General features: G+C 65.9%; 56 protein-coding genes and 2 tRNA genes (2 of these 58 cut by a window edge). 30 read left to right on the top strand and 28 right to left on the bottom strand.

From position 1 onward, the window contains the following. Positions 1-405 carry the final stretch of a geranylgeranyl reductase family protein gene (locus ACOGXD_RS06760; RefSeq protein WP_419917114.1) on the top strand. The gene continues 861 nt to the left of window position 1, outside the view, so the window shows 405 of its 1266 coding nt (coding positions 862-1266); its start codon lies beyond the left edge, outside the window; it ends in the stop codon at positions 403-405. 32 nt (positions 406-437) lie between these two features. On the opposite strand, the gene ACOGXD_RS06755 is transcribed toward ACOGXD_RS06760, so the two are convergent. Further along, a complete protein-coding gene (locus ACOGXD_RS06755) occupies positions 438-1121 on the bottom strand; it encodes a hypothetical protein (RefSeq protein ID WP_419917113.1) in 684 nt (227 codons plus the stop codon). A 114-nt stretch (positions 1122-1235) separates the two neighbouring features. On the opposite strand from ACOGXD_RS06755, the gene ACOGXD_RS06750 reads away from it, so the two are divergent. Continuing rightward, a complete protein-coding gene (locus tag ACOGXD_RS06750; RefSeq protein ID WP_419917112.1) occupies positions 1236-1463 on the top strand; it encodes a type II toxin-antitoxin system HicB family antitoxin in 228 nt (75 codons plus the stop codon). Between the two features lie 43 nt (positions 1464-1506). On the opposite strand, the gene ACOGXD_RS06745 is transcribed toward ACOGXD_RS06750, so the two are convergent. From ACOGXD_RS06745 to ACOGXD_RS06685, 13 genes are all read right to left on the bottom strand, one after another. Further along, the gene (locus ACOGXD_RS06745) at positions 1507-1872 is read right to left on the bottom strand and encodes a hypothetical protein (RefSeq protein ID WP_419917111.1); all 366 of its coding nucleotides are present in this window, start codon (positions 1870-1872) and stop codon (positions 1507-1509) included. Between the two features lie 144 nt (positions 1873-2016). Continuing rightward, positions 2017-4404, bottom strand: coding sequence for a 3'-5' exonuclease (locus ACOGXD_RS06740; RefSeq protein ID WP_419917110.1), 2388 nt, complete (start codon positions 4402-4404; stop codon positions 2017-2019). 2 nt (positions 4405-4406) lie between these two features. After that, positions 4407-7331 (bottom strand): UvrD-helicase domain-containing protein, encoded by a 2925-nt coding sequence (locus ACOGXD_RS06735; protein WP_419917109.1) that lies wholly within the window; start codon positions 7329-7331, stop codon positions 4407-4409. Positions 7332-7456: 125 nt separating this feature from the next. After that, positions 7457-8746, bottom strand: a complete 1290-nt coding sequence (gene hemL / locus ACOGXD_RS06730) for a glutamate-1-semialdehyde 2,1-aminomutase (protein ID WP_419917108.1) — start codon at positions 8744-8746, stop codon at positions 7457-7459. A gap of 42 nt (positions 8747-8788) precedes the next feature. After that, positions 8789-9544, bottom strand: a complete 756-nt coding sequence (locus tag ACOGXD_RS06725; RefSeq protein ID WP_419917107.1) for a uroporphyrinogen-III synthase — start codon at positions 9542-9544, stop codon at positions 8789-8791. 48 nt (positions 9545-9592) lie between these two features. Beyond that, positions 9593-10486, bottom strand: coding sequence for a hydroxymethylbilane synthase (gene hemC, locus ACOGXD_RS06720; protein WP_419917106.1), 894 nt, complete (start codon positions 10484-10486; stop codon positions 9593-9595). 11 nt (positions 10487-10497) lie between these two features. After that, positions 10498-11757 (bottom strand): glutamyl-tRNA reductase, encoded by a 1260-nt coding sequence (locus ACOGXD_RS06715; protein ID WP_419917105.1) that lies wholly within the window; start codon positions 11755-11757, stop codon positions 10498-10500. A gap of 207 nt (positions 11758-11964) precedes the next feature. Then, a complete protein-coding gene (locus ACOGXD_RS06710) occupies positions 11965-12789 on the bottom strand; it encodes an SAM-dependent chlorinase/fluorinase (protein WP_419917104.1) in 825 nt (274 codons plus the stop codon). A gap of 34 nt (positions 12790-12823) precedes the next feature. After that, entirely contained in the window at positions 12824-13615 is a 792-nt protein-coding gene (gene proC / locus ACOGXD_RS06705; RefSeq protein ID WP_419854859.1) for a pyrroline-5-carboxylate reductase, read from the bottom strand. A gap of 163 nt (positions 13616-13778) precedes the next feature. Beyond that, positions 13779-14204: a YbjN domain-containing protein gene (locus ACOGXD_RS06700; RefSeq protein WP_419917103.1), complete on the bottom strand. Its 426-nt coding sequence runs from the start codon at positions 14202-14204 to the stop codon at positions 13779-13781. A gap of 47 nt (positions 14205-14251) precedes the next feature. Then, positions 14252-15514, bottom strand: coding sequence for a glycosyltransferase (locus ACOGXD_RS06695; protein WP_419854861.1), 1263 nt, complete (start codon positions 15512-15514; stop codon positions 14252-14254). Positions 15515-15586: 72 nt separating this feature from the next. Beyond that, positions 15587-16603, bottom strand: coding sequence for a hypothetical protein (locus ACOGXD_RS06690; protein WP_419917102.1), 1017 nt, complete (start codon positions 16601-16603; stop codon positions 15587-15589). 14 nt (positions 16604-16617) lie between these two features. Next, entirely contained in the window at positions 16618-16860 is a 243-nt protein-coding gene (locus ACOGXD_RS06685) for a MoaD/ThiS family protein (protein ID WP_419854863.1), read from the bottom strand. Positions 16861-16922: 62 nt separating this feature from the next. Between ACOGXD_RS06685 and ACOGXD_RS06680 the strand changes: the two genes are divergently transcribed. Continuing rightward, entirely contained in the window at positions 16923-17627 is a 705-nt protein-coding gene (locus ACOGXD_RS06680; RefSeq protein ID WP_419917101.1) for a histidine phosphatase family protein, read from the top strand. 53 nt (positions 17628-17680) lie between these two features. On the opposite strand, the gene ACOGXD_RS06675 is transcribed toward ACOGXD_RS06680, so the two are convergent. Beyond that, the gene (locus tag ACOGXD_RS06675) at positions 17681-17878 is read right to left on the bottom strand and encodes a hypothetical protein (RefSeq protein ID WP_419917100.1); all 198 of its coding nucleotides are present in this window, start codon (positions 17876-17878) and stop codon (positions 17681-17683) included. 79 nt (positions 17879-17957) lie between these two features. Here ACOGXD_RS06675 and ACOGXD_RS06670 point away from each other — a divergent pair. From ACOGXD_RS06670 to ACOGXD_RS06660, 3 genes are all read left to right on the top strand, one after another. Continuing rightward, positions 17958-18030: transfer RNA gene (locus ACOGXD_RS06670), tRNA-Lys, on the top strand. Positions 18031-18102: 72 nt separating this feature from the next. Then, positions 18103-18537, top strand: coding sequence for a dUTP diphosphatase (gene dut / locus ACOGXD_RS06665; protein ID WP_419917099.1), 435 nt, complete (start codon positions 18103-18105; stop codon positions 18535-18537). Positions 18538-18589: 52 nt separating this feature from the next. Beyond that, complete coding sequence (locus tag ACOGXD_RS06660) at positions 18590-18880, top strand: hypothetical protein (protein ID WP_419917098.1); 291 nt, start codon at positions 18590-18592, stop codon at positions 18878-18880. Here the strand turns inward: ACOGXD_RS06660 and ACOGXD_RS06655 are convergent. Beyond that, positions 18877-19692, bottom strand: coding sequence for a potassium channel family protein (locus ACOGXD_RS06655; protein ID WP_419917097.1), 816 nt, complete (start codon positions 19690-19692; stop codon positions 18877-18879). The two genes, ACOGXD_RS06660 and ACOGXD_RS06655, sit on opposite strands and share 4 nt — an antisense overlap. Positions 19693-19747: 55 nt before the next feature. Here ACOGXD_RS06655 and orn point away from each other — a divergent pair, with 55 nt between their 5' ends. From orn to ACOGXD_RS06610, 9 genes are all read left to right on the top strand, one after another. Beyond that, on the top strand, positions 19748-20356 hold the full coding sequence (orn, locus tag ACOGXD_RS06650) for an oligoribonuclease (protein WP_419917369.1): 609 nt from the start codon (positions 19748-19750) through the stop codon (positions 20354-20356). A gap of 31 nt (positions 20357-20387) precedes the next feature. Next, positions 20388-21476, top strand: a complete 1089-nt coding sequence (locus tag ACOGXD_RS06645) for an MBL fold metallo-hydrolase (protein WP_419917096.1) — start codon at positions 20388-20390, stop codon at positions 21474-21476. Between the two features lie 112 nt (positions 21477-21588). Then, a complete protein-coding gene (locus tag ACOGXD_RS06640) occupies positions 21589-21831 on the top strand; it encodes a hypothetical protein (protein WP_419917095.1) in 243 nt (80 codons plus the stop codon). Between the two features lie 136 nt (positions 21832-21967). Then, positions 21968-22321 (top strand): WhiB family transcriptional regulator, encoded by a 354-nt coding sequence (locus ACOGXD_RS06635; RefSeq protein WP_419917094.1) that lies wholly within the window; start codon positions 21968-21970, stop codon positions 22319-22321. A gap of 298 nt (positions 22322-22619) precedes the next feature. Continuing rightward, positions 22620-23357 carry a TlpA family protein disulfide reductase gene (locus ACOGXD_RS06630; protein WP_419917093.1) on the top strand — a complete coding sequence of 246 codons (738 nt, stop codon included), beginning with the start codon at positions 22620-22622 and terminating at the stop codon, positions 23355-23357. Next, complete coding sequence (locus tag ACOGXD_RS06625; protein ID WP_419917092.1) at positions 23354-24268, top strand: cytochrome c biogenesis CcdA family protein; 915 nt, start codon at positions 23354-23356, stop codon at positions 24266-24268. Before ACOGXD_RS06630 ends, ACOGXD_RS06625 begins: the two co-directional genes overlap by 4 nt. 6 nt (positions 24269-24274) lie before the next feature. Further along, a complete protein-coding gene (locus tag ACOGXD_RS06620; RefSeq protein ID WP_419917091.1) occupies positions 24275-24973 on the top strand; it encodes a poly-gamma-glutamate hydrolase family protein in 699 nt (232 codons plus the stop codon). A 10-nt stretch (positions 24974-24983) separates the two neighbouring features. Then, on the top strand, positions 24984-25400 hold the full coding sequence (locus ACOGXD_RS06615) for a FluC/FEX family fluoride channel (RefSeq protein ID WP_419854885.1): 417 nt from the start codon (positions 24984-24986) through the stop codon (positions 25398-25400). Continuing rightward, complete coding sequence (locus ACOGXD_RS06610) at positions 25397-25726, top strand: CrcB family protein (RefSeq protein WP_419854886.1); 330 nt, start codon at positions 25397-25399, stop codon at positions 25724-25726. Before ACOGXD_RS06615 ends, ACOGXD_RS06610 begins: the two co-directional genes overlap by 4 nt. 26 nt (positions 25727-25752) lie before the next feature. Here the strand turns inward: ACOGXD_RS06610 and serS are convergent, their stop codons facing one another. Then, positions 25753-27006, bottom strand: coding sequence for a serine--tRNA ligase (serS, locus tag ACOGXD_RS06605; protein ID WP_419917090.1), 1254 nt, complete (start codon positions 27004-27006; stop codon positions 25753-25755). 95 nt (positions 27007-27101) lie between these two features. On the opposite strand from serS, the gene ACOGXD_RS06600 reads away from it, so the two are divergent. The 8 genes from ACOGXD_RS06600 (at position 27102) to ACOGXD_RS06565 (ending at position 39661) form a co-directional block, all read left to right on the top strand. Further along, positions 27102-28856 carry a uracil-xanthine permease family protein gene (locus ACOGXD_RS06600; protein ID WP_419917089.1) on the top strand — a complete coding sequence of 585 codons (1755 nt, stop codon included), beginning with the start codon at positions 27102-27104 and terminating at the stop codon, positions 28854-28856. A gap of 39 nt (positions 28857-28895) precedes the next feature. Beyond that, a complete protein-coding gene (locus ACOGXD_RS06595) occupies positions 28896-30668 on the top strand; it encodes a UGSC family (seleno)protein (RefSeq protein ID WP_419917088.1) in 1773 nt (590 codons plus the stop codon). 231 nt (positions 30669-30899) lie between these two features. After that, a complete protein-coding gene (locus ACOGXD_RS06590) occupies positions 30900-32684 on the top strand; it encodes an RNA-binding domain-containing protein (RefSeq protein WP_419917087.1) in 1785 nt (594 codons plus the stop codon). A 475-nt stretch (positions 32685-33159) separates the two neighbouring features. Further along, positions 33160-34710, top strand: coding sequence for a hypothetical protein (locus ACOGXD_RS06585; RefSeq protein ID WP_419917086.1), 1551 nt, complete (start codon positions 33160-33162; stop codon positions 34708-34710). Further along, positions 34707-36863, top strand: coding sequence for a DEAD/DEAH box helicase family protein (locus ACOGXD_RS06580; RefSeq protein ID WP_419917085.1), 2157 nt, complete (start codon positions 34707-34709; stop codon positions 36861-36863). The genes ACOGXD_RS06585 and ACOGXD_RS06580 overlap by 4 nt, the downstream gene beginning before the upstream one ends. Next, positions 36860-37039, top strand: a complete 180-nt coding sequence (locus ACOGXD_RS06575) for a hypothetical protein (RefSeq protein WP_419917084.1) — start codon at positions 36860-36862, stop codon at positions 37037-37039. Before ACOGXD_RS06580 ends, ACOGXD_RS06575 begins: the two co-directional genes overlap by 4 nt. Next, positions 37036-39174 (top strand): AAA family ATPase, encoded by a 2139-nt coding sequence (locus ACOGXD_RS06570; protein WP_419917083.1) that lies wholly within the window; start codon positions 37036-37038, stop codon positions 39172-39174. Before ACOGXD_RS06575 ends, ACOGXD_RS06570 begins: the two co-directional genes overlap by 4 nt. 1 nt (position 39175) lies before the next feature. Further along, positions 39176-39661, top strand: coding sequence for a hypothetical protein (locus tag ACOGXD_RS06565; protein WP_419917082.1), 486 nt, complete (start codon positions 39176-39178; stop codon positions 39659-39661). 144 nt (positions 39662-39805) lie between these two features. Here ACOGXD_RS06565 and ACOGXD_RS06560 read toward each other — a convergent pair whose 3' ends face one another. Both ACOGXD_RS06560 and ACOGXD_RS06555 read right to left on the bottom strand, forming a co-directional pair. Further along, positions 39806-41284: a DNA phosphorothioation-associated putative methyltransferase gene (locus ACOGXD_RS06560; RefSeq protein ID WP_419917368.1), complete on the bottom strand. Its 1479-nt coding sequence runs from the start codon at positions 41282-41284 to the stop codon at positions 39806-39808. Between the two features lie 2 nt (positions 41285-41286). After that, positions 41287-42426 (bottom strand): aminotransferase class V-fold PLP-dependent enzyme, encoded by a 1140-nt coding sequence (locus ACOGXD_RS06555; RefSeq protein WP_419917367.1) that lies wholly within the window; start codon positions 42424-42426, stop codon positions 41287-41289. Between the two features lie 108 nt (positions 42427-42534). On the opposite strand from ACOGXD_RS06555, the gene dndC reads away from it, so the two are divergent. From dndC to dndE, 3 genes are read left to right on the top strand one after another with little or no spacing between them, the layout of a single operon-like run. Then, entirely contained in the window at positions 42535-44088 is a 1554-nt protein-coding gene (gene dndC, locus ACOGXD_RS06550) for a DNA phosphorothioation system sulfurtransferase DndC (protein WP_419917081.1), read from the top strand. Next, a complete protein-coding gene (gene dndD / locus ACOGXD_RS06545) occupies positions 44088-46061 on the top strand; it encodes a DNA sulfur modification protein DndD (protein ID WP_419917080.1) in 1974 nt (657 codons plus the stop codon). The genes dndC and dndD overlap by 1 nt, the downstream gene beginning before the upstream one ends. Positions 46062-46065: 4 nt before the next feature. After that, positions 46066-46449, top strand: coding sequence for a DNA sulfur modification protein DndE (gene dndE / locus ACOGXD_RS06540; protein WP_419917079.1), 384 nt, complete (start codon positions 46066-46068; stop codon positions 46447-46449). A 30-nt stretch (positions 46450-46479) separates the two neighbouring features. On the opposite strand, the gene ACOGXD_RS06535 is transcribed toward dndE, so the two are convergent. The 8 genes from ACOGXD_RS06535 to ACOGXD_RS06500 form a co-directional block, all read right to left on the bottom strand. After that, on the bottom strand, positions 46480-46857 hold the full coding sequence (locus ACOGXD_RS06535) for a cytochrome C oxidase subunit IV family protein (RefSeq protein ID WP_419917078.1): 378 nt from the start codon (positions 46855-46857) through the stop codon (positions 46480-46482). 11 nt (positions 46858-46868) lie between these two features. Beyond that, positions 46869-47552, bottom strand: a complete 684-nt coding sequence (locus ACOGXD_RS06530; RefSeq protein ID WP_419917077.1) for a cytochrome c oxidase subunit 3 — start codon at positions 47550-47552, stop codon at positions 46869-46871. Further along, positions 47545-49608 carry a cytochrome c oxidase subunit 4 gene (locus ACOGXD_RS06525; protein ID WP_419917076.1) on the bottom strand — a complete coding sequence of 688 codons (2064 nt, stop codon included), beginning with the start codon at positions 49606-49608 and terminating at the stop codon, positions 47545-47547. The genes ACOGXD_RS06530 and ACOGXD_RS06525 overlap by 8 nt, the downstream gene beginning before the upstream one ends. A 32-nt stretch (positions 49609-49640) precedes the next feature. Continuing rightward, on the bottom strand, positions 49641-50804 hold the full coding sequence (coxB, locus tag ACOGXD_RS06520; RefSeq protein WP_419917075.1) for a cytochrome c oxidase subunit II: 1164 nt from the start codon (positions 50802-50804) through the stop codon (positions 49641-49643). Next, complete coding sequence (locus tag ACOGXD_RS06515; protein ID WP_419917074.1) at positions 50804-51592, bottom strand: hypothetical protein; 789 nt, start codon at positions 51590-51592, stop codon at positions 50804-50806. The genes coxB and ACOGXD_RS06515 overlap by 1 nt, the downstream gene beginning before the upstream one ends. A 7-nt stretch (positions 51593-51599) precedes the next feature. Continuing rightward, positions 51600-52220: a cytochrome c oxidase subunit 3 gene (locus tag ACOGXD_RS06510; RefSeq protein ID WP_419917073.1), complete on the bottom strand. Its 621-nt coding sequence runs from the start codon at positions 52218-52220 to the stop codon at positions 51600-51602. Further along, positions 52220-53986, bottom strand: a complete 1767-nt coding sequence (locus ACOGXD_RS06505; RefSeq protein ID WP_419917072.1) for a cbb3-type cytochrome c oxidase subunit I — start codon at positions 53984-53986, stop codon at positions 52220-52222. The genes ACOGXD_RS06510 and ACOGXD_RS06505 overlap by 1 nt, the downstream gene beginning before the upstream one ends. A gap of 111 nt (positions 53987-54097) precedes the next feature. Continuing rightward, positions 54098-54997: a heme o synthase gene (locus tag ACOGXD_RS06500; protein ID WP_419917071.1), complete on the bottom strand. Its 900-nt coding sequence runs from the start codon at positions 54995-54997 to the stop codon at positions 54098-54100. Between the two features lie 36 nt (positions 54998-55033). Here ACOGXD_RS06500 and ACOGXD_RS06495 point away from each other — a divergent pair, with 36 nt between their 5' ends. From ACOGXD_RS06495 to ACOGXD_RS06480, 4 genes are all read left to right on the top strand, one after another. After that, complete coding sequence (locus ACOGXD_RS06495) at positions 55034-56026, top strand: COX15/CtaA family protein (RefSeq protein WP_419917070.1); 993 nt, start codon at positions 55034-55036, stop codon at positions 56024-56026. Between the two features lie 4 nt (positions 56027-56030). Then, the gene (gene clpS / locus ACOGXD_RS06490) at positions 56031-56339 is read left to right on the top strand and encodes an ATP-dependent Clp protease adapter ClpS (RefSeq protein WP_419917069.1); all 309 of its coding nucleotides are present in this window, start codon (positions 56031-56033) and stop codon (positions 56337-56339) included. Between the two features lie 56 nt (positions 56340-56395). Further along, the gene (locus ACOGXD_RS06485; protein WP_419917068.1) at positions 56396-56884 is read left to right on the top strand and encodes a DUF2017 family protein; all 489 of its coding nucleotides are present in this window, start codon (positions 56396-56398) and stop codon (positions 56882-56884) included. Positions 56885-56897: 13 nt separating this feature from the next. Beyond that, positions 56898-56970: transfer RNA gene (locus ACOGXD_RS06480), tRNA-Glu, on the top strand. 19 nt (positions 56971-56989) lie between these two features. Here the strand turns inward: ACOGXD_RS06480 and ACOGXD_RS06475 are convergent. Further along, positions 56990-57012, bottom strand: the 3' end of a protein-coding gene (locus ACOGXD_RS06475) for an ATP-binding protein (protein WP_419917067.1). Its footprint extends 1378 nt past the window's final position; 23 of the gene's 1401 nt are visible here — the last part of the coding sequence; its start codon lies beyond the right edge, outside the window — the gene reads right to left on this strand; it ends in the stop codon at positions 56990-56992.

The following is a 57012-nucleotide window of genomic DNA, read 5'->3' as shown; positions in this document are numbered from 1 at the left end:
CCGCGCTCGGGACCGAACTGGGTGGTGGTCGGCGACGCAGCCGGCAGCGTCAATCCCTGGAACGGCGACGGCGTCGGCCCGGCACTCGCTACCGGCCGGCTGGCGGCCGAGGTCATCGGGCGGGCGCTCGACGCCGACGACGGACTCGAGCTGCGGCGTTACGAGGCGGTGCTTGCCGCGCGCTGGGAGCGGTACCACCATCTCGGCCGGCTGACGACACGCGCGCTGGGACAGCCCGGGCTGATGAGGAAGCTGACACAGCTTGCGATCCGCTCCCCCCGCATGGGGAACCTGGCCATGCGCGTTTCGACAGATCTGCTGCAGGGCAGAGCCGGTCCGCTCGGCCCCCGCGGCATTTACCGGGCGGCGGCCGGGATGGCGCGGCTCTGGCGCGACCGCACCTGAGCGTCGTCGACGCCAAGCTCGCTGACGTACCGCTAGAACCGCATGATCCGCGAAGTCGACGTCGTGAGTACCTCCGGGACGCGGCTGTAGTGACGCACCCAGTTGCTCACCTCCGGAGACAGCATCGCAAGCACCTCCAAGAGCGCTTCGTAATCGCCGTTCAAGTCCCGCTTGAGTATGGGTTCATGATGCGCGATGCGATTGCGCAGAGCGCGAAGCTGCTCTAGCTGCCGGTGCAGTTCAGAACGGGCCGGAGTCGGCTCGAACGCCCGGTGCAGTGCAACTCTCCACAACTGCTGGTCAAAGCGCTTGGCGAAGAGTGCCACCCAGAAACCGAAGCTCATCTCAGCTACCAGCCCGCTCGACGTGACCTTCTTGCCTTGCTGTCGAAGTCCTCTCGTGGCGCTGTCGATCATCTTCCGCTGTCTCGTGGTGAGCGCGACTCCTGAAAGCCAATCGGTACCGTGCGTCTCCGACAGGGAGTCGTGGGCCGCGTTCCGAAGCGTGACCTCCAGCATGTGGAGTGGGCCGTGCATGGCTGACGCCAATGCAGCATTCCGTGCATAGAGTTGCAGTGCTCGCACTTCGCGGCCTCGGGCGAGCCGCAGGTATGTCGCGAAACGATCCGCAGAAAGGGCGCTACGCAGGGCCGCTCGTGTCGCGTCGTCGTAGATGAACGATTCGACGGCACTGACCTCGCTCTGGCGCGCTATCATCTCCGGCGTACGCTCCTCGTCGGCCTCTCACGGAAGCTGCTTGGGGCACAGTTGCGACGAGGCGGCACCGTATCGGTGCCGCCTCTGCTTTCAGAGACGATTTTCGGGTACCTGATGCTCGACGCCGACGGCCAGCAGGGAGATGCAGGCGTGCGCACCACGAAGTTCGTCTACTGGCAAGAGGACGAGTGGTGGCTCGGCTACCTCGATGAATTCCCTGACCATCGGACACAGGGCAAGACACGGGAAGACCTCGAGGAGCACTTGCGCGACCTCTATGCAGATCTGACGAGCGGTGAACTGCCTGGGGTTCGTCACGTCGCCGATCTCACGTTGGCGTGAAGCGGGCCGAACTGGTCAAACAGATTCGCGCGACATCACCGCTTCACGAGCGCCACAACAGGTCACTTCGGTAGTAGGCCATCAATTGAAGGGCAAGCACTGGGACCAGCAGGAGGCCGAGACGCGTCACGGTTGCCAGCAGACAGGCGCCGACCACGATCAGGCTGATGCGGAGAACCACAGCGATTGCCTTGGCCGGGGCCACGAGTGGAAGTCCGACAATGCAGCCGACGATCCAGAATGCTGCTACGACCGCGCTTGGCGGATTGGACGGCGTAGACGCGTACGACACGGATGCTCCAGGAGCTTCGCCGACGAGGGGAAATACGGCATCCAAGTCGAGTTCGTCGCCTTGCACGATCAACATGTACGCCGAGATCAGAACCCAATAGAAAAGCGCCGCCGACATTGTCCAGCGCACTCCATTGGAACTCATCACAGCTATGGGGAGTGGCTGATCGGCTCGGCGAGTGTGCGCCTCTGTTCGCCCAACGTTTCGATGGCCCAGTCCCGGTACCGCAGCTCAACATCTGTTGGGTCGCGAGGACGGCAGTCAGCCAACCGGGACACGGATCGTCTCGAAATGAACACGACCAGAGTCGATGAGCGCATGCGGCTTCTCGCTGCATAAGACATAGAGCGCGTCGCGGGCACGGGTCATACCCACGAACAGCTTGGAGGCCGCCAGAGCCTCAGCGTCGGCACGCTCTCCGGAGCGGAGACCCTTCTTCGCCGTGAAAGGCCACGCGCCGTGCGAGATGCCGAGCAGGAAGACCACCTTGAACTCGAGACCCTTGGCCCGGTCAAGCGTGCCGACCTTGACGCTGCCCTCCTCAATGTCGCCGTTGCCAGGCGTTGGTTCCTTCAGATTCCGGACTGGCAGGCCCGAACTCTCCAGAACCTTCACGGCAGCTTCGACGTCGTCGTTCCGAGCGGCAAACACTCCGAAATCGCCCAAGGCGAGGCCCCCCGTGTCGGCACCGCGCAGTCGGGCGATCTCAGCAGCAACCCAGCGCCGCTCGCCGGACTTGTCGGCAGCGATGACTAGCCGGGGCGGCACGCCGTCGGTATCCGTCTCGCGGGCGGCGTCACTGCGGCGCGGAGACGAACCGCTTGGCTGCTCGGCCTCAAGGTCTGCGACAGTGAAGCTGCCAGCGCACGCGATGGCTGCCTCGATGATCCTTCGCGTGTTGCGATAGTTGCGCCCGAGGTTGTGGCTGCGGCCACGCACGTCGACTCCGGCAGACAGCAGCGTGTAGCCGCCGGGGTAGACGCGCTGCGCAACATCTCCCGCAATCAGTACCGAATCCGGCCCCAACTCCTGGCGGGAAGGGCCCTGCGGTGTCGGAATACGACGAGCGACGAGTGCGCACAGGAGTTCAAGGCCGGTCTGAGTGAGGTCCTGTGCCTCGTCGACGATGACCGTGCGGTAGCGCGGCTCTGCGAGCGAACGTGCGTAGTCGCGGGCGCGTCGTATCCGGTCTTCGAAGTGCTCAAGGCCCTTGGCGTCCATGAGATCGCGCCACGCGAGGCGAAGTTCCCAGACCTGTTCCCGCACGGCGGGCCGGAAGGGCATCTCACGACCAATCCGGTCGATGCCCAGATAGCTGTCGAGATCATCGATGCCGCGGCCGATGATGACTCGTTGGATTTCCTCGCGCAGGTAGTCGTCAGAGCAGCCCAGTTCGTGCAGCGGTGTGCCCGGCTTGACGATCTCCTTCTTGGCGAGCGCGAACGCGTTCTCGTTCTGCACCCCGTTCCAGCTGCGCAGGTCACCAGCTTCCTCGCACAGCTCGGCTGCAGCCAAATCGATGTTGGTGAACGTGACAGCACCGGACACCGAGCCAGGCAGCCGCCCATAGAGCGCCTCGAGGACGGGCACCAAGGTCTTCACGTACGTGGTGAACAGGATCGGCAGCGGTTCAGCACCGAACATGTCGGCCTCGGGCGGGTGCCGGGCAAGCCACGCTGCCCGATGCAGCGCCGCCGTCGTCTTGCCTGTACCCGCCGAGCCGCTGACGCGCGCCGGGCCAGCGAAGCTGCGCTCGACTATCTCGCGTTGGTCAGGATGCAGGAAGAGCATCCACGCTTCGATAGGCGCCGTCGCAAGCTGCCGCAGGCCCTCGGTGCCAAGTTCGACCGACAGCGCTGCAGCCGCCCCCTTCTCGGTGATGTCTCTGGCGAACCGCTCGACCGCAGCCGTTTCGTCCGCGGTCAGCTGCGCCTCGCGCCACTCCTGTGGGGGCAACTCAGACAGATCGACGAGAAGGTCGAGCAGTCGTGCGCGAACAGGCGCATTGGCATCTCCAGGCCAACCAGCCAGCAGCACATCCTCCGCGTCATCTTCAGTCGCCCTTACAAGCATCACTGCCTGTGCAGCTGAGACAACGGGGATGTGATCATTCTGATTCCCGCCGGCAGATGCACGGCGGTGCGCATCGAGATAGTCACGCAGGGCGTCAACAGGCCACATCCACAGCAGAGGTTGTTCCTTTGCCTCGGTCGGTGTCGCAAGAGGGTCCGGCTCATGCGACGCTGTTGGCTTGTCATGGCGTCTCGTGGCCGCCTGCTTCAAATCTCCATCGGCGGCGGTCGGAGCTTCGGGTTCCGGTACGGGTGGCGCGGGCTCTGCCGGTCCAATCAGCGCGGCCTTGAGTAACGCCTCGTCATGGTGACCGGCGTGCACGAGATCGGCGACCAGGCCGTTGCGCCTCAGAAGGATGCGGAGTTCCTGAGATGCGCGCATCGACCACAGCTGACCGGCCGGGCTCTTGCCGCGCAGCTTCTTGAGCTTCAGTCCCGGCAGTGCCGGGTTCTCCAAATAGAGCATCACCGCAGCGTTGACCTGATTCTGCTCGGGCTTGGTGAGACAGAGGACGGAGTCCCTGAAGCCCGGCGAGTAGCGCACGCTCGGCGAAGCGTCGGCGGAACTCGGCGTCACTGCTACGAACCCAAGGTCTTTGCGGCGTCCCAGTCGCTGAGGTCACCTGTCTCTGATGACCAGACCAAGTCGCCGGCCGCATCGAAGATCTTGATGACGACGTGTCCATCGTTCCACGGCGCATCGCGGATCCAGTCGACTGTCACTTCGTGGCGGCGCATCACCTTCAGCCAGTGCCTGTCCTTCCAAGCCTCTGCACCCATGAACGTGAAGCCGTCGGCCTTCAGAATCTTGTGAGCGTCGTATGAGTTGTGAACTCGGATTGCGCAGAGCTCAGGTCCATCGCGCGGTATCGGAACCAAGCTGTGCCAGTCCAACTGCTCGACCGAAGGACTTCGAACGATGTTGACCAGGAACGGACTCCTCTTGCTGCCTTGCGTGCAGATGTAGAGGCTCTTCTTGGCGCGAGTCAGTGCCACGTAGAAGAGGCGGCGCTCGTCTTGCGCGATTGTGTCGAGCGTGTCACCGAAGATCCGTCCGAACATCCAGTGAGGATGAATGAGCGGATAGTGGTTCGCTACGGCGTCCAAGATGATGACCGTGTCCTGCTCGAGACCCTTGTACTTGTGCGCCGTACTGATGGCGACGCGCTCCTGTAGCTCTCTCGGCAACGTCTCGCGAAGCGTCTTGAGCGCCGGGCTCAATTTGCCGCCTGGGATCACGTCTGGGTTGCGAGTCCGGTTGAGCAAAACAACCGAGCCTTGCTGTGCCGCGTGGTACGCCAGTCGGCCAATCGCCATTTCGAAACCCTCGCTAGTCGTCGAGATGCCGGAGTCTTCGCGGCCCTTTCGCTCGCTCGGGAGCGGTCTGAATGACTCCAGATCACACACGTAAACGCGGCCCTCGTCCGCATGCACCGGTCGGGCCTGGGTGTCTTCCGTGCCGAGCAAGAGATTGCTGGCCTCGACGATGCGGCGAGCTGATCGATAGTTGCGGGAGATGGTCCTTGACATTGCAGGCGAGAAGTGCGTGCCAAAGTTTCTGAAGTACTGGAGATCGGAGCCAGCGAAGCCATTGATCGCCTGCCAGTCATCCCCGACGCTGAATGTTTCCAGCCTCGGGTTGTGGCGCCGCATTGCCTGCGTCAGGTTGTGGAACGACCTGGAGAAGTCTTGGTACTCGTCGATGTGGACGTAGCGCAGATCCAAGACGGATCCGCTGTAGCCCTTTCGCGCGAAGCGCAGCCTGCCTGCATCGACTGCTTCCGCAGCCTTGATCATGAGGCCGTTGAAATCCTCACGCCGGTCGCGCTCCAGTCTCTGCAGGTACTCGCTGTACACAGCGGCTCCGATTTGGTAGAACTCCAACTCCGAGTGGGATGCTCCGGGTAGTGTCTCGTGTCGGATGATCTCCATGTTCAAGTCGGATGGAGACCAATTGCGCTGTCGGCAGCGCCCGACGAATTGCTCCATGGCTTTGCTGAAATCGTCGACCGCGCGGTCTTTGATCTTCTGCCACAGTTCGTCTCGGCCTATGGGGCTCGGTGACGCGCCGTACTCCGTCAGCCTTGCGCACAGGTGAGAGACGAACCCCGCCGCACCAAGACCCAGCAGTTCTTCCTGTGTGATCTCGAGGAGCCTGCCCTTGAAGACCCCACTCTCGATCGACTCGCGGAGCAGCGTCCACTCATCGTCGTCCCGCGGTCGCCTATCGGCCGCATCGATGTACCGGATGTAGATCGAGTTTTCGTGACTAACGCGAATGAAGAAGTCGGCGCGGAGCCGACGGCCGCTCCAGTCGAATCCGTGATCGAACCGGTACGGGATGTCGTGTTCAAGAAGCACGTTCGCAATGGCCTGCTGCCCGAAGTTTCGGACGCGTTCGCCATTCAGCGTCTCATGGGTAAGCGAACGGCGGAACCGAATGAACTCGTCACCGCTCAGGTGATAGCCGCCGGACTCGATGCGGCCCCAGTCGGCCTCAAAATGCGCCAGCATGAGATCGCGGATGCGACCGTGCCACTGGTCGTCTCGCACGAATTCATCGATGACCTGCTGAACCACCTCGGTCAGATGCAGTTTGCCGTCGTCTCTGTCGTCGTAGAGCAACCGCTTTCCCTCTTTTTGTGGTGGGGCGAGGGCGTGGCCGAGCGCGTGGAACGTCATTACGTGCGGAATGCTGTCGCCCAGTTGGTCTCGCAGTCGGTTCTGCATCTCTGCCGCGGCCGCACGGTTGAACGCGAGCAGCATGATCTGACTTGGCGGCACCCCGCAGTGCTGCTGCAGAAAGATGGCTCGGGTCGTCAGCACCCGCGTCTTGCCGGATCCTGCGCGCGCCGTGACCAGTACGTTGCCCGCGACCGCTCCTACCGCGGCAGCCTGTTCGTCGTCTAGATCAAGGCCCAGTTGCTGTCTTGCCCAGTTCCGCACGAAGCGGGCCTTGTCCTGTCGGTAGTCGTCCTCTTCGTAGACCCCCGGCTTCAGCAGAGTGACGCAACTTGCATCGGCGCCAAGGAAGTCACGTTCGAAGGCCTCGGTGCACGCGGTTTCGATTTCTGAGCGACGCGCCTCCTTCAGGCGCGCTTCTGCGACAGCCTTTCGCTCCAGAAATTCAAGCTCTCTGTCGCGCTCACGTTGTCGCTCTTGGCGGCGTCGTTGTTCGTTCCGGCGCTTTCGCTCAACTTCCCGAACGCGCTTCTCGTCGACAGCAAAGTGGGGTCTGATTCCTTCGCGCAACTGTTGAGCGGTAAGCGGAAGCAACTGCCATTCAGTCCGAGTAAGGATCCGACGAAGTTCAAGAAACTGGGAATCGAGGCGAACGGCCTCTGGGAAATCGTCACTCGTGATGTTCTCGGTCGCGTTCGCTACGAGCTTCGCTAGTTCCAATGATGTGCAATGCCCAAACGTCTCGAAAACAATTTTGTGGAGTGCGCGCGCTGCTGCAGCCTCTCGATGCAGATCGCTGAGACGCAGTGAGCGCAGACTCATCCAACCTCTCCTTACGTCACCGGGAGTTCGCGGAGCGAGCTCAGCAGAAATCAGGCTCTAGAGAATATGAGGAGTCTGAATCATGTGCGCAATCTCACTTGGTCGGCGCACTCGGCTGCGGCCAGCTATGCATTCGCCGCGGCTGAGGCGGCGTCGGCGATGTCGGTGAGGGTTTCGTCGATGACGTCGGGCGTGTGGGCGAGGCCGACGAAGATCGCCTCGTAGGCACCGGGCGCGAATGCCACACCGCGCCGGAGCAGCTCGGCATGCAGGCGGGCGTAGGCCTGCTCATCGGTGGTGCGGGCGTCGTCGTAGTCGGCCGCGACCCAGCCCGGCCCGGCGACTGGGCCGCAGTACAGGCCCACGAGCGTGCCGACCTGGATGACAGCGGCGTCGAAGCCTGATCGCGTCAGTGCTGCGCGCAAGCCGTCGGCGAACTGACCGGCGCGGGCCTGCAGCTCCGCATAGGCCGCCGGCGTGAGCTGCTCGAGCGCAGCCAGCCCCGCCGCGGTGGCGAGGGGGTTTCCGGACAGCGTGCCGGCTTGGTACACGGCGCCCGTCGGGGCCAGCGTCTGCATGATCTCGGTGCTTGCGCCGAGGGCGCCGATGGGCAGGCCGCCGCCGATGACCTTGCCGAAGCACGAGATGTCGGGCGTCACGCCGAAATGCTCGGCGGCACCGCCACGGCCGAGGCGGAAGCCGGTGATGACCTCATCGAAGATCAGCAGTGCGCCCGCTTCGTCGCAGGCGGCACGCAGGCCCCCCAGGAATCCGGGCACGGGCGGCACCACGCCCATGTTCGCCGCCACCGGTTCCACGATGACCGCCGCCACTTGGTCGTCAAGCTCGGGTACCTCGTTGTAGGGCGCGACCACCGTGTCGGCCACGGCGCTCGGCGGTACCCCGTCCGAACCGGACAGGCCCAGCGTGGCCACGCCGCTGCCGCCCGCCGCCAGCAGCGCGTCAGCGTGGCCGTGGTAGCAGCCAGCAAATTTCACGATCCGCGGTCGTCCGGTGTAACCCCGTGCGAGTCGCACCGCGGTCATGGCGGCCTCAGTGCCGCTGCTCACCAGGCGCACCTGCTCCACGCCGGGCGCGGCCTCTGCGATCAACTCGGCAAGCAGCACCTCGCGCTGCGTGGGCGCGCCGTACGACGTCCCGTCGGCCGCGGCCGTCGCGACGGCTTCAGTCACGGCCGGATGAGCGTGGCCGAGGATGATCGCGCCGTAGGACTGCACGAAGTCGAGATACCGGCGGCCCGCGACGTCGAAGACGTACGGCCCTTCGGCTCGCGCAACGAAGTACGGCGTGCCGCCGACAGACCCGAATGCCCGCACCGGCGAATTCACTCCACCGGGAATCACACGTTGAGCGGCCTCGAACAGCTCGGCGTTGGTCCAATGCGGCTCGGTCACGGCCCCGCAGCGTAGGGGTGCCGCCGTTGCACCGGGGCTGCATCAGCCGTGCACTGCGGCAACGACGGCCTCAACCAGTTCCTCGTCGGTGGGACGTGCAGCGGTTGCGGCCACCGGCAGGTTCTCCTCGGCGCACGCAGCCGCTGTCGTGCCGCCAATGCAGACCACTTCACCGGTGACGGCGTTGCCGCTGATCTGCGACATATGACCGCGCACAGCGGAGGGCGAGGCGAATGTCACGGCGTCTGCGCCGGACACATCCGCGACCAGATGATCGGACAGCGTGGGCGTGACGATGCGGTATGCGCTCACGGCATCGACGTTCCAGCCGCGGGCACGCAGCCCGTCGACCAGTTCCGGCCGGGCCTGTGATGACTGGGGTACAAAGCACCAGTCATCCTCGCCGGGTTCGGGAAAGGCTTCGGCAAGCCCGGCAGCGTCGTGTCGTTCCGGCACCAGCGTGACCGGGCGGTTGATCTCGGCCTCGACGCGCACGGCCGTGGAAGGTCCGACAGCCGCTGTGCGAATGCGTGCGAAGCGGCGTCGAACGCCGCGCCGGTCGGCACGAGCGAACGTGGCTGCCACGGCGTTCGACGAGGTGAACGCGACCCAGCTGTACTGCTCGAGCCGCAGCAGGGCATCGTCGAGCGGCTGGCCGCCGTCGAGCGGGGGCACCACCGCAATCGCGGGCGCCACCACCACCGTCGCCCCGCGCTCGCGCAACGCCGTGGCCAGCGGGCCGGCCTGGTGCGAGGCCCTTGTGACAACAACCGTGCGACCGGCGAGATCCGCAGCCACCGGGTCACTAACGATCCCGCGCGCAGATCAGAAGGTCGCGGGGGGACATCACGCTTTCAGCTCTGCGGAGTCGACACGGGCGAGCAATTCAGTGGCGAGCGCTACGCCGAGGATCTCGCCGTCGAGGTGGCGGCCTGACGCACGCATCACACTGTCCCGGTCTGCGGTGGCCAGAACAGCGGTCATGGCCATGTTCCCGTCGGCATCGACGGTGGCATGGGCGCCCGTGGGCAGATCGCAGCCGCCGCCCAGCGTTCGCAAGAACGCGCGCTCGGCGTGAACGCATCGTGTCGTCACCTCGTCGATGATCGCGCCAGCGGCAGCAGCCGCGTCAGCGTCGCCGGTGCGGTGCTCGATCGCGATGGCGCCCTGGCCGGCTTGAGGCACGATCTCGTCGGGGCTGAATCGCTGTGCGATCCGGTGAGATTCGCCGAGACGTTCAAGCGCCGCCGCTGCCACGATCACGGCGTCGACGTCGGGCTGGGCGACCGCGGCGATGCGACGAGCCATGTTGCCGCGCAGACCGGTGAAGCGCAGATCACCGCGGAGTGCCGCTAGCTGGCACTGGCGGCGCTGTGATCCGGTTGCCACGACCCCGCCGCGGGGAATCTCATCGAGCGCCAGGCCGACGAGCGCGTCGCACGAGTCGCCCCTCACCAGGCAGCCTGCCAGCGTCAGGCCCGGGGTCGGCTCGGAGCGCATGTCCTTGGCACTGTGTACGGCGATGTCGGCGCGGCCGTCCAGCACCGCTGCTTGCACCTCGGTCACGAACACGCCCCTGCCCGACATTTCCGAGATCGGCGTGGACAAGTCGAGATCGCCCGTTGTGCTCACGGGCACGAGCTCGATGTCGCCCCGGGAAGCTCCGGCTGCCTCCAGCGCGGCGGTGACGGCGCGCGCCTGCCAAGTCGCCAGCGGGCTCGATCGTGTCGCGATCCTCACGCGATCAAGTTCTACAGATCGAACAGGTCGCGCACTGAGTCTGCGAGCCGGTCGCCCTTGGCCTTGCCTGCCGCGGACTTCAACGCCACGGTGGGCTGATGCATCAGCTTGCTGACGAGCGCGGCGGTTGCACGCTCGAGCGCCTCGCGTGCGTCGTCGTCGAGATCGGGGTGAGCCGCCAGCGCACGTGCCAGCTCGGATTGACGCACTGCCTCAGCCCTGCCGCGCAGCGATTCGATGAGCGGTGCCATCTCCCGGGCGGTGCGGTCGGCGGAGAAACGCTCCGTCTCATCGGCCAGGATCGATTCGACCGCCGCCACCTCCGCTTGCCGGCCCGCCTGGCCGACCTCGGCGAACCGGGACAGGTCGTCCATGTCGAGGAGGGTGACGCCCGGCAGGCGGGCCACGGCCGGGTCGACATCGCGAGGTACGGCGATGTCCACGATCAGCAGCGGTCGGCCGGCGCGTCGCTCGATGATCGCTCCGACGCTGGCGTGGTCGACGATCACCGAACTGGCACCAGTGGACGTCAGCAGCAGATCGACCTCGACCAACGCATCTTCCAGGCTTCCGAGCGGCAAGTGATGGCCTCCGACCCGAGCTGCCAAGGCCTCGGCATGCGAAGGCGTGCGGTTGGCGACCTGCACCGCCGCAGGACCGGCTGCCGCAAGCGCAACGATCATGCCCTCGGCCATTTCGCCGGCTCCCACGACAAGCACTTGAGCACGCTCCAAGGTGCCGAGATGGCTCTTGGCCATGCTCACTGCCGCGTGACTGATCGACGCCGTCCCCCGCGCGATGCCGGTCTCGGTGCGTGCGCGCTTGCCGGCACTGATGCTGTGTCGGAACAGTCCGTTGAGCACCGCGCCCGCGGTGCCCTCGGTTCGTGCCGTGTCCCATGCAGTGCGGACCTGGCCCAAGATCTCGTGCTCCCCGACCACGGCGGATTCCAGACCGCTGGCCACACGGAACAGGTGACGCGCCGCGTCGTCGTCGTAGTGGACGTAGAGATGGTCGGACAGCTCAGCGGGTGCCGCACCCGACAGCGTGCAGAAGAAATCGCGCATCTCGCCGAACGCCGCATGGAATTTCTCGGCCACGACGTAGGCCTCGGTGCGGTTGCAGGTGGACACGACGACCGCCTCGCTGACGTTCGCGCACGATGCGAGATCAGCAAGTCGTTTCGGCACGTCGGCGGCGCCAACCGTGCAGCGCTCCAATAGCTCAAGCGGTGCGCTGCGATGGCTCACGCCCATGACAACGATGGACACGCGGATTACCCAGGGTTCGGAAATGCGGCCCGCACAGTCTCGCCGATCCGGCACCCCGTTTCCACGCGTTCAACGAAAGATCGCTCAGCAAATGGGGCCACAGGGCGGTCAGTCGAGGGCTACGAGCAGTTGGATGGTGGCGGCGAGCAGGATGACCGCCGCGAGCACGGCCAGCACGAGTGCTGTTCGAGGCCTCATGTCACCTTCTCATGCAGCAGCGCGCAGCCGGACTTCGGCGCCCACCGCGAAGCCGAGATGAACGGCGCTCCCGCCGGCGACCGTCAACTCGAGCAGGCCGAAAGGATCGTCGCACAACCCAAGGCTGCCCGAGCCCGCCGAGCCCGCCGCCGCCAGCCGGACCGACTGCGAATTCGCTTCCCCGGGCTGTGACGCACTCGCGCTTGCAGTCCATTCCATGACCAGGAGATCGCCGAGGGTCGCCAGCGTCTCGCGGTCGACGTTGAGCTGCACCGTGCCCCAGCGCGTGACAGACAGCACTTCGGCGGTCACGGAACCGTCGTCTTCGACGCGGGGCACGGCAACGAGCGACGGCAGCAGCAGCGAGGGGTCGATCGGCGCGCCCAGGGCTTCAATCGGCTCTCCTGCCGCCAGTCGGCCGGTTGCGGGCGCGAGCACATCGCGCGCCGGGTGAAGCACGGATTGGGGATCGCCGCAGCCGGCGGACTCGATGCGCACTGCGATGTCCGCGCCGCCGACCGCGGCGGTGGCAGCGGCGAGCACTCCGTTGTCGGGGCCGACCAGCATCGACTGGCCGTCGCCGACCGAGACGGCGATGGCGGGCCTGTCCAAACGGCGTCCGACCGATGCGAGCACCACGCCCGGCGCTAGGTGCGACACGCTGCGCGCCAGCATCAAGGCAGCCGTGCGCGTATCGCCCGGATCGATCTCGTGGCACAAGTCGATCACGGCGGCATGGGGAGCGGCCTGTCGCACGATCGAGTGAATGACGCCCACCGACTCGTCTGCGGTGCCCAGATCACTCAGGCACGTGATCGTGTCGAAACCTGTCATGGCTAGGGGCCGGCTCGTCGTCGCGGGCGCTCGATCACGCCGAGCCGAGTTCGGCGGAGCGGCGCGTGGCTGCTTCGACGGCCGCAGCGAATGCGGCACGCACGCCGTGGCCCTCCAGCTCGCGGAGCCCGGCCGCCGTCGTGCCGCCCGGCGACGTCACGTCGGCTCGCAGATCGGCCGGCGAACGTCCCTCGGCCAGCAGCGTCGCGGCACCCAGCAGTGTCTGGTTGGCCAATTCCGCCGCCACCGGTCGGCCCAGGCCCATGAGCACGCCCGCCTCGATCATTGCCTCGGCCACCAGGAACACATACGCCGGTCCGGACCCAGACAGACCGGTCACCGCATCCATCAGGTGCTCGGGGACGCGCACAACACGTCCTACGGCACCAAGAATCTCCTCGGCCCATCCGAGGTCGTCTTCGGAGGCTCGGTCGTTGCCGCAGATCGCCGCCGCGCCCTCCGACACCAGTGCGGGCGTGTTCGGCATGGCGCGCACGATCGGGGTGCCGGTGCCTGCAGCGGTGTCGAGCGTCGAGAGCGTGACTCCGGCAGCGATCGAGAGGATGCGCTCGGTGCCGGCGGCCGTGACCGCGGCGGCGACGGTCGGGATGACGTCGGGCTTGGTGGCGAGGATGGCGCCGGCCGACGCCGGGACGTCACCGGAGACAGCGACGCCGTAGCGATCGGCCAGCTCATCGCGGCGCGCGGCAATCGGCTCAGCGACGCAGATGCTCTCGGCGCTGCGGCCGGCCGTGAGCAACCCGCCCAGCAGCGCTTCGCCCATCTTGCCGCCGCCGACGATCAGCAGTTCGACGCTGTCAGCCATGCGGTCACGGTACCGGACCGCATCAGGACCGCTGCCAAGCCCAATGGCGGTGCCGGGGCACTCGCGGTGAAGTGGGACGCTTCCCTGCGGCCTGCAGGCGAGTGCCCCGGCAAGAATCAAATCAATCAGAAACCAATGAAACGTGTCAAATGATTTTCGCGGTTTATGGCTTGAAGCCGAGGCGGATCAGCGTCGTGAAGTCACGCTCGATGTACGCCCAGAGCGATCCGACGACCCGGTCAAGCTCGTCCTCGTCGACGCAGTGGGTGGGCAGCTCCCCCGTCAGGTACACGGCATCCTCGGGGCCGATGCCGTATTGGGCGCCCACCAGCGAGTAGTTGCGGCGCAGGATGAAGTCGGCCACCTGGTCCGCTCGATGCTGCGGCGTCGGGAGCACGTAGGACTCATACGCCAGCGTGCGCTGGCGTAGCGTCAGCCAGATGGCGATGACATCGCGCGATTCCCCGGCCAGACGCACGTACCAGCGCCGCGGAACCTCCTCGTCACGGGTCACGTCGAGCAGCATCGGGCGCTCGTCGGCGCCGCCGTCGGCCTGTGAGCGGGCCCAGTCGGCGAGCCAATCGTCCATGCGAGACTCGAGCCGATCGAGCTCGGCGTCGGACGCCGGCCGGCGGGTCACAGGCAGGCGACGAGCTCTCGCCGGGCCGCGGTGTCGAGCACGTCCAGCGCCGCGGCCGCACTCGCACGCCAGCTATGGCGCTCGGCGCGGCGAGAGCCGGCATCGCCGAGGCGCAGCGCCAGCAGCGGATCAGCGAGGATGTCGATGACCCGGCGGGCGAACGCGTCGCTGCTGCGGTCGGAGATGAGGTAGCCCGTATTGCCCTCGACGACGTTGTCGCGCAGACCGCCGACGTCGGACGCGACGACCGGTGTCCCGCACGCCGCGGCTTCGAGCGCAACGAGCCCGAACGATTCTGAGCGGCTGGGTACCAAGCACACATCGGCGGCCCGGTAATAGGTCGACAGCAGGTAGTGCGGGAGCGGATCGACGAACCGCACGTGGTCTGTCACGGCCAGCTCGTCGGTCATGGCTTTCAGGCGGGACAGCGTGGCCTCGCCGCGCGGACCGCTGGGCCCACCCACAACGATGAGCTGGGCGTGGGCGCCCGCTGCGCCGGCAGCTCTCGTGGCTGCGAGCGTCTCAACGGCCAGCTCGGCGCCCTTCAGCGGCTGCAGGCGACCCACGAACAGCAGCACCGGTCCCGGTGGAAGGCCGATCGCTGCACGAGCCCCATGGCGCTGGCCGGGCGCGAACATGGCCCGGTCCACGCCGGGTGTCAGCACGTGGAGACGCTCGGGCGCAACGTCGTACAGCGACGTGAGCTGGGCCGCCTCAGCGTCGCCGGAGGTGAACACGGCGTCCGCGCAGTCGATGACTCGTTGCTCCGCGTCGCCCCGGTGGCGTGGCTCGGCGTCGCCGGTGCTCGTCTTGACGCGCCCGAGGGTGTGAAACGTGACTGCCAGCGGAATGTCCAAGCGGTGTTTCAGTTGGTGCCCGGCCATGCCGCTCAACCAGTAGTGAGCGTGAATTGCGTCGACTGGGCGTCGAGCGAGGTGCTCGCCGACCCTGCCGGCAAATGCCGCAACGACCGCCGGCAGGTCGTCCTTGTCGAGCGACGGGGCACCGGCATCGACATGTGTGACCGTCACCCCCGACTCCACCTCGAGCTGATCGGGTTGCGACGGATCGGTGCGGCGCGTGTAGATGTCGCAGTCGACGCCGAGATGCGCCAGCGCGGCAGTGAGTTCGCGCACGTATACGTTCAAGCCGCCGCCGTCGCCGCTGCCGGGCTGGCGCAACGGCGAGGTGTGCATGCACAGCACGGCGACCCGCAAGACGCGGCCAGGCATCTGGCGGTCAGGAACATCGTGGGCCACGGCCGATAACGCTACGCAGATCACCGCAGCGTCACGAACTGAGTGCGCAGCAGCGCCGTGGGGATGAGACGTTCAGATGGCGAGAAGTCCCAAGCCCCACAGCCACGCCAGAGCCGTGACGCTCAGCGAATCGAGCCTGCGCACGGCCCACTCCCCGGCCAGACGCTCCCGCGCACGCTGGAGCCCGCCGGCGGGCTCCGATGCACCGCTGCCGGCGACTGATCGTCTGTTGGCGTTCGGCGGGCCTGCCCGGACGTGCTCTCGGCGTGCGGCGAGCGCGGTATTCGGCCGGGCGAGCGCGGGGCCGAGCGGCAGGGTCGACGCCGCGAGCACACCGAACCTGAAGACGTCGTTGGGTGCAAACGGCGGCACGCTCAGGCCGGTCAGGGCAAAGACGGCGATCACGGCGGCGATCGCTCCCATCAGCGGACCGCGAAGCCCCGGCTGCCGACCCGACGCGCTGAGGTGCGCGCTGGCGTCGTGAGCGGCGGCCGCGCTCACGAGCACGAGTGCCGCTCCCAGCGAGTAGCGAGCGATGGCTGCCAAGCACGCGGCCGCGACGCCGACCTGCATCCAGGTGCGAATCAGCAGCCCTGCACCGCTCAGGTACCGCAGCGGCGACGCCTGTTCCCCCATTGCAGCGCCGGTGTCGGGGCGGCGGGGTCGCAAGGCTGCGACCACGATGAAGCTGGCGGCGACCGCCCCGCCCACAACGACCCCCGCCAGGCGGGTGTCGAGGACGCCTGCGAATCCGACTGCACCGGCGAGCGCGGCAGCGGGCAGCCGATGACTCTGGGGAAGCACCAGCGATTCGGCAATCTGCGGCCGCGCCTCCGTCGCGCTCGACGATGGGCGTGTCGCTCCGGCGCGGCTGCGAACGCCCGCAGCTTGCCAGGCGCCGAGCATGGCGACCGCTGTCAGTGCGATGCCAAACGTCACCGCCCCCGCCCACAAGGCACCGATCAGCCCGACGACCCAGATCAGTCCGCCGCTGATGGTGGCGTCACCCAATTCGACCGCAGGGCCGAGCCATTGCGCCGCTGCGGAGGTTCGCGGCCGCGCCAGCTCGAGATCCGGCGACGCTGCCACGGTGCAGCCGCCGCTCAGCCGCCCGAGACGGGCGGCAAGACGGCGATCTCGTCTCCGGTGCTGAGCTTCGACTCCCCGAGCGCCGGTTCGCCGTTCAGCCAGACCCTGCTGGCGGCCAGAACAGCGCTGAAGCCCTCACCGAAGCTCGCCTTCGCCCAGTCCAGTGCCTCAGCGACTGAGGACGCCTCGGTCTGGGTGCTGCCGACACCGGCCGCTTCGCGCGCCCCCGCGAACAGGCGGATTGTCACTGTCGGCATCGCCGCGATGCTACCGATCACGTCCCAGAGGCAACGCGGACGAGCCTCTAGGGTCGGGCGCCGTGACACAGCATTCAGAGTTGCTGGCGGTGCGGCACGGTCAATCCGAATGGAACCTGCGCGGCCGCTGGCAGGGACAGGCCGATCCGGTGTTGACCGGCCTCGGCGAGCGGCAGGCGCAGATTGCCGGCGACGCCTTGGCCACCACGCTCGCTGCCGCGGACGACAGCTGGCGGACACCGGTGATGCGGGGGCGCGATCTGCACACCGGTCGGCACGGGTTCGACTTGCCTGCGTTCGACCTGATCGTGTCCAGCGACCTGCAACGGGCGCGGCGGACCGCTGAGATCATCGCCAAGCAGCTCGGCGTGAGCGATGTCGTGACCGATGAGGCACTGCGCGAGCGCAGTGCGGGACCGTGGGAAGGCCTCACCCGGGCCGAGATCGACGAGGGCTGGCCCGGCGATGTCGCAGCGAGGAGGTGGCCGCCAGGCTTCGAGTCTGAAGACAGCATCGCCCGGCGGCTGCTGCCGGCGCTGCGGCGACATCTGTCTGTCTGCGGCCGCGTCCTGCTCGTGGGCCACGCAGGTGTGCTCAAGACAATCGATGCGCGGGTGGGTCTCGGCGACGAGCGGGTGCCGAACCTGGCAGGCCGGTGGTTCTGGCTCGACGGCGCTGCAGCCGACGCAAGCTGGAGCTGGGATCAGCTGGAACCGCGCAACCGGGTCGAGCTGGTCTCGTCGAACGTCGACCTCACCATCGAGTAGCCGCGCCGGCAAGCAGGCTCGCCTGTTCGCGCCGCGGTTCAGGACGCCGCCACTCAGGAATCAGCGAGCCAGGCCGTTGCCACCGCGGGATCGATGTCGTCGTCTGCCAGCAGGCCCAAGGTTCGTTCGGCTCGTGCCAGATCGTCCTCGATGGCATCCAGCTCGTCATCGCTCAGCAGCTCCGACTCGGGCGCCGCAGCGGGCGTTGCCGCAGGCGAAGGCGGCTCTTCGGGCCCGGATGCTGGTGACACTGGCGTCAGGCTAGAGCCAGAACCCCGCCAGTAGCCTCGATATGAGTGCCGGAGCGCCGGATCGGCGCCCGCGGACGTCGGGCCGCTAGCTCATCGGGTAGAGCAGGGGACTTTTAATCCCAAGGTGCCGGGTTCGAGTCCCGGGCGGCCTACCGCAGCCACAAGACGCGGGCACAGAAACATGGGGCCGCTCGCTCGAGGCCTCACCTACAGTGCTCGCCGTGGTGGCAGTTCCGATACGGCGCCTCGACCCCGACCTTCCGCTTCCGACGTACGCCAAGCCCGGCGACGCAGGATGCGACTTGCTGGCCGCCGAGACGGTCACGCTGGCCGCAGCCGGCGGCCGGGCCATGGTGCCGACCGGCATCGCAGTGGCAATCCCGCCCGGCTATGCAGGTTTCGTGCAGCCCCGCAGCGGGTTGGCGTGGCGGCATGGGGTCACCTGCGTCAACTCGCCCGGTCTGATCGACAGCGGCTACCGGGACGAACTGCGGGTGCTGCTGCTGAACACCGATCCCAGCGAGCCTTACGAGATCCAGCGCGGCGATCGGATCGCCCAACTCGTCATCCAGCGCGTCGAGCAGGCCGAGTGGGACGAGGTGGATTCTCTCGACGAGACCGAGCGGGGCCTTGGAGGGTTCGGGCACTCAGGCCGCTGAAGCCGGACATCGTTCGCTTTGGTTGTCACACCCCGTCGGTAGCCATGAAGGCATGGCCACCAACCCGCCGACGCAGCCACCGCTCACGCTGTTCGATGTCTCCCAGTTCGAATTCGAAGCCGATCGCACCGCCAAGACGCCATCCCGGCCGCCGTCTCTGGGGCTGGCGGCCGGTGGCCTTGCTGTGGCAGGCGCTGCCCGAAGGGTCGCAAGCGCCGAGGCCGTGCGGGCCCGCAGGCGCCGGGCCCGTGCGCGGCTGGCGAAGCGTCGCTACCTCGCCGACACCGAGGGTTACGAGCGCATCGAGCAAACTCGCCGCTCCTTGAACCTCGTGGCCGACTAGCGCTGGCCGTCGTCGGCTGCGTCCTGACGCAGCGCAGCCTCGGCCATGTGCGCTCCGCCGATCTGGTGCGGGTTGATGACGCGATCGGCACCGGCTTGTTGCAGCTTCGGCAACGCGTCGCCCGAATTGGCTCTCGCCACGATGAACAGCTCGGGGCACAGGGCGCGGGCGCTCAAGGCGACATAGAGATTGTCGGCGTCGGAGTCCAAGGCCACCACCAGCGAACTGGCCCGCTCGAGCCCGGCATTCCGCAGCGTGCTGTCGTGGGTGGCGTCACCGGGCACCAAGTGCAGGTCGCCGGGATCGACGTCGGAGTTGCTGTCGATCAGCACCACATCGGTGCCTGCGTCGATCATGGCCGCGGCGATGGCTTGGCCGACCTGGCCGTAACCGCAGACCACCGCGTGGCCGGAAAGACTGTCGATGGAACGCTGCATGCGCCGCCTCCTGATGTGGTCGTCGAGCCGTCCCTCGAACAGCATTTCAATGACAACGCCGACTGTGTACAGCGACGTGCCGGTGCCGAGCAGGATGAGGGCGATCGTGAAGATCTGGTAGCGGCCTCCTGTACCCGCTGGATCGCTGTAGCCAACCGTCGAGACGGTGATGACCGTCTGATACAACGCGTCGAGCAGATCGAGGCCGAGCAGTACATAACCCGTCGTGCCGGCTGCCAAGATGACCGCGAGCACCGTGAGCCCGGCGATGAGCCGCTCAACGGGCTCAAGTCCGCCGGAAACGAGGCGCCGCCGCGATCCGCCGCTAGATCGCTGAGCGCGGCGCGCCTGCCGTCGTCCCAACACGACCTTCATCGATGGAACGCTATTGCGGTCAGCAGCCCCGGTCGTGCCTACCATGCTGCCCGTGATGGTCTGGCTCGACCTGGAGATGACTGGACTGGATCATCGGCGCCATCGAATCGTGGAGATCGCGACAGTGATCACCGACGATGCCCTCGACGTGATCGCCACCGGACCGTCCTTGGTCATCGGGGCCTCACAGGCCGACCTCGACGCGATGGACCCGGAAGTGCACACCATGCATGCCAGCACCGGGCTGCTCGACGAGATCGGAGCGTCGCAGATCACCGTGGCTGAAGCGCAGGAACGCACGCTCGCGTTCGTGGCCGAACACGTTCCCGAGCCCCGTACCGCGCCGCTGTGCGGGAATTCCATCGGGACCGACCGCCGTTTCTTGGACCAGTACATGCCGGCGCTGGAAGAGCACCTGCACTACCGGGTGGTCGACGTGTCGTCGATCAAGGAACTCGCCAAGCGCTGGCGGCCAGGCGTCGCAGCGGCCTGGGCGGATCTGAGCCGATCCCGCGCCGGCACCACCAAGCATCGGGCGCTCGACGACGTGCTCGAGAGCATCGACGAACTGCGCTTCTACCGCGACCAGTGGCTCGAACCGAGTGGCACTGGCTCAGCCACCGAGGCAGCCGCAGAGCCCGGCACAGAATCGAACGCTCCTTAGAAGGTTGGGACGGCTCGCTAGTCTGCACCCCGTGTCACGTCCGACCCGCGAGGAGCAGATGCCGCCCGACGGCAAGATCACTGAGCTCGCGCCCGACGTGCGCCGGCTGCAGCTGCCGATGTCGATGCCCGGTCTCGGGCACGTGAACTGCTACATCCTCGACGACGATCGTGGCGCCGCCCTCGTCGATCCCGGTCTGCCGGGGCCGGCCAACTGGAAGGCGCTGATGGCAGGACTGGCCGAAGCCGAGGTGCCGCCGGAGCGCATCCACTCGATCATCGTCACCCACAGCCATCCGGATCACTTCGGGGCCGCGGGGCGCTTCCACCGCGAGTACGGCGCCGATGTTGTGACCCACAGGCATTTCCGGCTGTGGTGGGACACCGCCGACGAGGACGAGGAGGCGCTGGAGCAGGTGTCCTCCGACGGCGAGAACAACGAGCTCGTGGCCGACCCCGTGTACGGCGGGCGCGACACCGGTCCGGGCGGCCCCACACCATGGGGCGGTCAGCGCTACAAGATGCCCATCCGGGCCAAGCTCGGCTATTGGGCGATGCGCAATGGGTGGGGCGGGCGCTGGTTCGCCACACCGCACCCCACGCATCACGTCGAAGACGCCGACCGGATCAAGCTGGCGCGGCGTGAGTTCGTGGCAGTGCACACCCCCGGGCACACCATCGACCACCTGTGCCTGTTCGATCCCGAGGGCGGGCTGATGATCTGCGGCGACCATGTCCTGCCCACGATCACGCCGCACATCTCGGGCATCACTACGGCGCGTGACCCGCTGAAGGACTTCTTCACCAGCCTCGACCGGGTCGCCAGCTTCGACGGCGTGACGATGGGCTTGCCGGCCCACGGCCAGCCGTTCACCGACCTGTCGGGGCGGGTGGATGACATCAAGCGTCACCACAACGAGCGCCTGGACCTGCTTCGCACCTCCTCGGACCGGCTCGGCCGTGCCCCCGTGCAGGACTACATGAAGCAGCTGTTCAAGGAGCGTTCGTGGGGCCCGATGGCCGAGAGTGAGACGTTCGCTCACCTCGAGCATCTGCGCTACATCGGCGAAGTCAGCGTCTCCCGGCGCGCCGATGACGTGCTCGAATACGAGTTCGACTGAAAATAACTTGACACGACCTGCCGCCACGTGGTGCTGTTGGCGCCGCTGCGGCCTATCGTCGGGTATCCGCAGCTGGCCACCAGCCCCGACCATCCACCGGATTGGATCCCCAATGTTCGACCACGGCGCCTACACCACAGCGCGTGCCTGCGGGTATCGCGTACGGGTGCCGGCAACCGGCGTGCGCTGTTGGCGGCCCGTCACCCGCATGCGGGAGCGCGGCACGGCCATCGGCCAATTCGCGGCGGTGGGTCCCATGCCGGTCATGTTCCAGCATGTGGTGCGCGGTCACGGTGCCAACCCGACGACAACGACCAAGCGTCACCGCCTGCGGCCTTCGGAGTATCTGATGTAGTCCACTGAGACACCAGAACTCTCCGAACGGCCGCTGGGACAACCCGGCGGCCGTTTTGCGTTTCCGGTGCACGCACCGACACCACTGCCCGTCAACCACCACCACTTCGCAATCCACACGACACAGGAGAAAGCTCATGCTGGAACTGGTCATCGACAACACCGACAACGCAGCGGCCCTCACCAATGAGGGTTGGCGCGCACGGGGTCGCTGCCGCGACCTCGTGGGCACCCTGACGCCGCTGTTCTTCTCGGAGAACTTCTACGAGATCGCCCGCGCCAAGGCCATCTGCTCGGCCTGCCCGGTGACGAGCGAGTGCTTCGACGCCGCCAAGGCACGCCACGAGCCATGGGGCGTGTGGGGCGGCGAGCTCTTCGAGAACGGACGGGTCTGCAGCGACAAACGCCCGCGCGGCCGGCCGCCCCGAAGCGGCCACCCGCAACTCGTGATCGAGGAGGTGCCGCTGCCTCCCGACTTGGCCCGCGCCTGAGTCTTCCCCTGCTCAGGCGCGTCCTCCGAGTGGACCCAGCTTCTGCCACGGGTCCCTCTGCTGGGTCTGCCGACCCCCTCCGGCAAACCCGGCCCCCCAGGCCTGCACTGCCCCCGCAGGCCTCATCGAGACGGCCCGCCCCGGCGTACTGAGGCTGCCCGAAATGGGCGGCTGGCAGCCCCGGGGCGGGCCGTCGAGCGGTGATGCAATGCGGCCGTCGCGGTTCGTCGGCGCAGCCCCGTCGTCGCTGCCGTCCTGAATCAATCGCCGCGAGGGGCGCAAGTAGCCTCGCCCCTGCATGAAGTCACCGGGCGGCGCACGCTGGCGAGCACAGCTCAGGGGCTGGCGCGGCGGGCTGTTCGCTTTGCTCGGCCTCTACGCACTCGGTGCGATCGTGTTCCTGCTGGCGGGCGGCGGTCAACCCGCCATGACCTCGCTGGTGGCGATGGAAGCTGAAGTCGAGGGCGGCGAGGCTGCAGCCGACGCCGGCCAATCCAGCTCAGTCGACGTGTCCAGTGCCGACGGCGCTGCAACCGATGCGGCCGCGTCGGTTTCCACAGCCACAGCGCCTGAACCGCCTCCGGCATGCAGTGACATCGACCCCGTCGAGCATGACGTGGATGCGGGCCTGACCGGCGTGCACGCGCTGGGCTTCGTGACGCTCGAAGAACAACCGGCAGCGTTCGCCGGGTATGAGGGCTGCCCGCTCATCGTGAACTTCTTCGCGTCGTGGTGCGTGCCCTGCGTCACTGAGATGCCCGACTTCGAACGCTTCTGGAATGAGTACGGCACGCAGGTCGCGGTGCTGGGTCTGGCAGCCAATGATCGGCTGGAAGACGCCATTGCCACGGTGATCGACCGCGGCGTGACCTACCCCACCGGGCTCGACGAGGGTGAGCTGTTCATCGACTTCGGCGGGCTGGGCATGCCCACCACGGTGTTCGTGTCGCCCGAAGGCCAGATTCTCGAGACACACAGCGGCCTGCTCACCCTCGACGACATCACCACCCGAGCAGAGGAGCACTTCGGCCTATGAACAGCGCTCGACTCACCTTCGCCTTCACCGCTGGCATCGTGGCCACGGTGAACCCGTGCGGCTTCGCCATGCTGCCCGCGTACCTGTCGTTCTTCTTGGGCATCGACCGCCGAGCCAGCGAGGGCAGCGCCCGCGCCGGCGTCGGCCGGGCGCTGGCCACCGGTGCCGTCGTCACCACCGGCATCGTGGTGGTCTTCGGCATCGTCGGCATTGCGCTGTCGGCGGGTCTGAGCGCCTTGCGCGACTACGTGCCGTGGGCAGCCATCGTGATCGGTGTCGGCCTCATCGCACTCGGTGTCGCCATCCTCGCCGGCTTCCGCCTGACGGCGTACTTGCCCAAGTTCGAGCGGGGCGCCTCGGGCCGGGATGTGCGCTCGCTCTTCCTGTTCGGCGTCAGCTACGCCGTGGCGTCGGTGTCATGCGGGCTGGCGACATTCCTGGTGGTGGTCACCGCTTCGGCCGGCGACGACAGCTTCGTCGGCGGCATCGTGTCATTCGTGCTGTATGCGCTCGGCATGGGCCTCGTGCTCACGTCGCTGGCCGTCAGCCTGGCGCTGGCTCGCGGCTGGCTGCTGAGCAAGCTCCGCGTGCTCATGCGCTACACCGACACGATCGCGGCAGTGCTGATGATCGCCGCCGGTGCGTTCACCATCTGGTACTGGTTCATCGACCTGACCGACCGCGGCGGCGACGGGCTGGTGGTGACGGTCGAACGGTGGAGCAGCAGCCTGAGCAACTGGGTCGCCTCGGTCGGCGGGTTGCGGCTGGGTCTCGTGATGAGCATCGTGCTCGCCATCGGCGGCATGGCCATGCTCGTGTCGGGGCGCGGCGGCGACTCGGCGGCGTCGGACCTCGCCGAGGAACCCTCCGGGCCGGGCCAAGCGGGCAGTGCCGCTGAGGTGCTGAACTAAGCCACCGTGGCACTGCACCTGAAGGACCGCACGCTCCTCGATGCGGAGCGGCCATTTGCCGAGCTGCTCGGCCGGCCGGGTGTGACCGAGGTGCTGCGGCTCCGCTCGCGATTCGGCTTCATGGCGTTTCACGGCGGGTGGCTCGAAGAGGTCACCGACGACATCGCCTCGGCGGCCGCTGAGCGCAGCGGCGCCTCGGTGTATGCGTGCCTGCAGGGCCCCGACGATCAGTGGCACCTGCCCAGCCACTGTTTCGATCCCGCCGACTCGCCGGTGCTGCGCGAATTCCTCGACCACGTCGACGTCGTGGTGGCCGTGCACGGATTCGGCAGCCCCCGGCTGCTGCGTGCGGTGCTGCTGGGCGGCCGTAACCGGACGCTCGCGGCCCACGTTGCGGTGCACCTGATCGGGCGGCTGCCGCACTATGAGGTTCTTCACCGTCTCGACGAGATCCCCAAGACGCTGGCCGGCCAGCACCCGCGCAACCCCTGCAACCTGCCCCGCGGCGGCGGCGTCCAGATCGAGCTGCCGCCGCGCATCCGCGGCAAGAGCCCGATGTGGACAGGATTCCGCGGCCCCGGACGGGTGCCCCATCACGAGGCACTCATCGAAGGCTTGGCTGCGGCGGCCCGTGCATGGACGGCCTCGGAGAATTCACACGGCACCGGCAGCGAGCTGGTGCCCGAGCCTGCTCTGGCCGACTGAGACGCCCTCGATGTCATTGCGCGTCGCAGCCACGGTTGCGGCAGCAGGAATCGTCGGTGCTGCTGTTCGCTGGAGCGTCGCCACGCAGATCGACGACAACTGGGCGCTGCTCATCGTCAACGTGATCGGCTGCGGCGTTGTCGGCTGGGCCACCGCCCGGCACGAGCGGGCCCGGCACCGCAGGCTCGTTCAGCCCGGCATCGGCAGCGCCAGCCGAAATGCCGCCGGCCCGGCGCCCGGGCTCACGGCCGGCTTCTGCGGGGCGCTGACCAGCATGTCGGCGCTCGCACTGCAGCTCGCGCGGCACCTCGACGACGGCCGCATCGCGACAGCGGGGGCATGGCTCGGCCTGACGGCTGCGGCGTGCACTGCTGCGTTTGTGATGAGCCACCTCGCTGTCGTATTCGCCTACGGCAGACGGCCATGACGGTGCTGGCCACAGCGGTCGGTTTCGGCGTGGCAGCCGCTATCGGCACGTTGCTCCGCTGGCGAGCGAGCACCACGCTCGGGCCGGGCGGGACGCTGCTCATCAACATCACCGGAGCCTTCGCACTCGGCCTGCTCGCAAGCACGTCAGGCGCAGCCGCCACCATCGTGGGCACAGCGGGCCTCGGAGCCCTCACCACGGTGTCGGGCATCTTCCCCGAGAGCGCACGTCTCATGCGGGCCAGCCCGCTGCTGGCACTCGGTTACGTCTCGCTCACCATCAGCGGCGCAACCGCCGCCGCCACGCTCGGCCTCCGACTCGTCTAGCGCTAGCCAGCCGGCCGGCCCGAGGTTCAGGCGGGGGCGGGAATCTCGGTGAAGTTGAGCCAGGGGTGGAGCACGTCTGGCACGGCGATGGAGCCGTCGGGGCGCTGGTGGTTCTCCATGATGAACACGAGCGTGCGGCCGACCGCGCACGCCGTGCCGTTCAGGGTGTGGACCAGCCCCTGGCCGTCTTCGGCGAACCAGCGGGTGCCGAGGCGCCGGGCCGAGTAATCGGTGTAGTTCGAGCATGAGGTGACCTCGCGGTAGGCGCGCTCGGACGGCAGCCACACCTCGAGGTCATACTTCTTCGCCGCTGCAGCACCCAGGTCGCCAGCCGCCACGTTGATCACCCGGTAGGGCAGGTCGAGCGAGCCGACGATCTCCTCCTGGATGGCGCGCAGCGCCTCCAGCTCGTCCCAACTCGTGTCCGAATCGCAGAACGAGAACATCTCCACTTTGTCGAACTGGTGAACCCGGAAGATGCCGCGGGTGTCCTTGCCGTACGTGCCGGCCTCGCGCCGGAAGCACGATGAGAAGCCGGCATAGCGCAGCGGCAGCCCGGCCCGCTCCAGCCGCTCGCCCCGGTGCAGGCCCGCCAGCGCCACCTCGGACGTGCCGATCAGGAACAGGTCGTCGCCGTCGATCTCATATACCTGGTGCCGGTCGGCGGGGAAGAACCCGGCCTCGACCATCATCTCCTCGCGCACGAGCACCGGCGGCACGACGGGCACGAAGCCGTTGCGCTCCAGCAGGTCCATCGTCCACTGCACGAGGGCGAACTCCAGCCGCACCGCCGCGCCCTTCAGGTAGGCGAACCGCGAGCCGCTGTTGCGGGCACCGCTCTCGGAGTCGACTAGGCCGGCCAGCGCTCCGATCTCGGCATGGTCGTGAGCAGGCGGATCGCCTCGCTCCCCCACCTCACGCACGGTTTCGAAGTGCTCCTCGCCGCCGGACGGCACCCCGGCCGCGGCCGGGTTGGGAACCTGCAGCGCCAGCTCGGTTCGCCGTTCCGCAGCTTCGCGCTCGGAGACCTCAAGGCGCTCCACGTCGTCCTTGAGGCGCGCCGCCTCGGCGATCTTCTCCGGACGCTCGTCGGGGGCCGCCCGCCCGATCTCTCGCGACGCGGCGTTCTGCGCCGCACGCGCCTGCTCAGCCTGGTGAGTGACCGACCGCCACGCCTCATCGGCCGCGAGCACGTCGACGATGAACTCCGGCGAAGCGCCCTTGCGGGCTGCGCCGTCTCGATAGGCGGCGTCATCCCGAAGCCGGCGGAGATCGATCACGCCGGCTGAAGCTACCGGCCCGGCCCGCGTCCCAGCCCCTAGTGGCTGGGCCCGCGGTGCTTGCGCCGGCCAGTGCTGGCCGCGAGGATCGCCGGATGCCCGAACAAGCACCGAGCGCCTCCCGGCACATTCGCTTCGAGGCCGACGACAAGCCCCCGCTGCCGCTCACCGCAGGGCTGGGATTGCAGTTTGCAGTTCTGGCCATCGCCGGTGTCGTGCTGACGCCTGCCATCGTCGTCCGGGCCGCCGGCGGCACCGATTCCTACCTGACGTGGGCCGTGTTCGCCGCTGCGGCGATCAGCGGCATCAGCACCATCCTGCAGGCAGTGCGGTTCGGCCGCATCGGCGCCGGTTATGTGCTGCTGATGGGCACGTCCGGCGCCTTCATCGCCGTCTGTGTCACCGCCCTCACCGACGGCGGGCCGGGCTTGCTGGCCAGCCTGGTCGTGGCGTCCTCGTTGTTCCAGTACCTGCTCGCGGCGAAGCTGTCGCTCTTCCGGCGGCTGCTGACGCCGACCGTGGCGGGCACGGTGGTCATGCTCATCGCCGTGACGGTGATGCCGCTCATCTTCGACATGGTGACGGCGTCGCCCGAAGGCAGTGCTGCGGCGAGCGCCCCGTTGAGTGCGCTCGCGGCCATGGGCGTCATCGTCGTCATCGCGCTGAAGGCCAGGGGGAGCCTGAGGCTCTGGGCACCGGTCATCGGCATCGTCGCCGGATCGATCGTGGCAGCGCTCTTCGGGCTGTACGACTTCGACCGGGTCACCAAGGCGGGCTGGATCGGCCTGCCCGACGGCGGCTGGCCCGGCTTCGACTTCTCGTTCGGCGCCGAATTCTGGGGCCTGCTCCCTGCGTTCATCTTCGTCACGCTCATCGGCGCCGTCGAGACCATCGGCGACTCGGTCGCCATCCAGCGTGTGTCGTGGCGCCGGCCCCGGGCCGTCGACTACCGGGCCGTGCAGGGCGCCGTGGCCGCCGACGGCACCGGCAACCTGCTGTCGGGACTGGCAGGCACGGTGCCGAACACCACCTACTCCACCAGCATCTCCATCACCGAGCTGACCGGTGTGGCAGCGCGCCGGGTGGGCGTGGCGATCGGCATCTCGTTCATCGTGATGGCGTTCGTGCCCAAGCTGCTGGCCTTGGTGCTGGCGGTGCCTGATGCGGTGGTCGCGGCTTACGTGACCGTGCTGCTTGCGTTGCTGTTCGTGGTGGGCATGAAGATCGTGATCGCCGACGCCACCGACTACCGCCGGGGGCTGATTGCGGGCTTTTCGTTCTGGATCGGTGTGGGCTTCCAGAACAACCAGATCTTTCCTGAGTACCTGTCTGACTTTGCGGGCGGCTTCCTCCAGAACGGCATGACCGCCGGCGGGCTCACCGCCATCGTGCTGACGCTGTTCGATGAGGTCACCCGGGCCCGTCCCCAGCGGTTGCGCTGCGATCTGGCGGCGTCGGCGCTGCCGCAGGTTCGCGTGTTCGCGGGCCGCTTCGCAGACCGCAACGGCTGGAGCCGAGCGATGTCAGACCGTCTCGACGCAGTGGCCGAGGAAGCGCTGCTGACGCTGATCGACGCCGAACGGCCTGCGGGCGCTGGCCAGGGTCGCACCTTGCGGCTGACCGCGAGCAAGCAGGACGGGGGTGCCGTGCTCGAGTTCGTGGCCGCGGCGAGCGGGGAGAACATCGAGGACCGGCTCGCTGTGCTGGATGCCCACAGCGTGGAACGGCCTGTCGAGCGGGACCTCTCGCTTCGAGTGCTGCAGCATCACGCCGCGTCGGTGAATCATCAGCAATATCACGAGGTGGATATCGTGACCGTCCACGTTGACGTGCCCGATCCAAGAGGCTGAGCCCCGGGCCCGCGCAGGCACCGCAAGGGGGACGCTCACATGACTGAACCGTCGTATGACGTCGTCTGGCCTGGAGCGCCGTCGGGCATCGAGCAGCGGGAGCTGGCACCGAGGCTCGACACGCTGGCCGGCAAGCGGATCGGGTTCCTGTGGGACTACCTGTTCCGCGGCGATGAGCTGTTCCCGATTCTCGAACGCGAGCTCGCAGCCCGCTACGAGGGCGTGACGTTCGTCGGCTACGAGACGTTCGGCAACACCCACGGCGGCGATGAGGCCGCCGTCATCGACCGCCTGCCCGACTCGCTGCGTTCACGAGCTGTCGACGCGGTCGTGTCGGGCATGGGCTGCTGAGGCAGCTGCACGCCCGCCGTGGCGCGGGCAGCAGTAGCAGCCGAGACCGCGGGGGTGCCGTCGGTCTCGATCGTGTGCGAGAGCTTCGACGGCCAGGCCGCCGCGACCGCAAAGGGCCACGGATTCGAGCAGCTTCCGCTGGCGATCACCGTGGGCCACGTGGATGCTCAGTCCGCTTTGGATATGGAGAGCAACTTCGTCAATCACACCGTGGACGCCATCGTGGAAGGGCTGACCGGAGCATCTGCTGCACGCAACGGCACGAACGGCCGCATCGCCCGAAGCGATCCGGCCGACGGCGGCGAGAGCTCGCTCAGCCCATCCACGCTCGACTCGGCATCGTTCGACCCAGCCCCCTACGACACCGTCGCCAGCGGTTCGGTCGACGAGATCAACGACGCCTTCGCCGAGCGGGGATGGTCGGACGGGCTGCCGATCGTTCCGCCGACAAGGGACCGGGTCGAGCGCTTCCTGGCCGGCACGGGCTTGGACTCTCAGCAGTCGCTGGGCATCGCCCGGACGACCGGCCGCGACATGACTGTGTGGTCGGTGGCCACCAACGCCGTCATGGCGGGCTGCGAGCCGCGTCACATGGGTGTGCTGCTCGCCGCAGCGCGCATCCTGGCCGACCCGCATTACGGCGCAGAGCACTCGGGCAACACCACCGGCGCCGATGCGTTGATGATCCTCGACGGGCCGAATGCGGCTGCGCTGGGCTTCAACTCCGGCGTGGGGGCACTGCGCGACGGTGTGCGCGCCAACACCAGCGTCGGCCGCTGGCTGCGGCTCTACCAGCGCAACGTGTTCGGCTTCACCGCAGCCGAGCACGACAAGTCCACCTTCGGGAACTCGTTCCGTGTGGTGCTGTGTGAAAACGCCGCCGCCCTCGCCGACATCGGCTGGGACCCCGTCAGCGCCGAGTTCGGCTTCGGCCCTAACGACGACGTGCTCACCATGGCCCGCTTCAACAGTGGAGCCATTGTCGGCAGCGCGTTCGGCTCCACTCCCGACGAGATCGTGCCGTACCTTGCCGACGGACTGGCGCGGATCACCGGCTGGGATCTGGGGCACCTCTACGGCCTCGGGCGGATGCACTACCGGCCGCTGCTGGTGCTGTCGCCGATCCTGGCGCGCACCTGTGCAGCAGCCGGCTGGACCAAGGCGAACCTGGCCGAGGCGCTCTTCGAGCACGCTCGCATCCCGGCGTGGCGCTTCGAGAAGCTCATCGGCGAGTGGACCAACTTGGCGGCGGGCCGCCCCCGGCTCACCGACGTGGTCGCCGCCGGCGATCTGCCGCCGCAGTTCGCAGCCTCAGACGATCCGGACCGCCTTGTGCCGATCGTGTCGGAACCTGCGAAGTTCGTGATCGCGGTGGCAGGCGACGCGAACCGCACCAACGCCTACGTGTTCAGCCACGACGGCCCCCACGGCGACTACACCGCCAAAGAGGTCGATTGTTGAGGCCAACCTCGACTGGATGCCCTTCCGACACCTGTACTCGATGCTGTCGCAACCACCGAGAGCGCTTGCCGGCGTTCGATCGAGAGCCGGAAGCTCGGCGCTTGCTGGGGAAGCAAAAGCCGCAGCACCATCACCCTTCAAACTTATTTTCTTCTTTGCCAAATAAATAAACCAAAGAGCATCAAGCCGCTCAACGTATGTATTTGGTACCAAAAAGATAAACTATCCCCTGTGCCGGACCGCGCCTTTACCTTCCTTCCGCCACCCTCGCATGACGCTGAGATCGAACGCGTCCTGAACGCGCTCGCCGCTGGGTCGACAAACCCGGGTGAGTTGGAGACCGAAGGGGTCGATCTCAAGGAGGAAGCCAGCCGTCGTGCTGGCTCCGAGGTCTTGCCTGGGCAGCCGCGCGATGAACGCGTGGCCAAGCAGCTCGCCGCCGAGGCTGCGTGCTTCGCCAATACCCGCGGCGGTGGCGTCATCATTGTCGGCGTCGACGATCGCACCGGAGAACTCATCGGTGCCGTCAGCGACACTGACTGGCTGCGTACCCGTCTGTACCAGCTCACCGACAGCAAGGTCACGGTTGACATCCGCGAAGCTGAGGTCAAGGGTTCGCGACTTCTCGTCATCGTGGTACCCCAGGCAGTCGAGCCGGTCCCGTTCGAGCGCAAGTACCAGCACCGGCGGGGCGCTGCCTGTGTGCCCGTAACTTCAACGCAATTGCTCCAGGGGCTGTTTGCAGGCGTAGCTGCAGACCCGTCGCACCGCGAATCGGGGATGAAGGTCGACGAGACCTCAGACAGCGCATTCAGGTCACTGCTGCGTAGAGCCGCAGTGCTCGACTCGCGTAGGTCGTCGCTCAGCCGCCGCGACTTGCTGGCACGGCTGGGCCTTCTCTACGGCGACACCGACTCACTCAACCACGCGGGTGAGATCCTGCTCGGCAGCCGAGCCTTCCCCGCGCTTGACTACACGTATCGGCGGGTACCTGGCGGTCCTTCGCTTGCGCGCGTCTGCGAGGGCGGGCTGTCGCTGCTCGAAGAGCTGGATCTCGTTGAAGCCGAGTACACACGGCGGAATCCATTTCGAGAACTCACCCTGGGACTCGCCGTAATCCGGGTGCATGCGATACCTGAACGCACGCTGCGCGAGGCCATCCTCAACGGCGTTTGCCATCGCGACTGGCACCAACACGAGCCGACTGTCGTCGAACATATTGGGCACGAGCTGCGCGTGACCTCGCCGGGAGGACTCATGGGTGACGTCAGTGTCGACAACATCATCACCCACCCTTCGCTGCCTCGTTATCGGACGCTGATGAACGCGGTTCGCCAACTCGGACTCGTCGAGCAAGAGGGCACCGGCGTCGACCGGATGGTCGCCGATCTCATTCGAGTCGGCAGTGAACCACCGCTCATTGAGGCGACTGAGCAGCCGGCTGTTCGAGTCGTGCTGCGCGGATGCCCAGTCGATGTTGGCCGCTTCCAGTTCTTTGCTGGTCTTCGCATGCCGTCGGAGGACCAAGGTATGCCTCCCGAACCAGCCTCCGACGATGTCGACGCGGCGCTGCTGGTCTGGCGCGCAATGAATCCCGAGACCGCGTTCCTTACTGCGCACTCATGCGCCCCTCTGCTGCAACGAACACCGGCTGACACCACTCAGGTGCTTCGGCGGGTGGCTAGCTATCGGACTGCCGACGACAGGCCGTTGCTCGCACGTGTGCCTGTGCCCGACGGGACGCCTCCTGCGTGGCACCTCTCGCGGGGCGCGCGCAGTGGGCTCCGTGCCCCACGAGTACTCCCAGCGACAGCGACAGCTTGGGTAAGGGAACGGAAACGCATCTCTTCAGCCGAGTACTCAGCCATCGCCAGCGTCAGTCAACCGACCGCCAATAGTCATCTACGCGACCTCGCCAAGGCCGAAGGACTCGTGCCGAGCCGGCCATCGGGCCGAGGGCCAGGGTTTCACTACCTCTATGCAGAATCCACGGAGCGGTCAGATCAGCAGCAATGAGGGGGTGAACGCGAGTATCTCAGTTTCGTCTATCGCCAGCGGCACTGGTTTGCGGGTCGGCTTCGGCACAACGTTGATCGAGGTGATCGAAGACGAACCTTGCCGGGCGCCGCCCCCCAGCTCACCGATGTCGGCGGCACGCCCGCATCACGCGCACACAACTTCACGCGAACCAACACCCGCGAACGAGCGCACCACAATTGGTGCCTCCGGCCGCTTCAAGCGCACTCCATTTCACAGGGGCGGCAAGGCGGGCGAGCGGTGGACCGTCGTCACTACTGTTGTGACCCGGCTCAACCGAGATTGAGCTCAGCTGATGTCACCACGTCCGGTAGATGTACTCGGACGGGTCACATCGGCCGCCGGGAAAACACGACGAGATGACTGACGGCAAGCAAGGAACGCGCCGAGTGAACCATGCGATTGGTAGAGCCGGGGCGAGGAGCCGTCGAGCGGTGAGTTCGGTGGCAGCGGTTTGACCGGCGCGGACGCGGATCATGGCGGGCACCGGGCCTTCGTCGTCGACGACGCCTGGCAGGTCTCCGCCGCCGAGTGGGCCGTCGTCGTTGCCGGTCAGACGACTCTGGGCGGCTTGCTAGCCGAGCTGGGCAATGGCTTGCCGGTTCCTGCCGAGGTGGAGGCCGAGATCGAACAGCTGCTCGCTTCTCCGCTCCCCCCCTCCGCTGCGCTGTCGGAGTTCGTCGAGAGCCTCCTGGCTGAAGCTCTCGAACCGGACTTGCTGTTTGCTCGCGAGTGCAGCGATGATCCTCCGACTCTCGACGTCTTGGGTCGCGAGCAGGGCATCACCCGTGAGCGCGTGCGACAGAAGGTGGTCCAGGACATCGAACGGGTCAAGACCCAGTTGCATACCCCTAGGTACCGCGCTGTTCGGTGGGCAATGGAGCGATTCCGAGCCGACGTGGGGCGGGTCAACCTGGTGGAATCCACGGCGGTCCGCCGTTGGCGACGACATCTTGGCGAGCGCGCTTTTGAGATCTTCCGCTGGCTCTCGGGCTACTCCTACCAGGAGGAGTGGCTTCTCGACGGACCAGCAACGCTCACCGAACTCGAGTGGCAGGTCGACGCCTTGGCAGGTGACCGGTGGCTCGTGTCCGTCACGGAACTCAGTCGAGACCACTCGTCATTTGGCGACGTTGAAGTGCTCACACGCGTTCTCACCACGTCAGGTGCATGGCGCGACATCGGCGACGGATGGCTGGTTCGGTGGGACGGGCCACTCTTGGCCAAGGCCGAGCGTGTTCTCAGGCTGACCTGCACACCGATGACTGCAGCCGAGCTCGTCGCTGCGATCGGCCACGGCTCGGAGGGCACAATCAAGAACCAGCGCGGCGATCGCCTGATCCGGGTTGACAAACAGTTCCGTCTCGCGCTCCCGGAATGGGGCCTCGAAGAATACGAAGGAATCACGACAGAGATTCGGCAGCGGATCGAGCGCAACGGTGGCGTCGCGAGCAAGTCCGCGATCATCGACGAGTTCACCCGCGACTTCGGGGTCTCCGTGTCGTCGATCGAGATCTACCTCAACCTGCCGGCATTTCAAGTATCAGGAGACGCGGTTCGGCTGGGCGATGAAACCGACTTCACCCCAAGGCCCCCATCCTCCGTCTCCGGAGCAGTGGAGACCGATGCCGGATGGGGTGAACGCCTTGTTGTGACCGAGAACACGCTCAAGGGTTATTCCTTCGCGGTCAACCCGCACATCTGCTGGGAGAACGGGCTCCGTCCGAGTGCAGACCTCATCGTTCCTCTCAATCGCTCAGACTCGCACCAGGCAAGCGTGATTTGGAGGACGACCAACCCCACCGGGACGGTCGATGTGGGCCGAGTACGGGCGTGGCTTGAGGACCAAGGTGTGGAGATCGGGACCGAGGTACTGGTCTGCCCTACAGCCTCCGGTGTCACGCTCTACATCGGCGATGCCGAGATTGAGCGTGCCCAGCAGGCTCTCAGGGGGAATGCGCCGGCCATAGCCCCCGACATCGCTTCGATGATGGAGGGTCTATGACAACCGATGTCGCCCTCAAGTCGCTGCTTCCGTCGGCACGGCTTCCCGACGCCGCCCTCAAGCTCCGCTATAGCAGCGATACCGACGACCTAGTCCACGAGTTCTTCGTCCCCACGCTCAGCCGCGCCGTTCGCTACGACCGCGCCGTCGGGTACTTCACCGCTGGGGCGCTGGCACGGCTCGCGCCTGCCCTCGATGCCTTTCTTGACCGAGTCGACGACTCAACATCGCCGATTCGCATTGTGGCGTCCCCAAACCTGCCCGAACAGGATCTGCGACATATGGAACTCGGGTACCGGCGTCGAACGATCGAGGACGAATGCACGCGCTACCGGCCCGAGTTCAGCGACGCCCTTTCGGCAGTCACCTGGATGATCCAGAACCGCCTCATGGAGTTTTGGCTCGTCACTGGCCGCGAAGACGGAGCAGAGTGTCTCTACCACGAGAAGATCGGCGTGATTGAGGACATCGAGGGCAGCTACGTGACGTTCGAGGGATCCCCGAACGAGACGTTCTCGGGGCTCGGCGGCAACATCGAGTCGTTCCCGATCCATCGGTCGTGGGTGCCAGCGGAGGCACCCCACGCAGCTGCCGCCAAAGCGGCGGTCGACGACCTCTTCGACCCCGATGGTTTGCGGCCTCTGCGAGTAGAACCGTTCCCGGCGGCTCTCGCTGAGGGCTTGATCAAGACCTACACGCCACGACGGCCACGGACGGCCAAGCGGCCTCCAAAATCAATCGCTGACATCAGAGCGACCGGGAATACTGGTGTGGTGAGTCTTCCTGAGGCACCGGTTGGAGTCGAGTTCCGCCCATACCAAAGCGCTGCCGTTCGGTCATGGCTCAAGTCAGAGGGCCGCGGGATTCTGTCCATGGCCACAGGTACCGGAAAGACGATCACAGCCCTAGGTGCGATCGAACGAATCTCCCGCGTGTATGAGCAGGCTCCCGGCTTGGCAGCTGTCGTGCTGGTTCCGGACAACAGCTTGGTTGACATGTGGGAGGAAGAACTCCGAGCGTGGGGCGTCAAGGCAATTTGCTCGACTCGGCCTGCGGCCTTGGCCCGGCTCCGCGAAACACTTCAGGCCCAGCGGGTGCACGGCGGGACCAGCGTCGCCGTGTGGACGGTCCAGTCCGCGGCGAATCCCAAGTTCTTCACCACACTCCAGGATTTCCCCAGTCCCCGTCTCCTCGTCGCCGACGAGTGCCACGCGATGGGCAGCACTGAGAATCAGAAACTCTTGACGGACGACTTCCACTACCGGCTCGGGCTATCGGCGACGATCGACCGACACCTCGATCCTGATGGCACACAGGTGCTTCGGCACTATTTCGGGGACGTGCTTCTCGACATCGGCATCAAGGACGCCATCGAACTCGGTGCCCTGTGCCACTACACGTATACGCCGATCCTGGTCTCGCTCACCCCGGAGGAGATGTACGAGTACACCCGACTCAGTCGTGAAATCGGCAGGTACGCCGGCCGATCGAAGGGCCTGAGCATCAGCGACCTCGAGAACTCCGCCAAGATGCTCCTGCTCGAACGGGCACGGCTGCTCTGGCACGCGGAGGGAAAAATCGCCGCACTACGCGAGGCACTGGAATCGATGCCGGCCGGAGAACGAGGCTCCTCGCTGATCTACTCCGCCGAGGGCAAGTCTCCGCTGACCGGCGAACGACAGGCCCCGCTCGTGCACGGCGTTGCCTGCGAACTCGGTCTCGCGTACCGCGACTTCGTCGGCGACACTCCGCTCGATGAACGCACAGCCCTGCTCGAACAACTCGGATCAGGCAATGTCGATGGTCTCGTGGCAATGAAATGCCTCGACCAAGGCATCGACGTGCCCACGGCTCGTGTGGCCCACTTTCTCGCCTCCACAAAGAACCCGCGCCAGTACATCCAGCGCCGGGGACGGATCCTGCGCCAGCTCAAGGACGGCTCATCGAAGCATGCGACCGTGTTCGACTACATCGCGCACCCGAACAGCGTCGGCGAGAGCTTCGATATGGAACGTCGCCTGGTGGCGCAAGAGGTTCTCCGCGCCAGCGCAATGGCTGACGCCGCCGACAACCGCAACCAAGCAGTCAATACGCTGCGACCGTTGCTCGACAGCTACAACCTGTGGGACACACTCGGAGAGTACCGGGCATGACGGAATCTGAAGAATCCGTGGTCGACTTCTACCGTCCCGTGCTGGAACCGTGCCCGGTCGAGGTTCAGCGTCTCGTAATGCAACTGCTGCGCGGGAAGTTCAAGCACACCGTCGAGCTGGAAGAAGCAATCATGGCTGTGGTGCAGACCACTGCGGACGAGCAGGATAACGCATGAAGTTTCATCGCGTTGAGTTGGACAATTGGCGACCCTTCAAGGGTCACGCCTCTATGGATTTTGCCGCTTTCGATGATCAGCCCATCACCCTCGTCTTCGGCAAGAACGGCGGTGGCAAGACTTCGTTACTGACCGCGCTGTACTGGTGTCTCTATGGAGTGATGGACTTAGAGGAGGGGAAAGGCATCCAGAATCTCGTCAACGACCACGCCGTGCATGAGGCCACAGCAACCAAAGGCAACCCCGTGTATGCCGCAGTTACCGTGTACGCGTCGCGGTCGCAAGACGATAACGAGTACCTCTACAGAATCTCGCGACGGCAGAAAGCATTCGAGAGCCGGGGCGTTCGGACCGAAGCGAAAGCTGAGCTCATCGTCGAACGAATCCAATTGCATGCCCAGTACCGGGCCGGGGATGACGTGGTTTTGGCGTTTGATCAACAGGGCTCGTCAAGCGAGCGACTTGAGAACGGCATGGCACAGGACTGCATCGAAGATTTGCTGCCCGGCAAATTAGCAAAATACTTCTTCTATCCAGGCGAGACTCTGTCGTTCCCATTCCGAAACGACGGGAAGAGCATCAGCCTCCTGGAAGGCTTCCTTCGCGAGATTTCCGGAGGGAGCAAGTTCGAGCCATTCAGCAAACGAATCACGGAAACCAAGAAGAGGCTCGACGCCAAGTCCAAGAGGCACGCCGAGGCGGCCCAGAACACCAAATTGCTTCAACAAGGCATCGACGAGCTCAAGGCGAAGCTCGCCGAGAACGAGGAGAGGCTTCCCAAGGTGGAGGCGGAGCTCAAGGCCGCGGAGGACAACCGAGAACAGGTGGTCGGCCAAATCGACGAACTAGATGCCCTCCGCGATTTTCTAGCAGCGGCAGAACGAGCGCGAGAAAATGAAGGGCAAGCCGAAAACCGCGTCGCTGCGGCAGAGCAAGTGCTCAGCCAGGCGCTCGCCGAAGCGTATCTTGTGGCCGCGACACCGATATTCGATGCTGTCATGGCTGTATTTGACGGTCGGCAGTACCCAAGCGATGTATCAAGCAGCCTCGTCAAGCAGTTGCGCGACCGAATGGAGTGCATCTGCGGCAGAGAACTCACTCAGGAGATGCTTGAGCTGCTCGAGCCACTCTCTCCAACCGACGACTCTGTCAGCAAGCGCATGCTGAACTTGAACAGCCACGCAACGAGCCTGCGCGTTTCCGCCGAAGATCGAGTTGCAGTAGATCGTGCGAGCGTTGCCCTGCGCGATGCTCTTGGTACGAAGGACGATGCCACCGAAACACGTGCAGCCGCCGAAGCGAAGCTCAAAGAGGCGGGCGGTAACCAGTTCGAACAAGTCGACAAGGACAACCTCGTCAATGAGCGTTCGCGACTCGACAAGCACATTCGCGAACTCGATCAACAAGTGGGCGGGTTGCGGCGGGCGCTTCAGGACGAGAAGGACGAGATTGAACGCAAGGAAGCCGAGAAGCTCAGTATCGCTCCCAAGGACCACCAGGACGTACACGAAGCAGCCTCCATAGCGCGCCAGATGGGAGATCTGCTGGAAGCAATTGCTCGCAAACAGTCAGAGGTTGCGCGCGAGCAGTTGCAAGACCTTATCAACGAGAACTACGTCGTATATAAGGACAACATCGAGGCCGTGGTCGACCCGGAATTACGTGTGAAAGTTCTCGACCGCGCGGGCGGTGAGGAAATAGAGAAGCCTGTTGGCGACCTCTCCGGTTCGGAAACTGCATTGCTGACCTACGCCTTCGCCGCGGCAGCGGCAAAGCTGCTCCCGCAGTACCAGACGCTTGACAGGCTCCTCACGACGACACCTGTATTCGCCGCCGTGGAACGCATTCCATTGGTAGTTGACGCCCCCTTTAGCAACCTCGGCACTGAATACAAGCGCAAGGTGATGACCCTCTTGGCAACAGGCTTCAGTCAGGTCATCATGTTCACGGAATCAACAGACACCGAGATCTTGGAGGAATCGGGAGACATCATCGGAGCCGAGTACCTCGTGCACTTCGAAGGCGAGCTCGCCAGCGACGTCGAACGGAGTTTTGTCTGGAAGGGCGAGACACTTACCTACGCTTCACTGGGCGCCAACGGCGTGCGGTCTACCCTCAAACGGATCGACACCTGACGTGACTGCTCAATCTGATCCCGTCCGCCCTGCTGTCTTCATTCCCGAACGCTTTGAGCGGTTGATGTCGCTCGTTCGGCGAGGGGGTCGATCAAGTTCGGCGATCTTCCCAAATGCGTTCGATCTAGTCTGCTTTGCCGCATCTGTCGGGTTCAGCCGAGATGAGAAGGGCACCATCGCGGTCAACAGCAACGACAAGACCAGCGGCGGCGAGGTCGTGATGAATGTCCCCGACCGTATGGACCGATTGCTCTGCGACATGGTCGCTGTGGCCGATACTGGCGACGACTCGGTACTAGAAACCGGGAGACTTCAAGAGCGACTCGATATCTTCATGGGCTATGCCTGCGGGGGCTTGGACCACTTAATGACTCTGACGACGACCCGGAGCGCGCGAGCCGCGGTTGAAGCCATCATCCGCGGGACCGATCAAGATAGCTCGATTGCCGAACTCAGCGAGTTAATCGACCCAGGCGACAGTACTTGACTCTGCTTCCGTGGCGCGGGGGTTTGCCCATTCACCCCAGCACATCTGAGCACCCCAGTTCAGATGGTCGATCTGCCTTGGATTTGCCACCATCCGCTCTCGTCACGCCGTGCAGCTCCCGCGCTCGCGAGCTGCGCGTATGGCTCAGACCGAGCCTCGGGGATCACCGTACCGTGACCGGACCACGCGATGGCCGTGAAGCGTCAACCCCATCTCTTGAAGCCGCTCCTGCCAACCACGTAGGTTGCCGATCGTTCTGGTATCGCCCCCGAGCAACCCGAACCTCTCTTCTTGGACCGTCAATCGCTCGAACTTGCTCTTGAGCGGATAGTCGGGTCCCACGAAGGTCTCCTTGCGATGAAGAACCGGCGGGTTGTCCGAATCGGAGTAATCGCGTTCGTCGACGTCTAGCGCTCCGATGCGTACGAATGTGGTTCTGCTGAGCACTGGGTGCGGAAGGCGGTCGAAGTCGGGGTATTGGAGATAGGAGACCTTTGGCTTGTCTGTGGCCAGTTTGATGAGGTTGGCACCGTCGACCTCGCCGACGAGCCATCGTGCGCATCCCTCGTAGACACGGAGGACAGGTGGCAGGTCCTGCAGGGCGGACTCGTGAACGTAGAGAGACGTCGGCAATCGCTTGCCGACCGGAGACTGATCAGCAGCCTCGCTGACGAGAGCAGTGTTCCCGGCGCTGTAGAGCAACTCATCAGCATCCGCTGTGGCCTGCTTGTACGGGCCGACGAGTCCTCGCACATCATGGCGCGTGGTCTCCGGAAGCTTGGTGAAGGTTGGGCGCCGGTTGAGTTTCAAGAGTGCTAGTTCGACGAGCAAGTCCTGGCGGCGCTCAGCGGCAACGGCGTCCCAGTCGACATCGGGTGTCACAGCAACGGCGACACGCCACGCCCTTCGGACCGACCCGACAGCGTCCGCGAGCAGCCGTTGTAGTTCCAGTTGTTCCGTCTTGGCCGGCAGCCGCCCACGTTCTCCGAAGAATGCAATGAGTGCGTCGAGTGCTGTTCGGTGCTCGTCATAAATGCGATCGCTGCGCGACACGCGAACCGCGAGACGTCGACGGCGGCGGGTTCGGAGCAGAAAATCGTTGGCGTCTTCCTCAGCCTTGAAGGCGACGAAGATGCCCGGTGCGACCGCGATGCTCTCGACTTCCAAGACAGTGTCGAGCCAGCCACGAAGCTCGCCTTGCCCATAGAACTTCTGGAACGTCCCGTGCGCGGTCACGAACCCGTCCCCGTGGGGGCGGCCATTGGTGAGATTCCGGCGTTCGCTATCGAGCCGGGCAGAGACGACGAGCGCGCGCTCCGACAGTCGCCAAGCGTCAAGCACAACCTTGTGACGTTCAGCCACGTCTGGGATGACGTTGATGACGTAACCGAGATTGACGACGTCAGCCGCCTTCTTCGAACTGTCAGGCCGAAAGTGAGGATCCCAGCCGGCGGCATTGATGCCGGCCTTAGTCAGCTCATCCAAGTCCTCGCCGTAGCCGCAGCCGTAGTCGAAGACTGAGGTATCGGCGTCTACTAGGCCGAGGTCGATAGCGAGGCGAACCGGTCGCGACAGCGCACCGCGGACAATGGCTGTCCGGTGCCGTCGTTCCGTGGCAGCCACAGTCAACGCAGCGCGTCGGAGAGCCGCTGCGTGACCGAGGCCCAGTCGATGCCCATCGGTTCGTGCGACCAAGAGATGCGTAGGGCCCCTTGAGTTCGTTCTGATCCAAGCCCCATCGCGGCGAGCACGTGCGATGGTTCGTAGGAGCTGGACGTGCAGGCGGAGCCGTTGGAGATGGCCACAAGATCACGGAGGATCATCATCGCTGCCTCGGCATCAAGCCCCGGAATCGAGACGTTCAGCACATGTTGGAGCGTCTTGTTCTGGTCGCCGTTGTACTGCGGACAAAGTTGCGAGAGCGCATCGGTGACCTGCGTGCGTTGTATCTGGCACGCGGCAGCGCGACTCGCCTTTTCGTTGGTCGCCAAGCGGCATGCCTCCCCCATCCCGACGACGAGCGGAACTGGCACGGTGCCGGGCCGAAGGCCTCGTTCTTGACCACCGCCAAACATCAGAGGGCTAAGCGGAGGGCGTTGATACCCGCGGCGGCGCGCAACGAGCGCTCCAACGCCCATCGGCCCATAGAGCTTGTGCCCGGACATCGAGATGAGGTCGATGCGACTGTTGCCGAGCCCGTCGAGCTTGCCGTAGGTCTGCGCGGCGTCTACATGCCAGTAGGCCACATGATCGCCGAGCACCACAGCGATCTCCTCTAGAGGCTGGATGACGCCCGTCTCGTTGTTGGCGTGCATGGTGCTGACAACGACTGTGTCCGGACGGAGACGTTTCTCGATCTCCTCGGGGTCAACCCAACCTCGCTGTCCCACGGGGACAAGTTCGATGTCGATGTCGTTGGACTTCGCAATCGAGTCGAGGGGATCGAGCACAGCCTTGTGTTCGATGGCAAGAGCAAGCATGTGTCGACGCCCGCTGTCACGGGCGTGCGGGGCAAGCCCAACCAGGGCCAGATTGTTCGCCTCGGTCGCGCCTGAGGTGAAAATGATCTCCTCTGGCTTGGCCTCACATACTGCGGCCACGTGTGCTCGCGCTGCCTCAACTGCTCGCGAAGCGGCTAGCCCGTACTCGTGCGTTCGGGATCCAGCGTTCCCGAATTCGTCCTCCATGTAGCGGCGCACCACCGCAGCGACTCGTGGGTCGACGGGCGTGGTCGCACAAAAGTCCAGGTAGGCGGCCGTGGTCATCAGCACCCGTTCCCCCAAGTTGGTCTCAGCCTACGATGTGTTGGCAACAGGTAGTTGAGCAACCGTCGCCTCCCCAACTTGGCCTCCGCAACTCGAATGAGGGACCTCATGACCGACACACCTGTCGAAGTGAGGAGCGGCACGGCGCGATCGAACGGTTCTGCATTTGCAGAGCGCGGACTCCGTGCAACGGTTGCGGAACTCGTCGAGCGGGTCAAGGCGCTGTACCGAGCAGACGGAATCCCCTGGGTCATCGGCTACTCCGGCGGCAAGGACTCGACGGCGACCCTGCAGGTCATTTGGAAGGCTCTCCAAGAACTGCCACCTGAGGATCGAACGAAGCAGGTCCATGTCATCACCAACGACACCTTCGTCGAGAATCCCACCGTTGCAGCCTGGGTCCACCGCTCCCACGACGCCATGCGCATCGCCGCGGCCGACCAGGGGCTACCTGTCTCGACGCATGTGCTCTCCCCAGATGTAAACGAGACCTTTTGGGTCAACCTCATTGGACGGGGCTATCCAGCCCCGAACCGCCGGTTTCGGTGGTGCACAGAGCGGATGAAGATCAACCCAACGACGAGGTTCATTCGGTCCGTAGTGAAAGACAACGGCGAGGCAATCATCGTGCTGGGCGCGCGCCGTGCCGAGTCCGCCGCACGAGCTGCTCGGATCGACAAATGGGACGAGCAGTCCGTGCGGCAGAATCTGTCGCCCCACAACGACTTGGCCTCAGCACTGGTGTACCGGCCGATCGTGGACTGGACCGACGATGACGTCTGGCTCTACCTGATGCAGGTGGCCAATCCATGGGGCTTCGACAACAAGCAGCTGCTGACGATGTACCGAACCGCGTCCCCGGATGCCGAGTGCCCCGTCGTGATGGATACCTCGACGCCGAGCTGCGGAAGCTCCCGCTTCGGCTGCTGGACCTGCACGGTCGTCGAGAAGGACAAGTCCATGTCGGCGATGATTCAGAATGATGCCGAGAAGGAGTGGATGCAGCCTCTCCTCGACATTCGCGACCAGCTTGCCGACGCCAGCGACGGCCGCAATCGTCGGGACTTCCGGCGGCTCAACGGTCGGGTATCGCTATTCAATGGCCAGCACGTGCCTGGCCCCTACACCCAAGACGGACGTGCCCACTGGCTGCGGCTCGTGCTGGAAGCCCAGACTTGGGTACGCGCGAACGGGCCAGATGACGTGAGAGAAATCGAACTCATCAACCTCGACGAACTGCATCTCATCCGACACATATGGGTCAGCGAGAAGCATGAACACGAGGATTTGCTGCCCACGATCTATAAAGAGGCAACGGGCGATCCGTTCCCAGGCCAGACGAAGTACGACGACCAGTTTCCATTCGACACCGAGGATCTCGCCGAACTTCGTGAACTCAGCCGATCGGATCTCCAGTACGAACTGCTGCGCGAGCTGGTTTCCGTCGAGCACAGTCACCGCGTCGCCGCCCGCCGAAGCGGCATCTGGGGCGACATCGACACGGCATTCAACCGATCAGGGTTCAGTTCAGCGGACGAGGCAATCGACCTAGTGAGAGCCCTCACGCGCGGTCGCCAGTCCGTCGGTGCCGGTTTGCCGGTCGACTTCGGCACGACGTTGACCGAGGTGATCGAAGGCGGACCTGCCGACGAGAGCACTTGATGCGGCTGCACTCGCTCACCCTCAACAACGTTGGCGTCTACCGCGGCGCGCAGACCGTGACGTTCTCGACTCTCACGACGCAACCGATCACGCTCATCGGGGGCAAGAACGGAACCGGTAAGACATCGCTGCTCGATTCAATCCTCCTAGTCCTCTACGGGAATCGGGCTCGGCGAATCCTCAATGGCATGGCCTATGGCCAGTACTTGCACGGTCTCGTCCATCACGGTGAACGAACGGCCTCGGTCTCCCTCGAGTTCGACCGCGCCGAGGATGGACAGATCGTCCACTATGTCGTTGAACGCAGCTGGCGGCGCACCAGCCGCGGACGGTCCAACGATCGCTTGCTCGTCACGACAAACGGCGAATCACGATCGGACCTCACCGGGGCATGGCCCGAATTCGTCGAAGGCATCATGCCGATGGCAGTTGCTGAGCTCGCAATCTTTGACGGGGAGAAGATCGAGGCGCTCGCGGATCCCGCGTCCTCGACGGAGGTGCTACGTACAAGCATGTTCGGTCTGCTTGGTCTCGACCTCGTCGACCGACTCCGGAGCGACCTGCAGCACTATCGACGTCGCGCCGCCAAGGCGCACGATTCCGAGGCGTCTAGCGATCTTCGGCTCAGGCTAGGTGACGCGGAAGTCGCCCTTGCCGACGTCACCGAGCAGCGGGACGCTGCTGCACAGGTCCTCGACGCGGCACAGAGCCTCAGGTCAGATCTGCAGTCGCAGCTGCAACAGGCAACGGACAGACTCGCCCGAGCCGGTGGTGGTTTGCACGCCGAACGCGAGGCCCTGAATCGCCGACTCGTCGAGTCAGGCGTGGCGGGTGACACCGTCGAACGGGAGCTTCTCGAGCTCGCCGCCAGTGACCTACCGCTGACTCTTGTTCCCAGCCTGCTAAAGGCTGTCACGGCCGCCCGCGACCAGCACGACGCGGCCACTCTTGCTGGCGAGCTTCGCTCCCGGATGGAATCCCGGGATGAACACATTGCGAAACGGCTGGAGACCCAACTCGGCCTCGACAGAGCTGAGGCCACGGCAGTCCGACATCTGTTCAAAGCCGACCTTGACGGCACCGAATCTCCACCACCGCCAACGTTCATCCCCACCCACGATGCGGCGGAGACTTCGCAGTCGCTGCTGCGCAACCGAATGCGTGGACTTCAGGCTGATGCGCGCCGGCTCGTCGACGCTCTCGCCGAACACCACGCTGAGTCAGAACGCCTAGAACGCACACTTGCTGCCGCGCCCACGAACGACGCCATCGCGTCCGTCGTGCAAGACGTCGCCACGATTGAAGCCGAACTCCGTGTCGCCGAGCGATCTGTCGAGAGTGCACTTCTCAGCTTCGGCGACGCGAACCGACGAGTTGAACAGGAACAGCGCGCCGTCGACAATCTCGCTCACGAAATCCTCGATGCTGGAGCGGCAGACGCGAACGCCGCTCGCATCGCTCGTGAAGTCACGGCCGCCGATGAAGTGCTGACTGAGTTTGCCGATCACATGATCCGAAAGCACCTCGGTCGCATCACTGACGCAATCAACTCCTCCCTACGCGATCTGTTGCGCAAGGACGGTCTGGTTTACGGCGTATCGATCGACCCGTCGGATCTGTCCGTCACCCTGCTCGACGAATGTGACCAGCCTCTGGACGCAAAGCGCCTGAGCGCAGGCGAACGCCAGATCATGGCTACTGCCGTGCTTTGGGGTCTGTCGCAATGCACTGGGATGACCCTTCCGACTGTCATCGACTCGCCGGTCGGACGGCTCGACCGGTCTCACCGCACAAACCTCGTAGACCATTACTTTCCCGAGGCGGCTCGCCAAGTCGTTCTCTTGTCCACAGACGAAGAGATCGTCGGCGAGCACCTGACACGTTTGCTGCCCCACATCGGCGCGCAGTATCGCCTCGACTTTGACGAGACCGAAGGGTCCACATCTGTGACGGAGGGCTACTTTGACGACTAGAGGGGTGCCCGTCGATGTGGTCCGCGTGGACGAACGCGCGAAGATCCATCTGACGACGCTTAAGCGCCGCACGGGAATCAAGAACTGGAATGTGCTGTGCCGCTGGGCCCTGTGTGCTTCTCTCGCCGAGGAATCGGCTCCAGCGCAACAAGACATCGGCATGATGTCGAACGTCGAGATGTCCTGGTCAACCTTCGGAGGAGCATCGGCTGACCTCTATGCAGCGCTCGTCCGAGCGCGCTGCGAGGCAGACGGCATTGAGCAGACGCCGGACGCTGTCGCGAATCAGTTCCGGCTGCACTTGCACCGAGGGATCAAGTACCTGATCGGTGATGAGGACACCAAGTCGCTCAGCGGGATGATCTCACTCGCAACGCGCAGCCAGTAGCGAGCACTAGGCGCGGACGCGCGGCGATGCTCAGCAGTCGAGGTTGGGACTGAGGTCGCAGCCGGCCGGGTCGGTCCAGAACACCATGGAGGTGCCCATCGCCGCGTAGACCGCGATGGCGAGCACCAGCCCTCCGACGAACATCCACGTGAACAGCTTGTTGTCGAAGCGCAAGTGCATGAAGTAGGCGACGACGATCTCGAACTTGACGACCATCAGGATGAGCAGCAACGGGACCTCGAGCCGGCCCGGGGGCGCGAAGTAGATCAGCACCTCGGCTGCCGTGAGCGCGGCGAGCAGCAGGGCGACCTTGATGTAGCCGAAGTCGCTCAGGCCGTGGTCATGATCGTCGTGAGCCTCGTCGGCATCGTGGATCTCTTCGGATGCGGCTTCGGTGGCGGTGCTCATCGCTGCACTTCCTACGGGATCAGGTAGACGACCGCGAAGATCACGATCCAGACGATGTCGACGAAGTGCCAGTACAGGCCGATGATCTCGACGGTCTCCGCCCGCTCAGGACCGATGATGCCCCGATTCACCATGGCCCACAGCGTGACCAGCATGATGATGCCCAGCGACACGTGGACGCCGTGGAAACCGGTCAATGTGTAGAAGGCCGACGACGAGATGCTGACGGTGTACCCGAGGCCTTCCCGGTAGAAGCTCGTGAACTCGTACACCTGCCCGGCGATGAACACGGCACCCTGCGCTGCGGTGGTCAGCAGCCACAGCTTGCAGCGCTCCATCTCGCCCCTGGCGATCGCCGACACTGCGAGCACCATGGTGAGCGAGCTCATCAGCAGCACGAACGAACTCACCGAGGTGAACGGGATGTCGAACAGATCGGCCGCTTTCAGCGACCCCTCACCCGACAGCGGTTGACGGTTGCGCAGCAGCAAGTACGTCGAGATCAGCGCCCCGAAGAGCAGGCAATCCGAACCCAGGAAGGTCCACATCGTCAGCTTCTCGTTGGACAGGCTCGTGGTGGGCGGGACGATCTCGTAGTCGTCCCACTCCGTGCGCGGGTAGGCGATCTGCGGCTCGTCGCCTTCGGCCGGTTCGACGGCGGCTGCCGTGCCGGCGGTCGTGGGGGTGTCAGTCACCGGCGGCCTCCCCGTTCGCTGTGCTGGCTGTCAGCACGCCGTTGTGGTCGTCGTGGCCGTCGGGGTCGCCGCCGTGGTCATCGTCGTGGTCGCCATGCCCGTCGTGGCCGTGGCCCGCATCGGGATCGGTGGCTGGCTCGAGGGTCCAGCCGAACATGGAACCGACCAGCAGCAACAGCCCGATGCCGGCGATCCACAGGTTGTAGATCAGCCCGAACCCGATGAGCGGCATGCCCGCCGCCAGCACGATCGGCCAGTACGAGGGCGACGGCAGGTGCGGGTGCTGATCGCCGATCTGGGCGATGTCGTTGCCGTAGGCAACCCGTCGCAGCTTGCCGGTCTCGTCGGGCTGGTATTTCTTGTGCCAGAAGTCGTCGACATCGCTTACCACGGGCACGTAATCGAAGTTGTGCTCGGGCACCGGCGACGGAATGGCCCATTCCAGCGTGCGGCCGTCCCACGGGTCGGCTCCGGCCCCCGGCTCCAGACCCCGGCGGTAGCGCCCCCACGTGCGGAAGATGTTGACGGCCAGGATCACCATGGCGATGAGCATGAAGAAGTAGCCGATCGTGGCGATCTTGTTCCAGAACTCGAAACCGTCGAATTCGCCATAGACGCTGTGCCGCCGGGCCATGCCCTGCAAGCCCACGATGTGCATCGGCCCGAACGTGATGTTGAAGCCCAGGAGCATCAGCCAGAAGTGCCAGCGGCCGAGCCGGTCGTTGAGGTGATAGCCGAACGCCTTGGGCCACCAGTAGTACATGCCGGCGAACATGCCCATGAGGGCGCCGCCCACGAGCACGTAGTGGAAGTGCGCCACGATGAAGTACGTGTCGGTCTGCTGCGTGTCGGCGGGTGCGATCGCATGCATGACGCCGGACAGGCCGCCGATCGTGAACATGGCCACGAGCGACACCGAGAACATCATCGGCACGGTGAAGCGGACCTTGCCGGCCCACATGGTCGCGATCCAGTTCAGGATCTTCACACCCGTCGGCACCGCAATGAACATGGTGGTCGCCGAGAACGCCGCCACCGAAACCGGCCCCATGCCCGAGGTGAACATGTGGTGCGCCCACACGCCCCATCCCATGAAGCCGATGGCCGCGCCCGACAGCACCACGATCGGGTAGCCGAACAGCGGCTTGCGGCTGAACACCGGCAGCGTCTCGGACACCACGCCGAATGCCGGCAGGATCAGGATGTAGACCTCCGGATGGCCGAATATCCAGAACAGGTGCTGCCAGAGCAGCGGGTCGGCGCCCGCGTCGACATTGAAGAAGTTGGCATCGAAGGTTCGATCGAATGTCAACAGGATCAGCGCCACCGTGATGACCGGCAGGGCGAACACCAGCAGGAACTGCACCACCAGGATCATCCAGGTGAACACCGGCATGCGCAGCAGGCTCATGCCCGGGCAGCGCATGTTGATGATGGTCACCAGCAGGTTGATGGCACCCAGCAGCGAGGCGATACCGGCAATCTGCAGGCCCAGGGCGTAGAAATCCATGCCGTGGCCGGGGCTGAAGGTCATGCCGGTGTTGGGCGCATAGGCGAACCAGCCGCCGTCGGCGCCTCCGCCGAGGAACCAGCTGAGATTCAGGAAGATGCCGCCGAAGAAGAAGACCCAGAGGCCCAGCGCGTTCATGCGCGGGAAGGCCACGTCCCTGGCGCCGATCTGCAGCGGCACGAGGTAGTTCGCGAACGCGTTCGCCAGCGGCATGATCACCAAGAAGACCATGGTGACGCCGTGCATGGTGAACAGCTGGTTGTAGAAGTCGGCGCTGATCACCTCGCCGTCGGGTGCCCATAGCTGCAGGCGCACCAGCCCGATCTCGAGGCCGCCGATCAGGAACCAGAACAGCGCGAGGGCGCCGTACATGATCCCGATCTTCTTGTGGTCCACCGTGAAGAGCCACTCGCGCCAGCCGGTTGCGTGCGTGGGGCGGGCGAAGACGCCGGTACGCGGTGAGTCGTCGTGATCGGAGGTGCCGTCAGCCACCTCAAGCTCGGTGCCCGGTGCTTCACTTTCCGGCTGATCGGTGATGATTGCCATCGAGTCGTCCTCCTAGGCCCGTGCGTCGGCGCTCATCGGGGCAGCACCGGCTCACTGCCGAGGGTCTGCAGGTAGGCCATCAGATTGTCGAGGTCTTGATCGGTCAACACCTCGGAGAAGTCCAGCATGCCCTGCTGGTTGTCGGCACGAGCCGGCTTCATGTCGGGCGCGTTGCGCACCCACTCACGCAGCTCGGCAACGTTGAGCTTGAGACTCCCGTCGGGATTGCGCAGGTACTCGCCGTCGGGTCCGATCTGGTAAGTCTCGTACAGCGCTCCGGCAAAGGCCGTACGGCTCATCAGGTTGGTGAGATTCGGCGCGACGCCCGCGAGCAGGTTGGCGTTGCCTCCGGCCGCGCTCTCGTAGGCGCCGTCGACCACGTGGCAGCTGATGCAGTGGGTCTCGAACAGTGCGGCGCCGGCCGCTGCGGCCGATTCCTCAGCGGGCGCCACTTGCGCCGCCTCCGTGCCGTCGAGCTGTTCTTGCCTCCAGCGTTCGAATTCCGCGGGAGTGAGCGCGATGGTTCGCATCTGCATGTTGGCGTGGCTCAGCCCGCAGAACTCCACGCACTCGCCGTAGAAGATGCCCGGTTCGTCGGAACTGATCAGCCACTCGTGAATGCGGCCGGGCACGGCGTCCTTCTTGCCATTCAGCTGGGGGATCCAGAACGAGTGGATGACGTCGTTGGAGTGAATCTCGAGGTTGACCGTCTCGCCGGTCGGGATGACCAAGTCGTTCGCCGTGACGATCTCGTAGAGGCCGTCTTCGTCGAGGTCGTAGCTGAACTGCCACCACCACTGCTGGCCCTCGACCTTGATCGTGGGGCCGTCGCCTTCTTTGGCCAGCGCGAACACCGTCGGCAGCGTGTAGATCGTGAGAAACACCAGCATCGCCGTCGGGATGATCGTCCACGTCAGCTCGGCCTTGCGATTGCCGTGGATCTGCGGCGGCAGGTCGTCGGGGTCGTCGGTGGGCTTGGCCCGGAACTTCACGATGATCGTGACAACTGCGGCAGCCACGAAGATGCCGACGCCGACTGCCATCCAGCCCGACAGGCGCATGAGGCCATCGATGTCGCGGGCTTCCTCCCCGATCGGCTTGGTGGCATCGAGGCGACCGGTGGCGCAGCCCGCCAGCAGCAAACCGAGCAGCGCCAGCACGGCAAGGAAACAGCGTCGAGCAAAGCGAGCGCCCATCACTCGTGCCCTCCGTCGGACTCGCTCATCTCACCTGACCCGCCGGCGCCGTGATCGTCGGACTCGCTGTGATCATCGGCCTCGGCGTGACCGCCGATGTGGTGGAACTCACGCTCGCCGATCACGGCTGAGGTGATGCCCGCGACGATGAGCGCGACGCCGCCCAGCACCAGCATCGACGCCGTGACGGCGCGTCGCAGCTGCGGCTTGGCGTACACGAGGAAGGCGAACGCCAGGATCACCGCCGCGATCACGATGGCTGCATAGCTCGCCGCCGTCTTGCTGACGGTCAGGAAGATGCGCGAAGCGAGCACCACCGGAATGGCGATGCCCAGCGCGCCGTAGAGCGAGATCTCGAACGGCCGCAGCAATCGTGCGCGCTCGACCGCGTTCGACTCTGCATCGGTGGACAGGTGCTCCGCCCATGCGCTCATGGTCCACTCGATGGCGGAGATCAGCAGCAAGGCCACGCCCGCGATCGTGAGCAGGGAGTCGGTCACCAGCCCCACCATGAGCACGCCCATGCCCACCGCCGCCATGATCGGCCAGTACGCCGGGGTCGGACGGTGCTCGTGCGAGTGCTCCCGATCCAGCGAGTCGCCGTCACCCACCGTCAGTGCCAGGGCGAACAGCAGGGCGAAGGCCCCGGCGGCCACGCCCAGCACGATCGTGGCGTACATGACCACGTGACCGGTGCCGTCCATGCCCGTGAGCAGGCCCACTGCCACTGCGGCCGCGGCAGCCAGCGCGATGCGCCCGGCGAAGTACCTGCTGGCGATGCCGACCATCGATCCCCTACTTCACCACGTACACGACGTACCAGGTGGCGGCCCACGCAAGCACGGCGAAATCCCAGAAGAAGACCGCTGCGCCCAGCGGCGTCGAACGGTCGCGGCCCACGCTGCCTCCCAGCGACCGGAGTGTCATCAGGCCCAGGTAGAACATCCCGACAATCAAGATGGCCAGCGAGAGCCCGGTGACCGCGTACGCCAAGGTCGCCCATTCGCCCGAGCCGATCTCGAGCTCCATGCGGTTCAGGCTGAACATCACCATGTTGAAGAAGGCGAGCCCCATCACCAGGGTGAGCGCCATGCCCACCCAGGTATGGCCGCGCTCGCCGCGGCCGCTGGCCCACACCGCCCAGTGCGCCGTGACCACGGAGACCAGCAGGGTGATGAGGGCGTAGACGAGCTGCGGATTCGGCACCGATTGGCCGGCCAGCCAGTCGTGGCCGGGGTCGATGCCCGATGCATGACGGCGCGCCATGTAGTGGCCCAGTGCCCCGGCCACCGCCATGGCTCCGGCCGCGATGGCGAACCCGGTGCCGACGAGCTGGCTGCGGGGGCGCGGCGGCGGGCCGGGAACGCTGTAACGCCCCGGCTGCGGAGCTTCGACGGTGCTCGTCGTGTCCGCCATCAGGCCGGCACCTCCTCCACGGCGCGTTCGGCCGCGGCCCCGCTCCCGTTGAGCCCGTTCCCGTTCAGCTCAGCATCGAGCAAAGGGGTTCCCGAGGTGAGTTCCGGCAAGGCCGCGGCAGGGCCGAGCGGGGGCGGCGAGGGCAGCAGCCACTCGGGTGTCAACCCGTCCCACGGGTCGGCCTCGGTTTCGGCGCCCTTGCGCATGGCCACACTCACGAGCAGGTTCAGCACCACGAGCACCACGCCGACCAGCACGATGACGACACCGACGGCGCCAAGCGCCGACAGGCCTTCAGCGCCCGAACCGTCAACCTGGCTGGCATAGCGAGTGGTCAGCAGCGGCGCGCCATACACGAACTGCGGCTGCTCGGTGAAAGCGCCTGACAGCGTCGGACCCAGCCATGCCACCAGAGCGCCGACGCCGATCGCCAGGAGGCTGGCGAACCCGGCAAGCTCGGACAGCCGCCGACCCCAGATCTTGGGCGCCCACCAGTGCAGCGCAGCCAGCCCGCCCAGCAGCCCTGCGCCATAGATGAGCAGGCTCTGCTGGCCGGTGACCCAGGTGGTGAATCGCAGCGGGGCATTCCCGTCGGTGCCGCGTCCCGCGATCTGCAGCCAGTCCACGCCGGCGCCGATCAGGCCCACCAGTGCGGCGGCAGCGATGAGCGTCCCGGCGCCGAACGCAGCGACCACCGCCGTGTTGGGCCGCGTCAGTGACACTGCGCCGCTGCGAGGCCGCGGCCGGTTGCGGCTCTGCCACAGCGTGAAGCCCAGCAGCGCCAGCAAGCCCGAGACTCCTGCGAGGGCGCCCGCATACAGGCCGACCAGCACGATGCCCTCGAGGCCGTCGACGATGTCGGCGCCTTCGTCGGTGATGCCGAAGTTGGCCCACGCGCCGAAGCCGAAGAGCCCGACGAGCCCCATCGTGAAGTAGAGCGCCAGCGGCTCGAAGACCCAGCGGCGTGCGGCGGCCAGCATGATCTCGGCGACCACGCCGAGCACCGGCACCACGTAGATGAACAGCTGCGGCGTGCGGTACATCCAGTCGATGCGCGACCAGATGCCGTAGTTGCCTCCGAGAAAGCGGGGGCCGTAGCGGTGTTCCACATAGAGAATGACGATCTGGCCGAGCACCACGCCGAGGCTGACCACCAGCATCGACGCGGTGACGAGCGCCGACCAGGCGAACGGCGGGGTGCGGTCCATGTACATGCCCGGCGCACGCATGGTGAGCGTGGTGACGGCAACACAGATCGCCCCGGTGAGCAGCGAGATCACGAGCCCTGCGAGAGCCAGCAGGTGCAGATCCACGCCGTCCGAGAAACCGCCGCCGGGACCGCCGTTGGCGATATAGGCCCCCACGAGCACGCCCGCCGACACCAGCCAGCCCCAGAACGACAGGGCCGCTGCGCGCCCGAAGGCGATGTTCGGCGCCCCCACCTGCAGTGGGACCACATAGATGGCGATGCCCAGGAACAGCGGGATGAGCATGCCGAACACCAGGGCGTCGCGGGTGAACGTGAAGACCTGCACGAAGGAATCGCCGTTGAGGACGGTGTGCCCGCTGGACGAGGCCAGGTCGAAGCGCACAAGCAGATCTGCGATCGCGCCGGCCAGGGCGAACAGCAGCGAGCAGGCGATGAACAGCCGGCCGATGCGCTTGTGGTCGGCAGTGTTGAGCCAGCCGAACGCCGTCGGGTCTTCCGCCGGGACGGCCCCGGCAGTTCCTCCCGAATGCGTCGCTTCGGTAGTGGCGTCGGTCATGCGGCGATGTGGTTCCCGAACTCGGCTGGCGGCGCCGCTTTGGGGCGACGCCAACGGCGCACTCTAGCGACCCGCGGCCCCCTCAACCAGATTGTTCGCAGCACAACTGCATCACCAGCTGAGCCGGACGACCACGTCGACAGCCATCGCCGCGAACAGCAGCCCCAAGTACGCGATCGAGGTGTGGAACACGCGCATCGCGGACTGGGGCGTCAGCGCTCGCCACAGCGTCACGAGCTGCCATCCGAACGCGGCGCCGCCGGCCGACGCAACCACCCAGTACAGGCCTCCGGCGTCGGCTGCCACGGCAAACCACAGCGACAGCGCGATCACCGCGAGGGTGTGCAGCGTCATCTGGACCAGCACCGAGCGCTCGCTGGCCACCGACGGCAGCATCGGCACCTCGGCGGTGTCGTAGTCGTCGGCATAACGGATGGCCAGCGCCCAGAAATGCGGCGGCGTCCAGAAGAAGACGATCGCAAACGCGATCCAGGCTTCGAGCGACAGCGTGCCGGTCACGGCGGCCCAGCCGACGAGCACCGGCGCGGCGCCGGCCGCACCGCCGATGACGATGTTCTGGGCCGACGACCGCTTCAGCCACAGCGTGTACACGAACACGTAGAACAGGCACGCAGCCAGCGCGAGCAGGGCTGCAAGCAGGTTGGCGCCCCACCACAGGATCCCGAACGCTGCCGCTTCGAGCACCACGCCGTAGATCAACGCTGCGCGCGGTGTCACCGTGCCGACCACCAATGGGCGGTGGGCCGTGCGGGCCATGGTCGCGTCGATGTCGCGATCGATGTACATGTTGAAGGTGTTGGCGCCGGCCGCCGACAGCGTGCCGCCGACCACGGTGAACAGCATCAGCGCCACCGAGGGCACGCCACGCTCGGCCACGAACATCGGCGGCACCGTCGTCACCAGCAGCAGTTCGATGATGCGCGGCTTGGTGAGCGCGACGTATCCCCGCAGTGTCGATCCACGCAGTGATGGGCGCAGCGCCGCCAGCATTGATGTGAGGCTACGAGTCGCCCCTAACGTTTCAGCGTGAATTTGCCGGAGCCGTCGCCGCAAGGGCGCAGGCGGTACGTCACGCCCGAGCGCTTCGCCACGATCGCGCGTTGGGCCCTCTGGTCGCTCGTGGCGATCGTCGTCACTGGCTCGCTTGTGCGTCTCACGGGCAGCGGCCTGGGATGCAGCGACTGGCCGACCTGCGAACCCGGCGAGTTCGTACCCGCGGCCGACTTTCACGGCTGGGTGGAATTCGGCAATCGCATCGTGACCGGCCTGGTGTCGGTGGCTGTCGTCGCGGCTGTCGCTGCGTCGTGGTGGCGGCAACCCCGCCGGGGCGACTTGGTGTGGTGGTCGCTGGGCCTGGTGGCCGGCGTGATCTTCCAGATCGGCCTCGGCGCCGTGACCGTGCTGACCCACCTGTCGCCGCCGATCGTGATGTCGCATTTCCTGGCGTCACAGGTGCTGGTGTCGGCTGCGGTTGTCTTGCAGCATCGAGCGTCGTGGGAGCCGCCGCCCGGCGGTATCGGCACTGCCCGGCTGCCGACGCAGGTCCGGACACTCGCATGGCTGGCCGCGGCGCTCACGGCTGCGGCCCTGTGGACCGGCACGGTGGTGACCGGCACCGGGCCCCACGGCGGTGACGAACATGTGGAGCGTCTGCAGTACGCCCTGCCGTCGGTGGCCCGCATTCACGGCATCACCGTGGCAGTGCTGGCTGCGACCACCCTGCTGCTCGCCTTCCGGGTGCGACGGCTGGCCGCGACGCAGGGGGGCGACGCAACGGCCGAGCTTGGGCGGCGCATTCGGACCGTGATCGGCGTCATGGCCGTGCAGGCCGCGATCGGGTACGTGCAGTACTTCAATGAGCTGCCGGTGCTGCTCGTGGCGCTGCATGTCGTCGGCGCAACGCTGCTCACGATCACGATGACCCGCCTGGTGCTTGCAGCAGAGACTGGACGGCACGCCTCAGCAGAGACTGGCATTGCCGAATCGGTTGGCATCGCGGGCCGCGGCTTCGCAGAATGAACCCGTGAGCCCGACCGCTCCAGCCGTTGCCGACCCCGAAGTTGTCCGCGATCCGACCAACGAGGACGAGCACAGCACTGATGTGCCGTGGGTGGTGCTGGTCTGGAACGACCCGATCAACTTGATGAGCTATGTCGTGTTCGTGTTCCAGAAGCTGTTCGGCTACAGCGAGGCCAAGGCCACCGAGCTGATGCTGGATGTGCACAACAAGGGCCGTGCCGCCGTCGCGTGGGGCTCACGTGAGAAGGCCGAGCTGGATGTGTTCAGGCTCCACGAGTACGGCCTCTGGGCCACCATGCAGAAGGACAACTGAGCTGTGCCCGCAGTGCTGCGCCAGCGACTGAGCGGCGCTCTGATGGCGGAGGCCCTGTGAGCGGCACACGGTTCGGGGCTCGCGGCTCGCTGGTGAGCGTGCACCTCGCCGACTGGGAGCGGCGCCTGCTGGCAGAGATGGTGGGCGAGCTGCGATCCAATCTGCTCGACCACACGCCGGCGCGCGACGGCGGCGACGGGCTGGATCCCTCGTTGCGCCGCCTGTTCCCGCCCGCCTACCTCAGCGACCCCGACCGCGATGCCGAATACCAGCGGCTGATGCGCGACGAGCTGCTGGCCGAGCGCCTCGACCACCTCGACCTGCTCGACGGCACGCTCGCTGCCGACCACCTCGACGACGAGCAGGTCACCGCTTGGATGCAGGGCCTGAACGAGCTGCGCCTGGTGCTCGGCACCCAGCTCGACATCTCCGAGGAGGACGATCCCGCCGAGATCGATCCGCACGACCCCGCGCAGCGCCCGCGGCTGCGCTACCACTACCTCGGCGGGCTGCTCGCAGAACTCATCGACGCCACCACCGCGTAGCCTGAGACGCCCTGCCCCCATCGTCTAGCGGCCTAGGACACCGGCCTTTCACGCCGGCGGCACGGGTTCGAATCCCGTTGGGGGTGCTGGAACCCGACGGCTGTTTCATTCAAGTTGGGCAAGCGGCA

It is taken from the genome of Candidatus Poriferisodalis sp., assembly GCF_965204125.1.
Lineage (GTDB): Bacteria > Actinomycetota > Acidimicrobiia > Acidimicrobiales > Poriferisodalaceae > Poriferisodalis.
This window is presented reverse-complemented; position numbering and strand designations above follow the sequence as displayed.

What these genes read in the sequence shown, in the direction of transcription:
- ACOGXD_RS06660 (WP_419917098.1), top strand. Translation starts at nt 18,590, where the DNA reads ATGGCCACCAACCCGCCGACGCAGCCACCGCTCACGCTGTTCGATGTC.
- ACOGXD_RS06510 (WP_419917073.1), bottom strand. Translation starts at nt 52,220, where the DNA reads ATGGCGGACACGACGAGCACCGTCGAAGCTCCGCAGCCGGGGCGTTAC.
- ACOGXD_RS06600 (WP_419917089.1), top strand. Translation starts at nt 27,102, where the DNA reads ATGCCCGAACAAGCACCGAGCGCCTCCCGGCACATTCGCTTCGAGGCC.
- ACOGXD_RS06505 (WP_419917072.1), bottom strand. Translation starts at nt 53,986, where the DNA reads ATGACCGACGCCACTACCGAAGCGACGCATTCGGGAGGAACTGCCGGG.
- ACOGXD_RS06710 (WP_419917104.1), bottom strand. Translation starts at nt 12,789, where the DNA reads ATGACAGGTTTCGACACGATCACGTGCCTGAGTGATCTGGGCACCGCA.
- ACOGXD_RS06500 (WP_419917071.1), bottom strand. Translation starts at nt 54,997, where the DNA reads ATGCTGGCGGCGCTGCGCCCATCACTGCGTGGATCGACACTGCGGGGA.
- ACOGXD_RS06580 (WP_419917085.1), top strand. Translation starts at nt 34,707, where the DNA reads ATGACAACCGATGTCGCCCTCAAGTCGCTGCTTCCGTCGGCACGGCTT.
- ACOGXD_RS06610 (WP_419854886.1), top strand. Translation starts at nt 25,397, where the DNA reads ATGACGGTGCTGGCCACAGCGGTCGGTTTCGGCGTGGCAGCCGCTATC.
- ACOGXD_RS06575 (WP_419917084.1), top strand. Translation starts at nt 36,860, where the DNA reads ATGACGGAATCTGAAGAATCCGTGGTCGACTTCTACCGTCCCGTGCTG.
- orn (WP_419917369.1), top strand. Translation starts at nt 19,748, where the DNA reads ATGGTCTGGCTCGACCTGGAGATGACTGGACTGGATCATCGGCGCCAT.
- ACOGXD_RS06525 (WP_419917076.1), bottom strand. Translation starts at nt 49,608, where the DNA reads ATGGCAATCATCACCGATCAGCCGGAAAGTGAAGCACCGGGCACCGAG.
- ACOGXD_RS06615 (WP_419854885.1), top strand. Translation starts at nt 24,984, where the DNA reads ATGTCATTGCGCGTCGCAGCCACGGTTGCGGCAGCAGGAATCGTCGGT.
- ACOGXD_RS06630 (WP_419917093.1), top strand. Translation starts at nt 22,620, where the DNA reads ATGAAGTCACCGGGCGGCGCACGCTGGCGAGCACAGCTCAGGGGCTGG.
- ACOGXD_RS06535 (WP_419917078.1), bottom strand. Translation starts at nt 46,857, where the DNA reads ATGAGCACCGCCACCGAAGCCGCATCCGAAGAGATCCACGATGCCGAC.
- ACOGXD_RS06685 (WP_419854863.1), bottom strand. Translation starts at nt 16,860, where the DNA reads ATGCCGACAGTGACAATCCGCCTGTTCGCGGGGGCGCGCGAAGCGGCC.
- dndC (WP_419917081.1), top strand. Translation starts at nt 42,535, where the DNA reads ATGACCGACACACCTGTCGAAGTGAGGAGCGGCACGGCGCGATCGAAC.
- ACOGXD_RS06700 (WP_419917103.1), bottom strand. Translation starts at nt 14,204, where the DNA reads ATGGACGATTGGCTCGCCGACTGGGCCCGCTCACAGGCCGACGGCGGC.
- ACOGXD_RS06735 (WP_419917109.1), bottom strand. Translation starts at nt 7,331, where the DNA reads ATGAGTCTGCGCTCACTGCGTCTCAGCGATCTGCATCGAGAGGCTGCA.
- proC (WP_419854859.1), bottom strand. Translation starts at nt 13,615, where the DNA reads ATGGCTGACAGCGTCGAACTGCTGATCGTCGGCGGCGGCAAGATGGGC.
- ACOGXD_RS06570 (WP_419917083.1), top strand. Translation starts at nt 37,036, where the DNA reads ATGAAGTTTCATCGCGTTGAGTTGGACAATTGGCGACCCTTCAAGGGT.
- ACOGXD_RS06640 (WP_419917095.1), top strand. Translation starts at nt 21,589, where the DNA reads ATGTTCGACCACGGCGCCTACACCACAGCGCGTGCCTGCGGGTATCGC.
- ACOGXD_RS06625 (WP_419917092.1), top strand. Translation starts at nt 23,354, where the DNA reads ATGAACAGCGCTCGACTCACCTTCGCCTTCACCGCTGGCATCGTGGCC.
- ACOGXD_RS06515 (WP_419917074.1), bottom strand. Translation starts at nt 51,592, where the DNA reads ATGGTCGGCATCGCCAGCAGGTACTTCGCCGGGCGCATCGCGCTGGCT.
- ACOGXD_RS06750 (WP_419917112.1), top strand. Translation starts at nt 1,236, where the DNA reads ATGCTCGACGCCGACGGCCAGCAGGGAGATGCAGGCGTGCGCACCACG.
- ACOGXD_RS06745 (WP_419917111.1), bottom strand. Translation starts at nt 1,872, where the DNA reads ATGTCGGCGGCGCTTTTCTATTGGGTTCTGATCTCGGCGTACATGTTG.
- ACOGXD_RS06555 (WP_419917367.1), bottom strand. Translation starts at nt 42,426, where the DNA reads ATGACCACGGCCGCCTACCTGGACTTTTGTGCGACCACGCCCGTCGAC.
- ACOGXD_RS06655 (WP_419917097.1), bottom strand. Translation starts at nt 19,692, where the DNA reads ATGAAGGTCGTGTTGGGACGACGGCAGGCGCGCCGCGCTCAGCGATCT.
- ACOGXD_RS06755 (WP_419917113.1), bottom strand. Translation starts at nt 1,121, where the DNA reads ATGATAGCGCGCCAGAGCGAGGTCAGTGCCGTCGAATCGTTCATCTAC.
- coxB (WP_419917075.1), bottom strand. Translation starts at nt 50,804, where the DNA reads ATGGGCGCTCGCTTTGCTCGACGCTGTTTCCTTGCCGTGCTGGCGCTG.
- ACOGXD_RS06635 (WP_419917094.1), top strand. Translation starts at nt 21,968, where the DNA reads ATGCTGGAACTGGTCATCGACAACACCGACAACGCAGCGGCCCTCACC.
- dndD (WP_419917080.1), top strand. Translation starts at nt 44,088, where the DNA reads ATGCGGCTGCACTCGCTCACCCTCAACAACGTTGGCGTCTACCGCGGC.